Origin of the sequence: Nonomuraea wenchangensis, from assembly GCF_900111685.1 — a bacterium.
Classification (GTDB): Bacteria; Actinomycetota; Actinomycetes; order Streptosporangiales; family Streptosporangiaceae; genus Nonomuraea; species Nonomuraea wenchangensis.
This window is the reverse complement of the sequence record NZ_FOHX01000014.1, coordinates 112,419-170,089: the sequence shown is the minus strand read 5'-3', so window position 1 is coordinate 170,089 and position 57,671 is coordinate 112,419. Positions and strand designations below refer to the sequence as shown.

The 57,671-nt window shown below is 72.5% G+C and carries 48 protein-coding genes (2 of these 48 cut by a window edge); 18 read left to right on the top strand and 30 right to left on the bottom strand.

Annotation, left to right across the window (positions count from 1 at the left end; genetic code table 11):
• The 3 genes from hpf to BMW85_RS34195 all read right to left on the bottom strand — a co-directional run.
• Positions 1-221, bottom strand: the start of a protein-coding gene (gene hpf / locus BMW85_RS34205) for a ribosome hibernation-promoting factor, HPF/YfiA family (RefSeq protein WP_091089900.1). The gene continues 469 nt to the left of window position 1, outside the view; the window shows 221 of its 690 coding nt (coding positions 1-221); it begins with the start codon at positions 219-221; its stop codon lies beyond the left edge, outside the window.
• 612 nt (positions 222-833) lie between these two features.
• Complete coding sequence (locus tag BMW85_RS34200) at positions 834-1,580, bottom strand: ComF family protein (protein WP_245775229.1); 747 nt, start codon at positions 1,578-1,580, stop codon at positions 834-836.
• Between the two features lie 22 nt (positions 1,581-1,602).
• Positions 1,603-2,208 carry a TetR/AcrR family transcriptional regulator gene (locus BMW85_RS34195; RefSeq protein ID WP_245775228.1) on the bottom strand — a complete coding sequence of 202 codons (606 nt, stop codon included), beginning with the start codon at positions 2,206-2,208 and terminating at the stop codon, positions 1,603-1,605.
• Between the two features lie 49 nt (positions 2,209-2,257).
• On the opposite strand from BMW85_RS34195, the gene BMW85_RS34190 reads away from it, so the two are divergent.
• Positions 2,258-3,199, top strand: coding sequence for an NADP-dependent oxidoreductase (locus BMW85_RS34190; RefSeq protein ID WP_091089895.1), 942 nt, complete (start codon positions 2,258-2,260; stop codon positions 3,197-3,199).
• Positions 3,200-3,212: 13 nt separating this feature from the next.
• Here BMW85_RS34190 and BMW85_RS34185 read toward each other — a convergent pair whose 3' ends face one another.
• Genes BMW85_RS34185 through mtrA form a run of 3 tightly spaced genes read right to left on the bottom strand, consistent with a single transcriptional unit; the run spans position 3,213 to position 7,382 of the window.
• Entirely contained in the window at positions 3,213-4,952 is a 1,740-nt protein-coding gene (locus tag BMW85_RS34185; protein ID WP_091089893.1) for an LpqB family beta-propeller domain-containing protein, read from the bottom strand.
• Positions 4,939-6,684 (bottom strand): MtrAB system histidine kinase MtrB, encoded by a 1,746-nt coding sequence (mtrB, locus tag BMW85_RS34180; protein WP_091089891.1) that lies wholly within the window; start codon positions 6,682-6,684, stop codon positions 4,939-4,941. Before mtrB ends, BMW85_RS34185 begins: the two co-directional genes overlap by 14 nt.
• 20 nt (positions 6,685-6,704) lie before the next feature.
• A complete protein-coding gene (mtrA, locus tag BMW85_RS34175) occupies positions 6,705-7,382 on the bottom strand; it encodes an MtrAB system response regulator MtrA (protein ID WP_043620615.1) in 678 nt (225 codons plus the stop codon).
• A gap of 269 nt (positions 7,383-7,651) precedes the next feature.
• On the opposite strand from mtrA, the gene BMW85_RS34170 reads away from it, so the two are divergent.
• The 5 genes from BMW85_RS34170 to BMW85_RS34150 are packed head-to-tail and all read left to right on the top strand — an operon-like array spanning position 7,652 to position 13,150.
• Positions 7,652-8,899, top strand: coding sequence for a DUF7847 domain-containing protein (locus BMW85_RS34170; RefSeq protein WP_245775227.1), 1,248 nt, complete (start codon positions 7,652-7,654; stop codon positions 8,897-8,899).
• A complete protein-coding gene (locus BMW85_RS34165; protein WP_091089886.1) occupies positions 8,896-9,528 on the top strand; it encodes a DUF4129 domain-containing protein in 633 nt (210 codons plus the stop codon). The genes BMW85_RS34170 and BMW85_RS34165 overlap by 4 nt, the downstream gene beginning before the upstream one ends.
• A gap of 28 nt (positions 9,529-9,556) precedes the next feature.
• Positions 9,557-10,807: a DUF4350 domain-containing protein gene (locus BMW85_RS34160; RefSeq protein ID WP_091089884.1), complete on the top strand. Its 1,251-nt coding sequence runs from the start codon at positions 9,557-9,559 to the stop codon at positions 10,805-10,807.
• A gap of 13 nt (positions 10,808-10,820) precedes the next feature.
• Positions 10,821-11,777, top strand: coding sequence for an AAA family ATPase (locus BMW85_RS34155; protein WP_091089881.1), 957 nt, complete (start codon positions 10,821-10,823; stop codon positions 11,775-11,777).
• Entirely contained in the window at positions 11,777-13,150 is a 1,374-nt protein-coding gene (locus BMW85_RS34150) for a DUF58 domain-containing protein (RefSeq protein WP_091089878.1), read from the top strand. Before BMW85_RS34155 ends, BMW85_RS34150 begins: the two co-directional genes overlap by 1 nt.
• A gap of 12 nt (positions 13,151-13,162) precedes the next feature.
• On the opposite strand, the gene BMW85_RS34145 is transcribed toward BMW85_RS34150, so the two are convergent.
• Positions 13,163-14,155 (bottom strand): stage II sporulation protein M, encoded by a 993-nt coding sequence (locus BMW85_RS34145; protein WP_091089875.1) that lies wholly within the window; start codon positions 14,153-14,155, stop codon positions 13,163-13,165.
• 51 nt (positions 14,156-14,206) lie between these two features.
• On the opposite strand from BMW85_RS34145, the gene BMW85_RS34140 reads away from it, so the two are divergent.
• The gene (locus BMW85_RS34140) at positions 14,207-15,160 is read left to right on the top strand and encodes an RDD family protein (protein WP_177241026.1); all 954 of its coding nucleotides are present in this window, start codon (positions 14,207-14,209) and stop codon (positions 15,158-15,160) included.
• Between the two features lie 54 nt (positions 15,161-15,214).
• Here the strand turns inward: BMW85_RS34140 and BMW85_RS34135 are convergent, their stop codons facing one another.
• Positions 15,215-16,612, bottom strand: coding sequence for an LVIVD repeat-containing protein (locus BMW85_RS34135; protein WP_091089872.1), 1,398 nt, complete (start codon positions 16,610-16,612; stop codon positions 15,215-15,217).
• An 18-nt stretch (positions 16,613-16,630) separates the two neighbouring features.
• Entirely contained in the window at positions 16,631-18,043 is a 1,413-nt protein-coding gene (locus BMW85_RS34130) for an LVIVD repeat-containing protein (protein ID WP_091089870.1), read from the bottom strand.
• A gap of 167 nt (positions 18,044-18,210) precedes the next feature.
• Between BMW85_RS34130 and BMW85_RS34125 the strand changes: the two genes are divergently transcribed.
• Positions 18,211-18,867 (top strand): DUF305 domain-containing protein, encoded by a 657-nt coding sequence (locus BMW85_RS34125; RefSeq protein ID WP_091089867.1) that lies wholly within the window; start codon positions 18,211-18,213, stop codon positions 18,865-18,867.
• A 44-nt stretch (positions 18,868-18,911) separates the two neighbouring features.
• Here the strand turns inward: BMW85_RS34125 and BMW85_RS34120 are convergent, their stop codons facing one another.
• Both BMW85_RS34120 and ahcY read right to left on the bottom strand, forming a co-directional pair.
• Positions 18,912-20,147: an adenosylhomocysteinase gene (locus BMW85_RS34120; RefSeq protein WP_091089865.1), complete on the bottom strand. Its 1,236-nt coding sequence runs from the start codon at positions 20,145-20,147 to the stop codon at positions 18,912-18,914.
• A 16-nt stretch (positions 20,148-20,163) separates the two neighbouring features.
• Complete coding sequence (gene ahcY, locus BMW85_RS34115; RefSeq protein WP_091089863.1) at positions 20,164-21,591, bottom strand: adenosylhomocysteinase; 1,428 nt, start codon at positions 21,589-21,591, stop codon at positions 20,164-20,166.
• Positions 21,592-21,693: 102 nt separating this feature from the next.
• Between ahcY and BMW85_RS34110 the strand changes: the two genes are divergently transcribed.
• Complete coding sequence (locus tag BMW85_RS34110) at positions 21,694-22,044, top strand: MerR family transcriptional regulator (RefSeq protein WP_091089860.1); 351 nt, start codon at positions 21,694-21,696, stop codon at positions 22,042-22,044.
• A gap of 14 nt (positions 22,045-22,058) precedes the next feature.
• Here the strand turns inward: BMW85_RS34110 and BMW85_RS34105 are convergent, their stop codons facing one another.
• From BMW85_RS34105 to BMW85_RS34085, 5 genes are all read right to left on the bottom strand, one after another.
• Entirely contained in the window at positions 22,059-22,988 is a 930-nt protein-coding gene (locus tag BMW85_RS34105; RefSeq protein WP_091089858.1) for a cation diffusion facilitator family transporter, read from the bottom strand.
• Between the two features lie 40 nt (positions 22,989-23,028).
• Positions 23,029-24,135, bottom strand: coding sequence for an SIS domain-containing protein (locus tag BMW85_RS34100; protein ID WP_091089855.1), 1,107 nt, complete (start codon positions 24,133-24,135; stop codon positions 23,029-23,031).
• Positions 24,132-24,299: a Trm112 family protein gene (locus BMW85_RS34095; protein ID WP_020541353.1), complete on the bottom strand. Its 168-nt coding sequence runs from the start codon at positions 24,297-24,299 to the stop codon at positions 24,132-24,134. Before BMW85_RS34095 ends, BMW85_RS34100 begins: the two co-directional genes overlap by 4 nt.
• Before the next feature lie 94 nt (positions 24,300-24,393).
• A complete protein-coding gene (locus BMW85_RS34090; RefSeq protein ID WP_281249637.1) occupies positions 24,394-25,293 on the bottom strand; it encodes an HAD-IIB family hydrolase in 900 nt (299 codons plus the stop codon).
• A complete protein-coding gene (locus BMW85_RS34085) occupies positions 25,244-25,612 on the bottom strand; it encodes a DUF3499 domain-containing protein (RefSeq protein ID WP_020546329.1) in 369 nt (122 codons plus the stop codon). Before BMW85_RS34085 ends, BMW85_RS34090 begins: the two co-directional genes overlap by 50 nt.
• A 330-nt stretch (positions 25,613-25,942) precedes the next feature.
• On the opposite strand from BMW85_RS34085, the gene BMW85_RS34080 reads away from it, so the two are divergent.
• A complete protein-coding gene (locus tag BMW85_RS34080) occupies positions 25,943-26,302 on the top strand; it encodes a metallopeptidase family protein (protein ID WP_218156055.1) in 360 nt (119 codons plus the stop codon).
• Between the two features lie 2 nt (positions 26,303-26,304).
• On the opposite strand, the gene BMW85_RS34075 is transcribed toward BMW85_RS34080, so the two are convergent.
• The 4 genes from BMW85_RS34075 to BMW85_RS34060 all read right to left on the bottom strand — a co-directional run bounded on the left by BMW85_RS34075 (position 26,305) and on the right by BMW85_RS34060 (position 33,479).
• Positions 26,305-27,612, bottom strand: coding sequence for a DUF5719 family protein (locus BMW85_RS34075; RefSeq protein ID WP_091089849.1), 1,308 nt, complete (start codon positions 27,610-27,612; stop codon positions 26,305-26,307).
• The gene (locus tag BMW85_RS34070) at positions 27,609-30,431 is read right to left on the bottom strand and encodes a glycosyltransferase family 2 protein (protein ID WP_091089847.1); all 2,823 of its coding nucleotides are present in this window, start codon (positions 30,429-30,431) and stop codon (positions 27,609-27,611) included. The genes BMW85_RS34075 and BMW85_RS34070 overlap by 4 nt, the downstream gene beginning before the upstream one ends.
• A gap of 114 nt (positions 30,432-30,545) precedes the next feature.
• The gene (locus BMW85_RS34065) at positions 30,546-30,806 is read right to left on the bottom strand and encodes a WhiB family transcriptional regulator (RefSeq protein WP_020546325.1); all 261 of its coding nucleotides are present in this window, start codon (positions 30,804-30,806) and stop codon (positions 30,546-30,548) included.
• A gap of 318 nt (positions 30,807-31,124) precedes the next feature.
• Positions 31,125-33,479 carry a hypothetical protein gene (locus tag BMW85_RS34060; RefSeq protein ID WP_143082502.1) on the bottom strand — a complete coding sequence of 785 codons (2,355 nt, stop codon included), beginning with the start codon at positions 33,477-33,479 and terminating at the stop codon, positions 31,125-31,127.
• Positions 33,480-33,683: 204 nt separating this feature from the next.
• Between BMW85_RS34060 and cofD the strand changes: the two genes are divergently transcribed.
• The 3 genes from cofD (at position 33,684) to BMW85_RS34045 (ending at position 36,762) form a co-directional block, all read left to right on the top strand.
• A complete protein-coding gene (gene cofD, locus BMW85_RS34055; protein ID WP_091089843.1) occupies positions 33,684-34,622 on the top strand; it encodes a 2-phospho-L-lactate transferase in 939 nt (312 codons plus the stop codon).
• Entirely contained in the window at positions 34,619-35,917 is a 1,299-nt protein-coding gene (locus BMW85_RS34050; protein WP_245775225.1) for a coenzyme F420-0:L-glutamate ligase, read from the top strand. Before cofD ends, BMW85_RS34050 begins: the two co-directional genes overlap by 4 nt.
• Before the next feature lie 107 nt (positions 35,918-36,024).
• Entirely contained in the window at positions 36,025-36,762 is a 738-nt protein-coding gene (locus BMW85_RS34045) for a lytic polysaccharide monooxygenase (RefSeq protein WP_177241025.1), read from the top strand.
• A 57-nt stretch (positions 36,763-36,819) separates the two neighbouring features.
• On the opposite strand, the gene BMW85_RS34040 is transcribed toward BMW85_RS34045, so the two are convergent.
• Genes BMW85_RS34040 through BMW85_RS34030 form a run of 3 tightly spaced genes read right to left on the bottom strand, consistent with a single transcriptional unit; the run spans position 36,820 to position 42,126 of the window.
• Positions 36,820-38,568 (bottom strand): substrate-binding and VWA domain-containing protein, encoded by a 1,749-nt coding sequence (locus BMW85_RS34040; protein ID WP_245775224.1) that lies wholly within the window; start codon positions 38,566-38,568, stop codon positions 36,820-36,822.
• Between the two features lie 60 nt (positions 38,569-38,628).
• On the bottom strand, positions 38,629-41,181 hold the full coding sequence (locus BMW85_RS34035) for a bifunctional FO biosynthesis protein CofGH (RefSeq protein WP_091089836.1): 2,553 nt from the start codon (positions 41,179-41,181) through the stop codon (positions 38,629-38,631).
• A 48-nt stretch (positions 41,182-41,229) separates the two neighbouring features.
• A complete protein-coding gene (locus tag BMW85_RS34030; RefSeq protein WP_091089833.1) occupies positions 41,230-42,126 on the bottom strand; it encodes a DNA-3-methyladenine glycosylase family protein in 897 nt (298 codons plus the stop codon).
• A gap of 119 nt (positions 42,127-42,245) precedes the next feature.
• Between BMW85_RS34030 and BMW85_RS34025 the strand changes: the two genes are divergently transcribed.
• A complete protein-coding gene (locus BMW85_RS34025) occupies positions 42,246-43,604 on the top strand; it encodes a serine/threonine-protein kinase (RefSeq protein ID WP_177241024.1) in 1,359 nt (452 codons plus the stop codon).
• Here the strand turns inward: BMW85_RS34025 and manB are convergent.
• The 4 genes from manB to BMW85_RS34005 all read right to left on the bottom strand — a co-directional run bounded on the left by manB (position 43,586) and on the right by BMW85_RS34005 (position 47,654).
• Positions 43,586-44,665, bottom strand: coding sequence for a mannose-1-phosphate guanylyltransferase (gene manB, locus BMW85_RS34020; RefSeq protein WP_245775223.1), 1,080 nt, complete (start codon positions 44,663-44,665; stop codon positions 43,586-43,588). The genes BMW85_RS34025 and manB overlap by 19 nt on opposite strands.
• Before the next feature lie 32 nt (positions 44,666-44,697).
• A complete protein-coding gene (locus BMW85_RS34015) occupies positions 44,698-45,813 on the bottom strand; it encodes a glycosyltransferase family 4 protein (protein WP_091089826.1) in 1,116 nt (371 codons plus the stop codon).
• A 93-nt stretch (positions 45,814-45,906) separates the two neighbouring features.
• Complete coding sequence (locus BMW85_RS34010; RefSeq protein WP_091089823.1) at positions 45,907-46,806, bottom strand: lysylphosphatidylglycerol synthase domain-containing protein; 900 nt, start codon at positions 46,804-46,806, stop codon at positions 45,907-45,909.
• Between the two features lie 20 nt (positions 46,807-46,826).
• Positions 46,827-47,654 carry a class I SAM-dependent methyltransferase gene (locus BMW85_RS34005; RefSeq protein ID WP_091089821.1) on the bottom strand — a complete coding sequence of 276 codons (828 nt, stop codon included), beginning with the start codon at positions 47,652-47,654 and terminating at the stop codon, positions 46,827-46,829.
• Between the two features lie 88 nt (positions 47,655-47,742).
• On the opposite strand from BMW85_RS34005, the gene BMW85_RS34000 reads away from it, so the two are divergent.
• Positions 47,743-48,717, top strand: coding sequence for a lysylphosphatidylglycerol synthase domain-containing protein (locus BMW85_RS34000; protein ID WP_143082501.1), 975 nt, complete (start codon positions 47,743-47,745; stop codon positions 48,715-48,717).
• On the opposite strand, the gene BMW85_RS33995 is transcribed toward BMW85_RS34000, so the two are convergent.
• The 3 genes from BMW85_RS33995 to BMW85_RS33985 are packed head-to-tail and all read right to left on the bottom strand — an operon-like array spanning position 48,603 to position 52,667.
• The gene (locus tag BMW85_RS33995; protein ID WP_091089819.1) at positions 48,603-49,679 is read right to left on the bottom strand and encodes a glycosyltransferase family 4 protein; all 1,077 of its coding nucleotides are present in this window, start codon (positions 49,677-49,679) and stop codon (positions 48,603-48,605) included. The two genes, BMW85_RS34000 and BMW85_RS33995, sit on opposite strands and share 115 nt — an antisense overlap.
• Positions 49,680-49,683: 4 nt before the next feature.
• The gene (locus BMW85_RS33990; protein ID WP_091089817.1) at positions 49,684-50,613 is read right to left on the bottom strand and encodes a glycosyltransferase family 2 protein; all 930 of its coding nucleotides are present in this window, start codon (positions 50,611-50,613) and stop codon (positions 49,684-49,686) included.
• Positions 50,614-50,624: 11 nt separating this feature from the next.
• Complete coding sequence (locus BMW85_RS33985) at positions 50,625-52,667, bottom strand: glycosyltransferase family 39 protein (RefSeq protein WP_091089814.1); 2,043 nt, start codon at positions 52,665-52,667, stop codon at positions 50,625-50,627.
• A gap of 51 nt (positions 52,668-52,718) precedes the next feature.
• Between BMW85_RS33985 and BMW85_RS33980 the strand changes: the two genes are divergently transcribed.
• The 3 genes from BMW85_RS33980 to BMW85_RS33970 form a co-directional block, all read left to right on the top strand.
• Positions 52,719-54,227, top strand: a complete 1,509-nt coding sequence (locus tag BMW85_RS33980) for a hypothetical protein (RefSeq protein ID WP_245775222.1) — start codon at positions 52,719-52,721, stop codon at positions 54,225-54,227.
• 143 nt (positions 54,228-54,370) lie between these two features.
• Positions 54,371-56,035, top strand: coding sequence for an LCP family protein (locus BMW85_RS33975; protein ID WP_091089809.1), 1,665 nt, complete (start codon positions 54,371-54,373; stop codon positions 56,033-56,035).
• A gap of 177 nt (positions 56,036-56,212) precedes the next feature.
• Positions 56,213-57,671, top strand: the 5' portion of a protein-coding gene (locus BMW85_RS33970; protein WP_091089806.1) for an acyltransferase family protein. The gene runs 131 nt beyond the window's last position; 1,459 of the gene's 1,590 nt are visible here — the first part of the coding sequence; its start codon is at positions 56,213-56,215; the stop codon falls past the right edge of the window.

The following is a 57,671-nucleotide window of genomic DNA, read 5'->3' as shown; positions in this document are numbered from 1 at the left end:
TCGGCCGAGGCCTCGGCGCGGACGGCCGGCCCTCGGGAGTGGATGGTGAGCTCGACGCGCTCCCGCTGTCCCGCGAGGCGCGGATTGCGTTCCTTCGACACCTGCACATCGACTCGGATGAGTTTGTTGTCCAGACGTTCGATCCTGGCCAGCTTGGTCGTCACTTGGTCGCGGAACCGATCACTCACACCTGTGTGTCGGCCCTTGACGATGATGTCCATGCAAAAGCCCCCCTTCCGTCTAACGACTGAGCAAGAGCGCCCGACGAGCTGCCGATCGGGCGAGGTCCTCTGTCCGCCTTTCTGTCACCGTTACCCTCTTCCGACTCGTGATCACCGGGAACTCCGTTGGCACCCGTCCGGCCGACCTGGTCTTCGACCCCACATCCGCCTGCTGAGGGTTTCGCAGCTCTGTTGCCACTACTGCCCTTCTCTTCTGGCGAGAGGCATCTGACCTCTCGGGAAGGCAGGACTTACCCCTAAGCCGCACCGTGATCGGTCGACAAAGAGTCGCCTTACGTGGACCGTTTTGCCTGCGGCTGGCATCGGCTAGCAGAGCCGGGAGCCCCGGCTCTGCGCAACCACGGACCCGAACGGGTGCCATGTCCGAACGCTATCCGCATCCTGGGCGAATGTCAGCCGGAGCGTCGATCGGACGATCACGTTGCGTGATATCGGCGGACCGGATGGGCGTGGTTTGATGCCCCGTTTAATCGGCCGGCGTCCGCTATGGCGGACCGTGGATCGCCCGTCGAGCACTGAGGCGGCATCCCGTGGGGAAGCGACATGTGACCTCCTGGGGAGGGGCTTGAGCGGCCGCGTCTTCACTCACTGTCACTGTAATGCTTTTTTAGATCTTCGGCGTGTCGCGGCCACCGTGATCGCCAGCGGGACCGGTGTTCCGGCTGATCGGAGGGCCCGTGCGGCCTCGGCGAGGGTGGCGCCGGTCGTGACGATGTCGTCCACGAGCAGCGCACAGGGCGCTGAAGGGCCTGTCGCGGGGCGGGTGACCCGTAGTGACCCGGCGAGGTTGGCCGCCCGCTCAGCGCTGCTCAGGCCCGCCTGATCGGTCACGGAGCGGACCTGTGTCAGGCCGTTCCAGGGGTGCGCGGGCAGGCCGAGCGCGCACAGGGCGCGGGCCGCGAGCAGAGCCAGGCGGGCGACCGGGTCGTGGCCCCTCGCGCCGGCCGTGGCCCGGGTGCTGGGGACCGGCACGACGGCGAAGCCGGCCGCGAGCGCGCGAAGGGCGCCCGGGGTGCTGGAGAGCGCCGTCACGGCGGTGAACGCCAGCGCCTCGGCCAGGGCCGCCGCCAGCGTCACGGCGCCCCGCTCCTTGTAGGCGAGGAGGGTGCGGCGCGTACGGCCGTCGTACGGGCTCGCCGACCAGCAGTCGGGGAGGCCGGGCGGGCACGGGTGCGGCAGGCGCCTGGCCGGCCGGGCGGTCAGCTCGGCCAGGCACGCGGCGCAGCACCGGGGCCCCTTGGCGCCGCAACCGGCGCAGGCCGGGGGCAGGATCAGGTCGAGCACGGCGTTCGGCAGGGCGTTCGGCACGCCCGCCAGCATGCCCGCCGCCACCGACATTCCCGCCGCCAGGGTGGGCGGCTCAGCCGAGCAGCCGGACCGCCGGCGGAAGCGGCGCGGGGACGGGATAGGCGCGGAACGACTGGATCATCAGGGCCGCGAACCGGCGCGCGGCCGCGGCCCGCAGCTCGGGCGACCCGGCGCGGATGCCCTCGCTCGCCGTCACCGCCAGCACGAAGTCCTCCAGGACGAAGTCCGCCCGCAGGCCGCCCGCCTCCTTCGCGCGCCGGACGAGCCGGAGCAGCAGCCGGATCGACCGCTCCCGCTCCGCCCCGAGGTACGGCAGCCGCGCGGCGAGAGCGCCGGACAGCCCCCTGCCGAGGGCGCGCGCCTCCATCAGCCTCTCGGTCACCAGGCAGAACCCGCGCCACGGGTCGGACTCGGTCAGCCCTTCCTCGACGACCGCCGAGCACAGGGCCATGGGCTCGGCGACGACCTCGGCGAGCAGCGCCTCCTTGGTCGGGAAGTGCCGGTAGACGGTGGCCGCGCCGACCTGCGCGCGCCGGGCGATCTCGCGGATCGGCACGCCGGGTCCCTCGGCGGCGAAGGCCGCGCGGGCGACCGCGAGGATGCGCGCCCGGTTGTCGCGGGCGTCCGAGCGCGGCTTCTGACTCACTTCTGTCGTCACCGCTCTCGTTTCGGCCGTACGGACGGGGTGTCCCCCTACCGTACGGCGCATGAGAGCAGTCCAGTTTTCCGCGTACGGCGGGCCGGGCGTGGTGCACGTCGCCGAGGTCGAGGAGCCGCACGCCGGGCCGGGGACGGTCCGCGTCGCCGTGCGGGCGTCCGGGTTGTCCACGGGAGAGACGCGCATCCGCTCGGGCGAGCTGCGCGGTGTGGTGCCGGTGACGTTCCCGTTCCGTACCGGGTTCGACGCCGCGGGCGTGGTGGACGAGGTCGGCGAGGGCGTGACGGGCGTCGAGACGGGCGACGAGGTGTTCGGCATGACCGCGGCGGCGACGCGCGGCGCCAACGCCGACCACGCGGTCCTGGTGGCCTGGGCGCCGAAACCGGCCGCGTGGAGCTGGGAGGAGGCCGGTGGGGCCGCGGGCAGCGTCGAGACGGCCACACGGGTGCTCGACCGGCTCGGGGCCGGCGCCGGGCACACGGTGCTGGTGCAGGGCGCGGCCGGCGGGGTGGGGACGGTCGCCGTGCAGCTCGCGGTAGCCCGTGGCGCCACCGTGATCGGCACGGCGAGTCCGCGCAACCACGACTTCCTGCGCTCGCTAGGGGCGGAGCCGACCACGTACGGGCCGGGCCTGGTCGAACGGGTCCGCGCGCTGGTCCCGGGCGGGGTGGACGCGGTGTTCGACTGCGCGGGAGGGGCGCTGCCCGACCTGGTCGCCCTGGCCGGGGACCCCGCGCGCGTGGTGACCATCGCCCCCGACCTCACCGCGGCGGCCCATGGCGTGCACCTGTCGCACGGGTCGCCGGGCGCGGACCCCGGGGCGGGCGCCGACCCGCTCGCGGTGCACGGCCTCGGCGTCGCGGTCGGGCTCGCCGCGCGGGGGCGGCTGCGGGTGCCGGTCGCGGCGGCGTTCCCGCTCACCGAGGCGGCGGCGGCGCACGAGCTGAGCGAGACCCGCCACGCCCGAGGGAGGATCGTGCTGGTGAACTGACCCCCCGAGGGGTTCAGCCCAGGGGGAACAGGGGGGCTTCGGCGTTCGACTCGATCCTGGTCTTCCAGCTCTGGTCCTGCGAGAGCTCCAGGATCTCCGAGCCCTTCCCCTTGCCGGTCTCCGCCTGCGCGAGCACGTGCTCGTTGAGCGCCGCGACCCGGCGCAGCCGGTTCTTCAGCGGGATCTCGGTGACGTCGCCGTCGCCGATGTCGATCTCGTTCAGTGTCTGGCCTGCGTTGCTCTTGACCAGCACGAGCACGTGCTCGTCGTCGCGCCAGGCGAGGTCCTCGATGACCCCGCCGGGCTCCCTGGCCGTCGGCACCCGGACGTTGCTGAGCATCAGCCCGCCCGTCTGGGTCAGCGCGCCGACGTGCACGATGTTCTCGCGGGTGGTCAGCACCACGCGTACGCCGTCCCTGGCGATGCGCATGCGGGTGACGTCCCAGCCCTTCAGCCCCGGCGCGGCGACGCGCTCGGCGGGGCGGTTGGCGGCGGGGTCGTAGCGCAGCACGACGCCGTTCTTGCGGTCGAACGTCCACAGCGACCCGTCGCGGTGCCAGGACGGCGCGGTGAGGTCCTGCGGGGAGCCCGGGATGACCTCCTGCCACTGCCCCTCCTGGGTGGCGGTGGTGATGGAGATGCCGGTGGAGGTCTGGGCGGCGACGAGGTCGCCCTGCTTGGACAGGGCGAAGTTGGAGTAGCCCTCGCGCGGCTGCCCGGCGGGCCCGGCGATGGCGCCGCCCGGCCCCTCGGTGGTCATGTAGTGGACGGCGCCCTTGTCGACGTAGTAGTCGGTGTTGACGCCGTTGTCCAGCCAGCCCTGGTCGACGTTGGGCTGCGAGACGGAATACTGCTCCCCGTCCACCTGCACCTCGATGGCGCGGCCCTTGGCGACGTCGTTGTTGGTGAGGCTGTAGCGGATCTGGGCCATGAGGCCGTGCTCGCCGCTCAGGTCGAGGGGGTCGATCGGGCCCGACAGGTTGATGACGACCCGTTCGTCCTCGCCCGAGCGCACGGACTCGATCTTGGTGCCGGTGGGGAAGCTGGTGCTCACCGCGCCCTGGAGTGCCGCGCTCGGCGCCTTGAGCAGCCGTTCGAGCACGACCTGCGCGTACGTCTTGGTCGGCTTGAGCCGCAGCCGCACGCTGTCCACGACCAGCCGGTCCTGGGTGCCGTTGCCGAGGTAGTAGAGCTTGGTCGGCCGGTAGGCCCGCGCGACGTCGGACTTGGTGAGGATGATCCCCTGCGGCAGGCCGCGCACCCGGTAGCCGACGCCCTCGACCTTGACCAGCTCGAACGGCCGCGCCCAGTTCCCGGCCAGCGGCACGTAGGTGTCGTCCTCCTCGATCCTGGCGATCTGGGGGGCCTTGACGGAGATCTTCTGCACCGACTCGGTGCCGTCCTGGTCGCCCAGGTCGAAGGTCCAGTTCCAGGCGTCGTCGAGCACGGTCACCGCGCCGTCGGGGCTCCAGCCGCGCAGCGCCTCGGGCGTGAGGTATTGGGGCAGGACCGTCGGGTCGTCGTCGTAGGCCGCCATGGCCGCCTGGAGGCCCTTGAGCACGTCCTGAGGGCTCCAGGCGGGCTGCGGCGCGGTGGCGATCATCCGCTGGAACGGCTTGCTCAGCGGGTCGCCGCTGCCCGTGTCGTCCACCACGTACGGGCCGCTGACCGGGATCACGGAGCACCCCGAGCCGGTGAGCGCCACGGCCGCGGCCACCGCGGCGACGGCGCAGAGCCGCCTAGTCCTCGTCATCGAGCGCCCCGTCCCCCACGGCGGGCAGCAGCACGGGCGTCATGGACCCGCGCCAGGTGCGCCGCATCTCGATCTCGGGCGGCACGAGCGGCAGCGGCGACCCCTTGAGGTCGGCCCCCGCCGTGCGCGGCAGCGTCAGCCTGAACTGCGAGCCCTCGCCCGGCTGTCCCCACGCCTGGAGCCAGCCGCCGTGCAGGGTGGCGTCCTCGCGGGAGATCGCCAGGCCGAGCCCGGTGCCGCCTATGGTGCGCGCCCGTGACGGGTCGGCCCGCCAGAACCGGTCGAAGACCATGGTGTCCTCGCCCGGTTTGAGTCCTATGCCGTGGTCGCGTACGGCGACCGCCACGGCGTCGCGGTCGGCGCCGACGGTGACGACGATCTCCCTGCCCTCGCCGTGCTCTATGGCGTTGAACAGCAGGTTGCGCAGGATCCGCTCGACCCGGCGGTTGTCGATCTCGGCCATGCAGGGCTCGGGCGGCAGCCGCAGCTCGAAGCGGGTGCCGTGGCGCTCGGCCAGCGCCTCGGAGTCCTCTATGGCGCGCAGCACGACCTTGGTGACGTCGACGGGCTCCAGGTCGAGGGTGGCCGCGCCGGCGTCGTAGCGGCTGATCTCCAGCAGGTCGCCCAGCATCGACTCGAACCGTTCGAGCTGGGCCTGCATGAGCTCGGCCGAGCGGGCGGCCATGGGGTCGAAGTCCTCGCGGGCGTCGTAGAGCAGGTCGGCGGCCATGCGCACGGTGGTCAGCGGGGTGCGCAGCTCGTGCGAGACGTCGGAGACGAACTGCCGCTGGACCTGCGACAGCTCCTCAAGCTGGTGGATCTTGAGCGCCAGGTTGGCGGCCATCTCGTTGAAGGAGTTGGCCAGGCGGGCGAGGTCGTCCTCGCCGCGTACCTTGAGCCGTTCGTCCAGCTTGCCCGCGGCCAGCCGTTCGGCGGCCTGGCGGGCCAGCCGGACGGGGGTGACGACCTGCCTGGCCACCAGGTAGGCGATGGCCGCCAGCAGCAGCACGAGGCCGAGCCCCACCACGACGATGGCGAGCCGGACGGTGGACAGCAGCGCCTCTTCCTCGTCGAGCGGGAAGAAGTGGTAGACCTCGTAGTTCTGGCCGCTGAAGGGCTCGTGGACGATGCCGCCGACGATGTACATCAGGCGCGGCTGGCTCTGCCCGGTCAGCCCGACACGCTCGATGGAGACGATGGGCTTGTCGTAGACCAGCTTCGTGATGTTGCGCTGCAGCCCGGCGCGCAGGGCGGGCGGCACGTTGCCGGGCACGAGGCGGCCGGAGGCGCGCGACTGCCCGGGGGCCGCGACGTTGAGTATGAGCACGTCGTAGCGCTTCTTGGAGCCGCCGTCGACGGAGCCGGTGACGGCGCCCATCACCTCGTCGAGCGGGTTGACCGCGGCCTTGCCCGCCTCGACGGCCTTGGCCTGGTCGTCGTCGGGAGGCGCGAGCGCGTCGGCGATCTGCAGCCGGTCGGCGTTGGCCTCGCTGACCGAGGACTGCTGGCTGCTCTGGATGACGGCCCGGTTGATCTGCTCGGACAGGAACGTGCCGAGCACCACGACCACGATGACGGAGATCACCAGCGTGCTGGTGACCACCTGGAGCTGCAGCGAGCGCCGCCAGACGCTGCGCGCCCTGCCCACCGCACGCCGCACCCGCCGGCGGGCGCCGCCGAGGATCTGGCGCGGCGTCCGCCGACGGGAGCGGTTGGTCTTCGTCGGGGGCATGGCGGGTGGGGGCGGGCGGGTCAGGCGGGTCCGGCCTTATAGCCCACGCCGCGGACCGTGACCACGATCTCGGGGTGCTCGGGGTCCTTCTCGATCTTGGCCCGGAGCCGCTGCACGTGCACGTTGACCAGCCGCGTGTCGGCCGCGTGGCGGTAGCCCCACACCTGTTCGAGCAGGACCTCGCGGGTGAAGACCTGGCGCGGCTTGCGGGCCAGCGCGACGAGCAGGTCGAACTCGAGCGGCGTGAGGTTGATGGTCTCCTCGCCCCGCTTGACCGAGTGGCCGGCCACGTCGATGGTGATGTCGCCGATCTGGAGGATCTCCGGCGTCGGCTCGTCCGTACGGCGCAGCCGCGCCCGCACCCGGGCGACCAGTTCCTTCGGCTTGAACGGCTTGACGATGTAGTCGTCGGCGCCCGACTCCAGGCCGAGCACGACGTCAATCGTGTCGCTCTTCGCCGTGAGCATGACGATCGGGACCCCGGACTCGGCCCTGATCCTGCGCGCCACGTCGATGCCGTCGGCCCCCGGCAGCATCAGGTCGAGCAGGACAAGGTCCGGGCGCGTGTCCCGGAACGCGTCGAGCGCCTTGTCGCCGTCAGAGACGAAGGATGGTTCGAACCCCTCGCCCCGCAGCACGATCCCCAGCATCTCGGCGAGAGCGGCGTCGTCGTCGACGACCAGCACGCGACCTTTCATGGCCCCTCATTCGTTCTACGCATTCTGGGACATACCCGCACGATCGCTGAAGGTTACCCTTGGTAGGCCCATGAGTGTGACCTGAGCCCTGCAAAAGGCGAATTTTAGGTCCGCCCCCGCGACCGCAGTCCCAAGTCTGCGGTAACGGAGCGTCTTTAGGCCATCCCTGGTGCGGATCCATGCCAGATTCCCCCACGAACAAAGGCGTCATCGGGCAGCGAATCGCCTCCGGGACGCCAAGCTCCCGCCCAGCATGCCAGGATTGGGATATGTCAGACGGTCACGGTCCCTCGCCCGAGACGCCCCCAGGTTGGTCGGCCGAACAGCCGCCGCCCTACAGCGCCCCGCCGGCCTCCCCGTGGACCGCGCCCGGCTCTCCTGAGCAGGTGCCCTACGGGCAGCCGTACGGGCAGGCTCCACAGCAGCAGCCCCACGCCCCCGGGCCACAGCCCCCCTACCCGCACCACCCGCAGCCGGGCTACGGCTACATGCCGCCGCCCCCCGTGCTGCGACCCGGCATCATCCCGCTGCGCCCGCTGGGCCTCGGCGACATGCTCGACGGCACCATCAAGCTCATCCGCTCCAACCCGAAGGCGGTGCTGGGCCTGTCGGCCGTCGCCGCGCTGCTCGCCTCCGTGCCGATGGCCGTCGGGCAGGCGTTCGTGCTCGACAGCATGGGCAGCGTGCTCACCGATCCCTCCGCCGTGAACAACGCCGAGCAGCTCGACAACACCGTGACCGGCTTCGCCGCCCAGTACGGCAGCACCCTCGTCTCCTACGCCATCCAGTTCGTCGTGGTCACGCTGCTGACCGGGGTGATCACCCGCATCCTCGGTCGGGCCGTCTTCGGCGGCAACCTCACGGCGGGCGAGGCGTGGCAGCTCGTCAAGGGCCGGGTGCCCGCGCTGTTCGGCGTCGTCGGCCTGATGGTGGTCATCATGGCGGTGCCGCTGATCGCCTTCGTGGTGATCGGCGTCGCGCTGGTGGCCAACGGCACCGGCGCCGGGGGCCTGCTCGGGCTGATCGCGGTGTTCTTCATCCTCTACATCGCCTACTACCTGTTCTTCCGCACCCGCTTCGCGTTCGCCTCGCCGGCGGTGGTGCTGGAGGGCCGCGGGCCGATCGACGCCATGCGCCGCTCCTGGCAGCTGGTCACCGGCGACTTCTGGCGGGTGTTCGGCATCCTGCTGCTCACGTCGCTGCTGGTCGGCCTGGTGGCGGGCGTCCTGTCCTTCCCGTTCACGATCGCGGGCACGCTGTTCGGCATGCTCGGCGCGGGCTCGATGGTCAACGCCGTCGTGTCGGCGGTGCTGATCGCGATCGGCGGCACGCTCGCCGCGATGTTCACCTACCCCTTCGAGGCGGGCGTCTCCGGTCTCCTGTACGCCGACCGGCGCATGCGCAGCGAGGCCTTCGACCTCGTGCTGCAGACGGCGGCGATCGAGCAGCAGCGCCAGGGCTGGGTGCACGGCTCGGCCGACGAGCTCTGGCACCCGTCCAACTCCGCCGGGTCGTGAGCCCGATCGGCAGGGAGGAGGCCGCGCGGCGGGCCGCGGAGGAGCTCCTCAAGTCCCCCTACGAGCGTGAGTCCCTGCCCGACATGCTCCTGCGGCGCTTCAACCAGTTCGTCGGCGACCTCGCCGACGCCGCGCTGGGCAACGGCCCCGTGGGCGGGATCATCGCGAGCGTCGTCATCCTGGCGCTCGTCGTCGCCGCGGCCGCGCTGGTCTCGTGGCAGCTCCGCCGCATGTCCAGGCGGCGCGGCCTGGTCACCGGCGGCCTGTACGGCGAGCGCGTCCGCACCGCCGACGAGCACCGCAGGGCCGCCGAGCGGCTGGCCGGCGAGGGCCGCTGGAGCGAGGCCATCCAGGAACGGCTCCGCGCCATCGCCCGCGACCTGGAGGAACGCGCGCTGGTCGACGGCATGCCGGGCCGCACCGCCGACGAGCTGGCCGCCGAGGCCGCCGCGGCGCTGCCGGACCTCGCCCGCGAGCTGACGGCGGCGGCCCGCTCCTTCGACGACGTGACCTACGGCGGCGTGCCGGGCACCCCCGAGGCCTACGCCACCATGGCCGGACTCGATGACCGCCTGCGCCAGACCCGCCCGGTCCCTCTCGCGGTCGCGGTCGCAGGGGAGGCGTCATGAACCCGCCGGCGAGCTTCGGGGAGGCGTCGTGAGCGCGCCTGTGGACGGGTCGCTCGCCCCCGGCGGGGCGGCGCTCGGCGAGCCGGTCGTCACCCGTGACGGGGTCGTCCCCGGCGACCCGCCGGGCGGCTCCGCCCCCACCTCACCGACCCTCCGCTCCACCTGGCGCTCGGGCCGCCTGATCGTGCTCCTGGGCGTCCTCGTCGTGCTGATCGCGGTGCTCGGCGTCCTGCTCGCCCCGCAGCGCGGGCCCTCGCGCCCGCTGGACCCGGCGGACACCTCGCTCGCCGGGTCCAGGGCGCTGGCCGAGCTGCTGCGGGGGCGCGGCGTCCAGGTCGACCGGGTCGACTCCGCCGAGGCGGCCGCCCGGCTCGCCACGACGGGCGGCCCCCGGCTGCTGCTCATCACCGACACGGCCTACGTCGACGAGCACGCCCTGGCCGCGATCCCGGGTGACCGGCTGATCGTCGGCGACATGCCCGGCCTGGCGGCGCTGGCGCCCGAGGTGCACACCGACCCGGACCCGGCCCGGACCCGCTCGCGGGAGCCGGAGTGCGGGCTGCCGGCCGCGCGGGCGGCGGGGAGCGCCTACATGGGCGGCACGGCCTTCCACGGCCCGCCTGGCGCCGCCCTCTGCTACCCGTCCACCGGCGAGGGCCACACACTGGTGTCCTATGCCCGCTCGGGCGGCACGACGACGGTCGTCGGCGACGGCTCGTTCATGACGAACCTCCGCCTCGCCGAGGACGGCAACGCCGCACTCGCGCTCAACCTCATCGGCACCGGCAGGCCGGTGACCTGGCTGGTCCGCCCGGACAACCCGCAGGTGGCGCAGCTGCCCGGCGAGCGCGGCCAGTCGCTGACCGACCTGCTGCCGGACAACGTGCGCTGGACCGTCTACATGGCGCTCATCGCGCTGGCGGTCACCGCGATCTGGCGCGGCCGGCGGCTCGGGCCCGTGGTGACCGAACGCCTGCCCGTCGTCGTACGCGCGGCCGAGACGGTCGAGGGCCGTGGCCGCCTCTACCGTGCCAGGCGGGCCCGGCAGCGGGCCGCCGAGGCGCTGCGCGCGGGCACCGTCGACCGGCTGACCCCCCGGCTCGGCCTGGCCACCGGGGCCGGCGGTCAGGAGGTCGTGGCCGCGCTCGCCGCCCGTACCGGCCAGGACCCGCACCGGGTCGGCGCGGCGCTGTACGGCCCGCCGCCCGCCGACGACGCGGCCCTCGTCGCCCTGGCCGCATACTTGGACCTCATGGAAAGGCAGGTCAGTGAACTCTGAGGAGAGTTACCGCGTGACGACGTCCGCCGACGCGGCGAGGGACGCGCTCGCCGCGCTCCGCGCCGAGGTGGCCAAGGCCGTCGTGGGCCAGGACGCGGTGGTGACGGGGCTGGTCATCGCGCTGCTGTGCCGGGGGCACGTGCTGCTGGAGGGCGTGCCGGGCGTCGCGAAGACGCTGATGGTGCGCACGCTCAGCGCGGCGCTGTCGCTGGACTTCAAGCGGGTGCAGTTCACGCCCGACCTGATGCCGGGCGACGTGACAGGCTCGCTGATCTACGACGCGAAGACCGCGGAGTTCGAGTTCCGGGAGGGGCCCGTCTTCACGAACCTGCTGCTGGCCGACGAGATCAACCGCACCCCGCCGAAGACGCAGGCTGCGCTGCTGGAGGCGATGGAGGAGCGGCAGGTCAGCGTGGAGGGTTCGGCCCGGCCGCTGCCCGACCCGTTCGTGGTCTGCGCGACCCAGAACCCCATCGAGTACGAAGGCACCTACCAGCTCCCCGAGGCGCAGCTCGACCGCTTCCTGCTGAAGCTGACCGTGCCGCTGCCGCCGCGCGAGCAGGAGATCGCGGTGCTGGAGCGGCACGCCCGCGGCTTCGACCCGCGCGACCTGTCCGAGGTCAAGCCGGTCGCGACCGCCGCGGACCTCGCCGCGGGGCGGGAGGCCGCGGCCCAGGTGCACGTGGCGCCCGAGGTGCTCGGCTACATCGTGGACGTCGCCCGCGCCACCCGGAACTCACCGTCGTTGCAGCTCGGCGTCTCGCCGCGAGGGGCGACGGCGCTGCTCGCGGCCTCCCGGGCGTGGGCGTGGCTGTCCGGGCGGCACTACGTCACCCCCGACGACGTCAAGGCGCTGGCCAGGCCCGCGCTGCGGCACCGCGTGGGCCTGCGGCCCGAGGCGGAGCTGGAGGGCGCGACCGCCGACGGCCTGCTCGACGGCATCCTGGCCTCGGTCCCGGTCCCGCGCTGATGGCGCTGACGGGGCGGGCCGGGCTGGTCGCCGCGCTCGGGATCGTGCTGGTGATGCTCGCGCCGCAGCCCGGGGCGGCGCTGGCCGGGGTGTGCCTGCTGCTGGCGGCGGCGATCGTGATCGACCTGACGTTCGCGGGCGCGGTGCGTCCGCTGCGCCTGCACCGGTCCGGCGACACCCTGGTCCGGCTCGGGCAGCGGGCCACGGTCGAGCTCGTCGTGGAGAACCCCGGGTCCAGACGGGTGCGGGGCGTGCTGCGCGACGCCTGGCCGCCGTCGGCCGGGGCCACGCCGCGCGTCGCCCGGATCGACGTGCCGAAGGGCGAACGGCGCAGGATCGTCGTCACGCTCGACCCCACCAGGCGCGGCGACCGCTCGTCCGTGGCGGTCACCGTGCGCTCGCTCGGGCCGCTCGGGCTGGCCGCGCGGCAGGGCGGCCACCGCGCGCCGTGGACGGTGCGGGTGCTGCCGCCGTTCCTGTCGCGCAAGCACCTGCCCTCGCGGCTGGCCCGGCTGCGCGAGCTCGACGGGCAGCACCCGGCCCTGGTACGCGGCCAGGGCACCGAGTTCGACTCCCTGCGCGAGTACGTCGTCGGCGACGACGTGCGCTCCATCGACTGGCGGGCCACGGCACGCCGGCACGACGTGGTCGTACGCACCTGGCGGCCCGAACGCGACCGCCGGGTGCTGATCGTGCTCGACACCGGGCGCACCTCGGCGGGCCGGGTGGGCGACGCGCCGATCCCCATGGCGGGCGCGACGCCGGGCGGCGGCGGGCTGCTTGCCCGGCCCGACGCGCGGCCGGTGCCCGGCTGGCCGCGGCTCGACTGGTCGATGGACGCGGCGCTGCTGCTCGCCGCGCTCGCGGCGCGGGCCGGCGACCAGGTCGACTTCCTCGCCTACGACCGGGCCGTACGCGCCTGGGTGGGCGGCGCCTCCCGCACCGAGCTGCTGTCGTCGCTGGTCAACGCCATGGCGCCGATCGAGGCCGAGCTGGTCGAGGCCGACGCGCAGGGCATGGTGGCGGCCGTGCTGTCGCGGGCCAGGCGGCGCTGCCTGGTGGTGCTGCTGACCGACCTCAACGGGGCGGCCATGGACGAGGGGCTCATGCCGGTGCTTCCGCAGCTCGCCTCGCGGCACCTGCTGCTGGTGGCCGGGGTCTCCGACCCGCGGGTGGCCGCGATGGCGGCGCGGCGGGGCTCGGCCGAGGAGGTCTACGACGCGGCGGCGGCCGAGCACGCCCAGCTCGAACGCCGACGCATCACCGCCCGGCTGCGCCGGGCCGGGGTCGAGGTCGTGGACGCCCCGCCGGAGGACATCGCGCCGGCCCTGGCGGACGCCTACCTGGCGCTGAAGGCGGCGGGCCGGCTGTAGGAGCGGGGCGGGTCAGGCGGCTGGGGCGACGTCGGGGGCGCGTTCGAGGTCTCCGGTCTCGGCGGCCAGCGCGGCCCGGCGGCCGAAGCCGATGACGTACGCGAGGAAGGCCGCCTCGGCGAGCACGCCGATCCCCACGCGGGCCCAGGTCGGCAGCGGCGACGGGGTGACGAACGCCTCGATCAGCCCCGACACGAACAGCACCACGACCAGCCCGAGCGCCACGCTCATCACGGCCCGCCCCTGCTCGGCCAGCACCTCCGTACGCCGGCGCGGCCCCGGGTCGATGACCGTCCAGCCGAGCCGCATGCCGACGGCCGCCGCCAGGAAGACGGCGGTCAGCTCCAGCAGCCCGTGCGGCGTGATCAGCCCGAAGAAGATGTCCAGCTTGTCGCGGGAGGCCATGAGACCGCCGGAGACGCCGACGTTGGCCGCGTTCTGGAACAGCACGTACGGGATGGGCAGCCCCAGCAGCACCGCGTAAATGATCACCTGGGCGGACACCCAGGCGTTGTTGGTCCACACCCGGCCGGCGAACGACGCCGCCGGGTTCTCCGAGTAGTAGTCGGCGAAGTCGTGCTCGACGAGCTGGGTGATCTCGTCGGGCGTGCCGATCGCGGCCTGCACGTCGGGGTTGCCCGCCACCCACGCGCCGAACACCCACGCCACCGCGATGCTCGCCAGCGAGGTGGCCAGCCACCACCACCGCGCCCGGTAGGCCACCACGGGGAACGACACCGTGAAGAACCGGACGAACTCCCGCCAGGCGGGCGCGTGCGCCCCCGTCACCGCCGACCGCGCCCGCGCCACCAGCGCCGACAGGCGGCCGGTGAGCATCGGGTCGTGCGCCGAGGAGCGGACGATCGACAGGTGCGTCGCCACCCGCTGGTAGAGGTCGACCAGCTCGTCCACCTCGGCGCCGGTCAGCGACGAGCGGTGCTTCACCAGATGGTCGAGCCTGTCCCAGGCAGGGCGGTGTGCGGCGATGAACGCGTCGATGTCCACCTGAACATTCTGGCCGCTCACTCACCTGCGCAGAGCCGTTAGGCTCCAGATATGTCGGAGGTTGTGACAGGCGACGCCGTCGTCGTCGAGGTACGCGTGGCCCAGATGCCCTCGCGCGCCCTGGCGATCGTCATCGACCTGGCCGTGCAGGTGACCGTGCTGGTGGGGGCCTACGTTCTGCTGGGGGCGTTCGCCACGGTGTCGGACCCGGCGGCGTTCGCGGCTGTCATGATCACGCTGATGGTCCTGGTGATGGTCGGCTATCCGGTGATCTTCGAGTCGGTGAGCAGAGGGCGCAGCCTCGGCAAGCTGGCGCTCGGGCTGCGGGTGGTGAGCGACGACGGCAGCCCCGAGCGGTTCAGGCAGGCGCTGTTCCGCGGGCTCGCGGGCCTGGTGGAGTTCTGGATGTTGTCCGGGGCGCCCGCGCTGATCTCCTCGCTGGTCTCGCAGCGGGGCAAGCGGCTCGGCGACATCTTCGCCGGCACGATCGTCATCTCCGACCGGGCGCCGCGGCAGAGCGGGCAGGCCGTCCAGATGCCGCCGCCGCTCGCCGCGTGGGCGGCCACGCTGGAGCTGTCGCGGCTGCCTGACGAGGTGGCGCAGGCGGCCCGCCAATACCTGCTGCGCTGGCACGACCTGTCGCCGCAGGCCAGGCACGAGATGGGGATGCGGATCGCCGCCCAGACCGCGGCGTTCGTCTCGCCCGCCGCGCCGGCCGGGGTGCCTCCGTACGCCTATCTGAGCGCCGTGCTGGCCGAGCGCCGCCGCCGCGAGGAGGCCCGGCTGGCGCTGCGGGCCGGCATCGCGGCCGGGCCACAGGCGCCACGCCCCTCGCACCCTGCGCCGCCCCCACCCCCGCCCTCCTACGCACCCCCGCCCCAGCCCTCCTACGCACCCCCGCCTCAGCCCTCCTACGCACCCCCGCCGAACTCCTACGCTCCCCCACCGCCCCCTCCGGGCCCTGGGGCGGGTGTCACGCCGGGCGGGTTCGCGCCCCCGCAATGACGGACGGCGACCGCCCCGGTGAGGGGACGGCCGCCGCCGCTCAGCGGGTCGGGGTCAGTGGCCCGGGCCGGGCCGGTACGACTCCTGGGTCTGCACGTTCAGCCGACCCGTCCGGACGTGCCGGGCGCTGTCGGTCAGCCGATCGTCGATCTTGACGATGTCCAGGCCGGCGTGGAAGTCGGCCCCGTAGATGTAGCCGTTGTAGTAGTAGGCGGACCAGATCCCGCCGCCGCTGCCGTCCGCGCGCGGACCGCGCTCGAAGTAGCCGATCTCCCTCGGGTTGGCCGCGTCGGTGAAGTCCCACACGGACAGTCCGCCCATGTACCACGCCTGCACCATGATGTCGCGGCCCTTGACCGGGATCAGCGAGCCGTTGTGCGCGACGCAGTTCTCGCTGTCGGCCTGGTAGCGCGGGATCTTGAAGTAGCTCTTGAACACGAGCTGCCCATGGACGATCTCGTAGATGGCGTCCGCGCCCCGGTTCGGGCCGGTGGCCTCGTTGCAGGTGGCCAGGCCGCCGCCGCCGAGCTCGTCGGTGAAGACGACCTTCCTGGCGTCGTTGCTGAACGTCGCCGAGTGCCAGAACGCGAAGTTCGGGTCGGTGGTGCGGGCGGTCACCCGCGGGTTGAGCCGGTCGCGGATGTCGAACAGCACGCCGTCGCCCATGCACGCGCCCGCCGCGATGTCCTTCTCGGGGTAGGCGGTGATGTCGTGGCAGCCGCTCGTGGGCAGCAGCAGGCCGGGCTGGGTCTCGTTGCCGCCGTCGGGGAAGACGACCGGGGTGGCCGCGACGGCCGCCTCGGCGGGCTTCTTCAGCGGCACCTTGATGATCGAGATCTTGTCGTGCGGCGGCTGGCAGTCCGGGAAGGTGCTGCTCGGGCTGTACGACGAGACGTACACGTAGACGTTCTTGTTCTGGTCACGGCCCTTGCCCGGCACGAGGGTCAGGGTGTGGGAGCCGCAGTTCGTCTCGACCGACTTGATGTAGCGCGGATTCGCCTTGTCGGAGATGTCGAAGATGCGGACGCCCTCCCACGCCTCCTTGTGGTCGGCGCTCAGGGCCGTGCTGTTGCACGAGTCGTCGCTGCGGGAGGAGTCGACGGCGCTGAACAGCAGGTTGCCGTACACGCTGACGTCCATCTGCGAGCCTGGGCAGACGACGGAGCTGACCGGTTTCGCCCGCTTCGGGTCGCGGATGTCGTAGATGGAGAAGCCGCCGTAGTTGCCGACGTAGGCGTAGCCGTCCTGGAAGGCGAGGTCGGTGTTGATGGTGGCGGCGAGCGGGGCGGGCTTCGGGATGTTGAGCACGTGGGTGACGTTCCCGCTGGTGACGACGGCGTCGGCGGGCGGGATGTCGGCAGTGGTCGCGGTGGCGGTCGCGGGGGTCGCGGTCAGCGACAGGACGAAGGCCGCCGCGACCGCCGCTAGGGAGCGGCGGCGCGGGGTGGACACTCGGGAGCCTCCTTGACGTCAGTGACCGTGGCCGGGGCCGGGCCCGTGGCCGTGGTCCGGGTAGCTCTCCTGCGTCTGCGCGTTGAGCAGGCGCGACTTGACGCTGTTCGCCTGGTTCGTCCGCGGGTCGTTGATCTTCAGCACGTCCAGGCCGAGGTTGAAGTCGGAGCCGTAGATGTAGCCGTTGTAGTAGTACGCCGACCAGAAGCCGCCGCTCAGCGCCGGGGCGGTGTCGTCAGGGCCGCGCTCGAAGAAGGCGATCTCCTTGGCGTTGGCCGAGTCGGTGAAGTCGACCACCGAGATGCCGCCCTGGTACCACGCCTGCACCATGATGTCGCGGCCCTTGACCGGGATGAGCGAGCCGTTGTGCGCGACGCAGTTCTCGCTGTCGGCCTGGTGGCGGGCGATCTTGAAGTAGCCCTTGAAGACGAGCTGCCCTTGGACGATGTCGTAGTAGGCGTTGGCGCCCCGGTTCGGGCCGATGGCCTCGTTGCAGGTGGCCCTGGTGCCGCCGCCGAGCTCGTCGGTGAAGATCACCTTGGTGCCGGAGTTGTTGAACGTGGCGGAGTGCCAGAAGGCGAAGTTCGTCTCGTCGCGCACCTGGGCGGTGACCCTGGGCCGCTCGGGGTCGCGGATGTCGAGCAGGATGCCGTCACCCATGCAGGCGCCGGCGGCGATGCCCTTCTCCGGGTAGGCCGTGATGTCGTGGCAGCCGGTCGTGGCCGACTTGCCGTTGGGGTAGCTGCCCGGCACGCCGCCGAAACCGCCGTCGGGGAACAGGTTGGGCGTGGCGATCACGGACGCGGCCGTCGGGTTCCGCAGCGGGACCTTGATGATCGAGATCAGGTCGTGCGGCGGCTGGCAGTCGGGGAAGGCCGCGCTCGGGCTGTAGGAGGAGACGTAGACGTAGACGTTCTCGCCCCTGCGGTCGGGCACCAGCGTGTGGGTGTGGGAGCCGCAGTTGGTCTCGACCGACTTGATGTAGCGCGGGTTGGCCTTGTCGGAGATGTCGAAGATGCGCATGCCCTCCCACGACTCCTTGACGCTGGCGGGCTGCGAGGTGCTGCCGCACGAGTCGTCGTTGCGTGAGGAGTCGACGGAGCCGAACAGCAGGTTGCCGTAGACCGACACGTCCATCTGGCCGCCGGGGCAGACCACCGAGCTGACCAGCCGCGTCTTCTTCGGGTTCTTGATGTCGTAGACGGAGAACCCGTAGTAGTTGCCCACGTAGGCGTAGTCGCCCTGGAACGCCATGTCGGTGTGGATGTCGGCGAGCGCCTCGGGCTTCGGCACGTTCGTGACGTGTGTGATGTTGGGGCTCATGACGATCTCGCCGGGAGCCGGGATGTCCTCGGCCTGGGCGGGCACGGTGGTGCCAGCCAGCGCCACGACCGCCGCGAACAGGATCAGGGCCCTGCGGGGGCTTAACACCGGTGAATCCTCCTATAAAGGGAGCATAAATCTACGTCATCTTGACGCGCCGGAGCCCCGCTAGCCAGCGTCCAAACTGTCAATTTTTGTTCCGATTCGCCCTCTTTCCATCCACCTGTCATTGGCTTAGAGTGCGCATTCTCTACACCCTCAGTCAGGGAGGCTGGGTGCGCTCCGCGCTCAACGTCATCGCAGGCACGCTCGTCACCTTCGCCGGCATCGCGCTCTCCGGCTGCTCATCCTCCCCACCCCCGGCCCCACGGGCGGACTCGACCGCGCCCGTGATCGCCCCCGGACGTCCCGGCGAGCAGGCGAGGACGCTCGGCCCCGGCGAGGCCGCCACCGCCGTGCCCTCGCCGACCGCGAACGCCGCCGACGTCATCTACGTCCAGGACATGATCGTTCATCACCGCCAGGCGCTCGACATGGCGCTGCTGGCGCCGAGCCGGGCGCAGTCGGCCAAGGTGAAGGGCATGGCCGACCGGATCAAGGCCGCCCAGGGCCCGGAGATCCAGTACATGACGGGCTGGCTGCGCGAGCAGGGTCAGAAGGAGCCCGGCCACCACGCCGCGCACGACGGGATGGCGGGGATGGCCACCCCGGAGCAGCTGGACGCGCTGAAGGCGGCCAAGGGCACCGCCTTCGACCGGATGTTCCTGCAGCTCATGATCAACCACCACCTGGGCGCGATCAAGATGTGCGAGCAGGTGCTGAGCAGCGGCTCGCACATGCGGATCGAGGAGCTGGCGAGCGAGGTCAGCGTCGAGCAGACCGCCGAGATCCGCCGCATGCAGCAGATCGAGCGCGAGCTCCCGCCCGCCTGAGCCCGGCTCAGGAGGCCCGGCTCAGGCGGTTCAGGAGCCCCGCTTCAGGAGCCCACGCGCCAGGAGTGCAGGTAGTCCTCCTGCTCGTCGGTCAGCCGGTCGATGCCGATGCCGGCCGCGGCCAGCTTGAGCCTGGCCACCTCGTGGTCGATCTCCTCCGGGACGTCGTACACGCCGGGCGCGAGGCCGGCGCGCTCGGCGGCCAGCCACTCCACGGCGAGGGCCTGCGCGGAGAACGACATGTCCATCACGGCGGCCGGATGCCCCTCGGCCGCCGTGAGGTTGACCAGCCGGCCCTCGGCCAGCAACAGGAGGCGGCGGCCGTCGGGCATGACGTACTGGTCGGTGTTGGGGCGGACGCCGCGCTGCACCTCGCCGGCCAGCTCGTCCAGCGCCCGCACGTCGATCTCCACGTCGAAGTGCCCCGCGTTGGCCAGGATCGCCCCGTCCTTCATGACCGACAGGTGCTCGGCCCTGATCACGTCGCGGTTGCCGGTCACCGTGACGAACAGGTCGCCGAGCAGCGCGGCCTGCGCCATCGGCCGCACCTCGTAGCCCTGGAGGGTCGCGTCGAGCGCCTTGACCGCGTCGATCTCGGTCACGATCACCCGCGCCCCGAACCCCTTGGCCCGCTCGGCCACGCCCCGCCCGCAGTAGCCGAAGCCGGCCACGACCACCGTACGGCCCGCGAGCAGCGTGTTCGTGGCCCGCATGATGCCGTCCAGGGTGGACTGGCCGGTGCCGTACCTGTTGTCGAACATGCGCTTGGTGCGCGTGTCGTTGACGGCCACGACGGGGAAGCGCAGCGCCCCCTCCGCCGCCATCTGGCGCAGCCGGATGATGCCGGTCGTGGTCTCCTCACAGCCGCCGCCCACCCGCTCCAGCAGGTCGGTGCGCTCGGTGTGCAGGATGTTGACCAGGTCACAGCCGTCGTCGAGCACGAGATCGGGCCCCACGTCGAGAGCCCGGTGGATGTGCCGGTAGTAGGCGGCCCGGTCGACGCCCGCGCGGGCGTGCACCCCGATCCCGTAACCACGCAGCGCCTCGGCCACGTCGTCCTGGGTGGACAGCGGGTTGGAGGCGGCCAGGGCGATCTCCGCCCCGCCCGCCCGCAGCGCCCCCATCAGCACGGCCGTCTCGGCCGTGACGTGCAGGCAGGCCGCGATCTTCAGTCCGGCGAGCGGTCGTTCGAGCGCGAACCGCTCGCCGATGGCGGTGAGCACCGGCATCGAGCGGGCGGCCCAGGAGATCTGCCGCTCGCCGCTTTCCCTCAGGTCCATGGCCTGCCGCGGCGGATCAGTAGCGGTAGTGGTCGGACTTGTACGGACCCTCGACGTGCACGCCGATGTAGGCGGCCTGCTCCTTCGTCAGCTCGGTGAGCTTGACGCCGAGCGCGTCGAGGTGCAGCCGCGCGACCTTCTCGTCGAGGTGCTTGGGCAGCGTGTAGACCCCGATCGGGTAGTCGGCGGTCTTGGCGAACAGCTCGATCTGCGCGATCACCTGGTTGGTGAACGAGTTGGACATGACGAAGCTGGGGTGGCCGGTGGCGCAGCCCAGGTTCATCAGCCGGCCCTCGGCGAGCACGATGATCGAGTGGCCGTCGGCGAAGACCCACTCGTCGACCTGCGGCTTGATGTTGTTCTTCACGATGCCGGGCAGCTTGGCGAGGCCGGCCATGTCGATCTCGTTGTCGAAGTGGCCGATGTTGGAGACGATCGCCTGGTGCTTCATCCTCGCCATGTGCTCGGCGGTGATGATGTTGAAGTTGCCGGTGGCGGTCACGAAGATGTCGGCGATGCCGACGACCTCGTCCAGGGTGGTGACCTGGAAGCCGTCCATGGCGGCCTGGAGGGCGCAGATCGGGTCGATCTCGGTGACGATGACGCGGGCGCCCTGGCCGCGCAGCGCGTCGGCGCAGCCCTTGCCGACGTCGCCGTAGCCGCAGACCACCGCGACCTTGCCGCCGATGAGCACGTCGGTGGCGCGGTTGAGGCCGTCGATGACGGAGTGGCGGCAGCCGTACTTGTTGTCGAACTTCGACTTGGTGACCGAGTCGTTGACGTTGATCGCCGGGAAGAGGAGCTGGCCGTTCTTGTGCATCTCGTACAGGCGGTGCACGCCGGTGGTGGTCTCCTCCGTCACGCCCTTGATGCTCTCGGCGATGCGGGTCCACCGCTTGTCGGCGCCGACCGTACGGGTGAGCAGGTCGACGATGACGTGCCACTCCTCCGGGTCGTCGGCCGTGGCGGGCGGGACGGCGCCGGCCTTCTCGTACTCGGCGCCCTTGTGCACGAGGAGCGTGGCGTCGCCGCCGTCGTCGAGGATCATGTTGGGGGCGTCACCGCCGGGCCAGGTGAGCGCCTGCTCGGTGCACCACCAGTATTCCTCCAGCGTCTCGCCCTTCCAGGCGAACACCGGGACGCCCTTCGGGTCCTCCGGGGTGCCGTCGGGGCCGACGACCACCGCGGCGGCGGCGTGGTCCTGGGTGGAGAAGATGTTGCAGCTCACCCAGCGGACCTCGGCGCCGAGGGCGACCAGCGTCTCGATGAGGACGGCGGTCTGGATCGTCATGTGCAGGGAGCCCATGATCTTCGCGCCGCGAAGGGGCTGGGAGGCCGCGTATTCCTTGCGGATCGCCATCAGGCCGGGCATCTCGTGCTCGGCGAGCCGGATCTCCTTACGGCCGAAGTCGGCAAGTGAAAGGTCTGCGACCTTGAAGTCCATGGGTTTCCCCTCGCGCTGACGAATGATTGTCGCGAGAAGTCTAGGCGGCGCCGGGCGGCGGCCGCATCCGTGGGACGTCGAAACTGACGTAAGAATGTAAGGATGCGCATCACGGAAGCGGCCAGACGGCTCGGCATGTCCCCACGAATGCTCCGATACCGGGAGGCACTGGGCCTGCTGCCGCCCGTGCGGGAGCAGGGCGCGCACCGCCGGTTCGGGCCCGAGGAGCTGGCCGCGGTGGCGCAGGGGGTGGAGCTGGAGAAGCGGTTCGACGTCTCGCCGGCCGAGCTGGCGTTCGCGCTGCGGGTGCTGAGCGAGCCCGCGGTGGCCGCCGCGGTGCGCGACCTCGGGGTGCGGATCGGGCGCATCCCGGTGCCGCGCAGGGCCCTCGACTTCGAGAAGGAGAAGGCCCTGCGCCTGCTGCGCCCGGGAAACCGCCCGTCAGGCGGGTGAGGGAATCAGAGGGATCAGTTCGCGGCCGGCGTGCGCAGGCGGTCGAGGTCGGGCTCCAGGTAGATGACCCGGGCGATCGGCTCCGCCTCGCGGATGCGCCGCTCGGCCTCGTCGATGCCGCGCGCCACCTCGGCCGCCGTGTCGTTGTGCTCGACCGCGATCTTCGCCGCCACCAGCAGCTCCTCCGGGCCGAGGTGCAGCGTGCGCATGTGGATGATCCGCTCCACCTCGGGCGCGCTCTCCAGCGCGGCGCGGATGCGGGCCTCCACGTCGGGCGAGGCACCCTCGCCGACCAGCAGCGACTTGGTCTCCATGGCCAGCACGACCGCGATGATCGCCAGCAGCACGCCGATCATCATGGTGCCGATGCCGTCCCAGATGCCGTCGCCGGTGACGACCGCCATCGTGACGCCGAACAGCGCGAAGATGAGGCCGAGCAGCGCGCCGAGGTCCTCCAGCAGGATGACGGGCAGCTCGGGCGACTTCGACCGGCGCACGAACGCCACCCACGACTGCTTGCCGCGCACCGCGTTCGATTCCTTGATCGCGGTGCGGAACGAGAAGCCCTCCGCGATGATCGCGAAGATGAGCACCCCGAAGGCCCAGATGGGCGACGCGACTTCCGTCGGCTCAGAGATCTTGTGCCAGCCCTCGTAGAGCGAGAAGGCGGCGCCGATCGTGAACAGCACCACCGCGACCACGAAGGCGTAGAAATAGCGCTCGCGGCCGTAGCCGAAGGGGTGCTCCTTCGTGCTGGCCCGCGCCGCCCGCTTGCCGCCGATCAGCAGCAACACCTGGTTGCCCGAGTCGGCGACGGAGTGGATGCCCTCCGCCAGCATCGACGACGATCCGGTGAACGCCGCCGCCACGAACTTGGCCACGGCGATGGCCAGGTTGGCGGTCAGGGCCGCAATGATCGCTTTTGTTCCGCCGCTCGCGCTCACCGGTCTTCTCCACTCATAGGCTTGAGACTTGGAGAGGATCCTATTGGGAGATTCTTGCCCTGAGTTCTGTGATCGCCGACACAGAAGTCGGATCGATGCCGTAACCCAGCGCGAGATAGGCGCTGGCGTAGTCGCCGAGCCCGATCAGCGAGGCCATCCGCTCCAGCGGGTGCGCGCCCTCGGCGACCAGCTCGGTCACGGGCACGTCCCGGTCGCGGGCCAGCCGCAGCGCCGCCTCGCGCTGCCGCGTCACCTGGGGATGCTCCTCGACGTCACGCAGGACCACGAGCCGGAGGGTGCGGCCGGAGGTGTCGGCGAAGATGTCGCGCTCGGCCATCGGGCCGTCGAACACGGCCACCTGGTTGTGGCCCGCCTCGGGCAGCTCTCCGTAGATCGCCGGATATTTCGCGTTGGCGCCGAGCTGGCCGGTCAGCCGGGCCGCCGCCACCCGCGTGACCGCCGACGTGCCCCAGATCACCGGCACGCTCTCGGCGAGGTCCATCGCGAGGGCCTTGCCGGGGTTGATGAAGGTGTCGCTGGACGGCCGGCACCGGTGCGCCATGTCCTCCAGCGAGCTCGCCACCCGCTCGTACAGGCCGGGCTCGACGCTCACCAGCCGCAGCGCGGCGGCGGCCACGACGACCGGGATCGCCAGCAGCCACAGGTTGGCCCGTGACTGGCCCTTGACCGGCACCGCCACATAGGTCGCCGACGCCTGCAGGGCGATCGCCTCCAGCGGGGAGCCCGCGGGCCCCACGCCGAGCAGCGTGCAGCCGCGCCGGACGGCCTGCGTGGCCACCGACACGGTCTCCTCGGTGTCGCCCGAGCCGGACACGGCGATGACGAGATCGGTCGCGCCCACCCAGCCAGGGAGCTGGTAGGAGCGCAGGGTCACGATCGGCAGCGGCACACCTGAGCCGGCCACGGCCGCGAGCAGGTCGCCGGCGATGCCCGAGCCGCCCATGCCCGCCACCACGATCGCCCGCGGCCGCCCGTGGGCGGTCAGCCGGTCGAGGTGGGCCTCGGCGGCCACGCGGGCGCCGGTGCGGACCTGCGCCGCGGACGCGGCGACCGCGGGCAGCATGCCGGAGGGGTCGGCCTCGCTCAGATGAGCCTGGTCGTCGAGCCTGTCCGGCTCCCAGGTCACGGCTTCCTGGCCTCGTCTACGAGCAGAACGGGGATGTCATCCCGGACGGGGTAGACCAGGCCGCAACCCGTGCAGGCCAGCTCCTCGGACTCGGACTCGGCGCGCAGGGGCGCCTTGCACGCCGGACAGGCCAGGATCTCCAGCAGCCAGTCGTCGATCTTCACAAGCTCACCTATCTCGCTTTCCGTCACCAGCTTGACCGTAACACCACGGCGCGGCACTCAGGCGGGCTGAGCCTGCCCGGTCCTCGTCGGCGGATCAACCGACGGACACCGCGCCGTCGCGTCCTTCTCGCGCGAGGAAGTCTGCCACGAACTCCGCGGTCTGCTCCCAGCCCTCGACGGCCACGCACTCCACGCCCATCCGCTTGACCGGGTAGTCGTTGCCGCCCTCGTCGAGCCGGTCGCCGACGAAGAGCACGTCGCCGATCGACAGGTCGAGGGCTTCGAGCAGGCGGCCGATGCCGTACGCCTTGTCGACGCCCTGCCGGGTGATGTCGACCGACGTCGAGCCGCCGCCGCGGACCTCCAGCGCCGGCAGTTGCTCGGAGACCCGCGCGCACAGCAGGCGGCGCTTGGCGCCGTCGGGGTCCCAGGCGTATTTGGCGTTGGGCGGGGCCTGCTGACCGAGGGCCGAGAAGGTGATCTGGCTGCCGCGGTCCTCGATGATGTCGCCCCAGGTGTCGTCGCTCCAGAGGCCGAGCTCCTTGGCGGACCGGGTGAGCACCTCGATGATCTCCGCCTTCTCGGACTCGGCGAAGTCCTCGGCGTAGACCAGGGACCAGTCGCCGTCCTTCCAGCGGTAGTAGCGGGTGCCGCAGGTCGGCATGAGATGCAGCCGGGCACGTTGCCTGTCGTCGATGGGCAGGTGCCGCAGCACCTGGGTCTGGAACTGGGCGAACTGCCCGCCGGAGATCACGCAGACCTCGACGGCGTCGAGCAGCCGGGCCAGAAGCGCGGCCATCCGCTCGTCGATCTGGGACTTGGACACCGCCAGCGTGTCGTCCAGATCGAAGGCGACCAGGGAGAACGTGCGATTAATCGGAACTCCTACGATTGGACCGCGGACACGACCTTCGACCCTACCGGCCGGCGGGGAAGAACGCGTCTCACCTCTCGCGGTTGGGTTGAGCCGAGCGAAGGATGCGCAGGTGGCCACGCCGGCCGACCTCGACGCCGTCGCCGACCGGCTCGCCGCTGCCGGGCCGGGCCGGGCGGGCGGCCTCCCTGACGGCGTTGGCCAGGGCTTCGAGGTCGTCAGAGCTGGGTGAGGCGCCGTCCGTGGGCAGCCGCACGACCTCCCAGCCACGGGGAGCGGTCAGCCGTTCGGCGTGTTCGGCGCACAGGTCGTAGCAGTGTGGCTCCGCGTACGTCGCCAGGGGGCCGAGAACAGCGGTCGAGTCGGCGTATACGTACGTGAGCGTGAAGACGGCAGGCTGGCTGCAGGCGGTGCGGGAACAGCGGCGGACGGGGCTCACGGAGGGACCGTATCTGGTAAGAGTGCGAGGCGCCACTATCTGAGCGCTCTTAACGAGCGTGTCGCCACAATTCGGACACCTGTCTCAGCCTTTCCACCCACATGCCCCGATGACGTACCCCGGACCACCTGCCGGGATCGGCGGAAGGCCGCCGGCGGAGGCGTACGAAAGGATCACCCCTTGGCTACCCATCCCGCGAACGGCGCCGTCGTACCGTGATCGGGTGGATCGTCCCCGTACACTTGCCGTGTGACACCACGGCGCGGTCCCAGACGGCGCGATCGCCACGGTCGCGGGCTTCGCGGCCCGCTCGCCCCCTCGCACGTCCCCATGGCCAGGTCGCGCAGCGAGCGTTTCGACGACCTCGTGCTCGACGCCGTCGACCGGCTGCGTCCCCGCTGGGAACGACAGCTCTCGGCGGTGGAGTTCGCGGTGGAGGAGGTGCCGCCGCTCAGCGAGCTGGACGACGGGCCGCGCCTGACCTCCGACCCGATCCCGTTCGGCCGCGCCGACGCCGCCGACGGCCAGAGCCCGGCGGCGGTGGTCGTCTACCGCCGCCCGCTGGAGGCCAGGGCGCGCGACCGTGACACGCTCGGCGCGATGGTCCACGACACCGTGGTGGAGCAGGTCGCCACGCTGCTCGGCCTCTCCCCCGAGACCGTCGACCCGGGCTACGACGACCGCCGCTGACATCACGGCGCGACCACGCGCGGGGTGTCCGTGAGCGGGGGCAGCAGCGTCCACACGCGGGCCGGGGCCAGCGGCTGGACGGTGAGCATGAGGCCGTCCTTCAGGCGTTCCTCCAGCACCCGGCCGCCGTAGACCTCCCCGGACACCGGGGTCACCACGATCGCGAAGTCGCCGCGCGCCTTGAGCCGGACGCTCCGGGTGCGGTCGGCCGGCACGTCAACGTCGAACGGCGGCTCGGCCGCGCCCCTGGCCGGCACCACCTGGACCCGCACCTTGCCCGCCGCCCCGCCGACCGCCGTGAGCACCAGGCGGGAGCCGGCGCCGTTGCGGGCCACCGCGCTGCCCAGCTCCAGTGACGGGGTGCCGGCGGTGAAGGCGACGTCCTGGTGCTGACCGGTGCCGGTCATGACCACGCCGGCCACGATCGGCACGTTCGAGGTGAGGACGATGGCCGCGGAGGAGGCGCCGAGCCCGGTGGTGACGTCCGCCGAGACGACGCCGCCGGCCGGCACGTCCAGCGTCTCGCGCCCGCGCATCGCGTACTCGGCGTCCTCGCCGACCGCGCGCACCCGTACGACCGCGTCCGTCTCGCCGGGGGTGGCGACGAGGAGCTGACGGCCTCCGCCGCCGCCCGGGATGCCGGGCACGACCACGCGGGTGGCGGGCGCGGCGGCGGCGGGCAGCCAGTCGACGCCGCCGCTCTCCAGGGCGGCGCGGGCCGAGACGGCGACCCGGCCGAGGATCGTGGTGACGCTGACGGCCGTGATCTCGGCCGACGGCGCGAGCGTACGCAGGTCGATCACGCGCTGCCGGCCCGGCGGGACCTCCAGCCCCACGCCCTTGTCGCCGGAGACCGGGCCCTCGGGGGCGTGCACCTGCACGTCGACCAGGGCGGGGGCCTTGTCGGCGTTGGCGAGGCGGAGCACCACGTCCGCGTCGGCGGGCCCGGGGCCGAGGAGCCAGGTGACCGGGGCGGGCTCGGTGCAGCGCACGCCGGCCAGGCCGCGGTCCGCGCCCCCGGTCACGCGTACGGTGTAGCCGGCCTCCAGCGCGCCCGGCCCGTCGGTCACGTAGGGCGCGTTGCTCTTCATGGTCTCGTACGTCAGCGAGCCCGGCAGGTGGACGCCGACCTTCTCCCCCTTCGTCCCGGGGCAGACGGCGGTGACCGATTCGACCGGCACCTTGCGCGGGGCGGAGGAGGCCGGGGCCGCGGGGGCGGGGCGGGTGATCCAGGCGATCCCGTACAGGGCGGCGAGCACGACGGTCACCACCGCGAGGAGGCCGTACCTGTTCTCGACGAAGGTCCTCACGACGCCCCCGCCAGGAGGGGCGCGGCGGGGACGGGCTCGGCGGGCGCCTCCTGCGGGCTCTCGCGCCGCCCCGGCGCGGCGAGGACCACCATGACCAGCACCATCACGCCCTGAGCCCACAACCACGGCCGGTGCAGGATGCTCTCCGGCTTGACCGGCACGCGGGTGACCGGCTCGGCCAGCCGCCACAGGCCGCCGGCCTCCGACAGGCTCAGGCGCTCCAGCGAGGGCTGTGAGTCGAGGGTCCTCGCGAGCCCCGGCGGCACGGGCGGAGCCACCGCGACCATGGCGATGCCCTGCTGGGCCAGGGTGGCCGCGTCGCCGCCGCGCCCGCCGATCAGCCCTTGGGCGGCGGTGGCCACGCGGGCGGCGGCCTCGGTGGGCACGGGCAGCTCGGCCTCGCCGAGCAGCGGCGTACGGCCGTGCAGCACGGTGAAGGCGGCGCCCTTGACCACGAGGGTGCGCTCGCCGTTCTGGCTGCGCGCGGCGGCGAGTGCGGGCAGCACGTCGGGGGCGTCGCCGGTGAGCGGGCCACGTACGCCGGTGGCCACCCACCAGCCGGCGGCCAGCAGCGGCGTGCTGAAGGCCACCGCCACGACGGCGGTCGCGCCGAGCCGCCGCAGCCCGCCGCCGGCACGCATCTCGGCCAGGCGGTGCGCGGTCAGGGCGACGAGCACGACGAGCCCGGTGCCGGCGAACGCGAGCGGCACTCCCGGCCAGGTCCGCGCCCCCTCGATCTCTATGCGGCTGACCAGGATCGCGACCAGCGTCCCGTACAGGGCGACGCCCCAGCCGATGGCGACGATCGTCCGCTGGCGGCGCATGAGCAGGGCGGCCAGTGCCGTCACGAGCAGGCCCGCGGTCACCCAGAACGGCGGCAGTCCTGGCCCGCCGGGGGCGAGCATGAGCAGCGACTCGGGCGCGAGCGCGGGATCGACCAGGGCGGGGTCGTGCAGCCCGGCCTCACGCAGGATCCGGCCCGGCTCCGTCACCAGTTCGGCCAGCCAGGGGAACAGCAGCGCCACCGGCACGAGCAGCGCGATGGCGACGGACGTCACCGCGCCGCGCCGCCGCCGCACCGCGAGCGCGGCCCCGCCGAGCACCGCGACCATCGGGTACGTCAGCGGCACGAACGCCGTGCCGACCGCGAGCAGCAGCCCGAGCGCCCAGGCGGCGCGGCGGGCGCGGCGCGGCTCGGCGGACAGCAGGGTCGTGCCGAGCGAGGCGTAGACCGGCACCAGCACGAACACCACGGCCGTGCCCAGCCGCCCGGCCGCGATGGCGCCGGTCGCGACGGGCAGCAGCGCGTACGTGCCGGCCGCCCACGCCCGCGCCGGCACCGCCGGGACGACGTGCCTGGTGGCGAGGTAGGCGGTGGCTCCGGCCAGCGGCACCGAGCCGAGCAGCAGCACCGACACGGCCAGCCAGGTCTTGCCGAGCGCCAGCGTGGACAGGGCCGCGACGACCGCGACGTAAGGCGGGGCCCAGGCGTCCGAGCCGAGCCCGGCGCCGTCGTGGAAGCCTTCGGTGTAGAACGCCCACAGATCGCCCGCGCCGCCGGTGACCGGCACCAGCGCGCCCCCGCCGAGCCGGTCACCGAGGAGCAGGGAGCGTTCGGCGACCAGCGAGACGGCGGCCAGCGCGAGCATGAGGACGACGCCGGGCCGGGACAGGAACCGTTTGACCGCGCCGCTGTCGACCGGCACGAGCGCCTGCTCCTCGTCCTCGCCCGAGGCGGTGGTGGAGACGTGGTGGTGGCGGCCGGCGGAATCCACGGGCACCCCGCCGGCGAGGAAGCTCTGCACCATGTCGACCAGCCGGCGGTAGGCCGCACCCGGCGGGGTCATCAACCGCTTTACGCGTATATATCCCTTCTTGCGGCCGTAGTGGCGGGCGCGGCGCGCCCGCATCAGCCGGAACGGGTGCACCAGCACCGACCCCATCGCGACCAGCTCGTCCAGCGCGTTCGCCGGCTGCTTGCCCACGATGAACATCAGCGTGCGGAAGGCCGAGCCCAGCACGTTCCGCAGCAGCGCCCAGAGCATCGCGCGGAACGGCAGGTTCGCCATGACCACGAAGATCGCGTTACGCCGGTCGAGCCGGCGGGGATGGTCGCCGCTCACCGCGAGGCGCCGCCGCCTGCGGGCCGCCGCCTCCGCGTGCCAGGCCACGGCCGACGTCGTGACCAGCACCTTGTGCCCGGCGTTGCGGATGCGCCAGCACAGGTCGAGGTCGTCGCGGAACAACGGGAGGAACGGGTCGAGCCCGCCCACCGTCTCCCACACGTCGCGGCGGACCAGCATCCCGGCCGTGGAGACCGACATGACCTCGCGTACGCCGTCGTGCTGGCCCTGGTCGAACTCGTGCGGCTCCAGCCCGGTGTCCCTGCGCCCGGTGCGCCCGACCGTCACGCCCACCTCCAGCAGGCGGCGGCGGTCGAGCCAGTCACGCAGCTTGGGGCCGACCACGGCGGCCTTCGGCTCCTGCCCGGCCACGGCGAGCAGGGCCTCCAGCGCCCACCGGTCGGGGGCGCAGTCGTCGTGGAGCAGCCAGATCCACTCGTCGGGGCCGGCGGAGGGAAGGCGGCCGAGCGCCTCGGCGACCGACTCGGCGAAGGCCGCGGAACGGGGCAGGGAGATCACGTTGCCACGGCCGAACGCCTGGGCCAGCAGGTCGGCCGAGCCGTCCCTGCTGCCGTTGTCGACGCCGATCACGCGGTCGGGCCTGCGGCTCTGGCTCGCCAGCGCCCGCAGCGTCTCCCCGAGCCAGCGCCCGCCGTCGTGCGCGACGACGACCACGGTGACGTAGGGACGGGACATGTGCAGGTGACTCCTGGGGGGTTGATCAGGCGCGCCCACCATACATGCCGAAGCGGTCAGAAAATGCGAAAAAGGGTCACGCGGGCGGACCCACGTGACCCTTCCGCCTCTATGTCAAACGGCCTGGCGCTTGATCCGTCTGCGCTCCCGTTCGGACAGCCCACCCCAGATGCCGAACCGCTCATCGTGCTCGAGTGCGTACTCCAAACACTCCGCACGGACCTCGCACGATCGGCAGACCTTCTTGGCCTCTCGGGTGGAGCCGCCCTTCTCAGGGAAGAACGCCTCCGGATCGGTCTGCGCGCACAACGCGCGCTCCTGCCAGCCAAGTTCTTCAGCGTCAAGCTGATCCTGTGCGATGACCGGATCGGTCACTGCACACCTCCCTGCCGCCCGCCCGCAATGGAGCCCCCCATGAACGCCTTCCTTATTACCCACCCACGGGAAGGCATAACAACATGGCTGTAATTACACGCGCGTGCGCTGTCCGGCGTCAAGCGGCATGCAGGTATCCGGGGAAAGACCAGATCTCGCCCCGGTGTGCTTGGCATGTGATGTTCTCGCCCGGACGAACCCACCTCAATCATGAGGTCGCCAGGGGTCGTTCAACCTGTCAGCGGTCCGAACCGTACCAGGGCGGGATAGACGCCCGCCCGTGGCCCACCTTCTCTCTAACCGTCCATTGCCGGTTCGTTACCTGCGTGGCTCGTTGGGGGTGTATATGGCAGTCGGGTTGATCGGGTCGTCCCCGGGACGGTCCTGGTCACCGAGCGCGTCGCCACCGCGCAGCTGCGACGGGTCGAGCCGCATCGTCGACTCGCTCTGGCCCTCGTTCCACGCGGGGGCGGCGGGCGCGGCCGGAGCGGCCGGGGCCTGGTGGGACGGCTGGTAGGGGCGGGGCTCGTAGCCGCCCGGCTGCGGCTGCTGCTGTTGCTGCGGGTGACCGAAGGGGGTCTCGTACGCGCGCGACTGGTAAGTCTCCGCCTGCTGGTAGGCGTCGAGGAGCTGCTGGGAACGCGGGTCCACGGGCAGATCGGGCTCCTGGTACGCCGGCGCGCCGGGAGCTCCAGGGGCTCCGGGGGCTGCCGGGGCTCCGGTCGCGGCGAACTCGGCGCCGGAGTAGCCGGTGAGGGGGCTGCCGCCCTGCTGCGGCTGGTCGAACGCGCTCTGACCGTAGTACGCCTGCTGCTGCGGCGGCTGGAACGAGACGTTCGGCGCCGTCTCACCCGTGGGGTAGGACTGGTCGGCCGAGGGGGTGGTGAAGGAGTCCGGGGGCGCGTACGGGTTGGGGCTCTGGTGGCCGTACACGGCGGGCTGGCTGTCCGCGGGGACGTACGGGGCGGGCTGGTACTCGACGGGGGACGGGGTGTTGTAGTCGGGGGACGGCGCGGGGGTGGCGTAGTCCGGGAGGGAGTGGGCGGCGGGGGCGGCCGGGCGGTCGACGGTGGGGGCCGTGTCCGCGGGCGCGTAGGAGTGCTGCCCGAACAACTGCTGGTCCTGCCCGAACGGCTGCTGGTCCTGCCCGAACGGCTGCTGGTCCTGGCCGAAGGGCTGCTGGTCCTGGCCGTACTGCGGCTGGCTCTGCGCGAACGGCTGGTCCTGGCCGTACTGCGGCTGGCTCTGGGGGAACGGCTGCGGGTCCTGGGCGAAGCCGGGGTTGGTGCCGTATCCGCCGGCGTCCTGCACGCCGAGGCCCTGCGGGGGCGCGTAGGGCGAGTCCGCGGCCTGACCACCGAAGCCCTGATGGGGCTGCTGGGGCTGCTGGTCGGCCGGAGCGGCCGGGAGGGCTCCCCGCACCTGGGGGTACGCCTGGTCGGCGGCCTGCTGCGGCTGGGGCGCGTAGGCGGGCTGCTGGGGGTCGGCGGGCGGGGCGTACTGGCCGGGTGCGGCGTGCTGACCGGACAGCGGCTGGGGCTGGGGCTGGCCCGGCATGGGGTGCTGCCCGGACGGCGGCTGCTGACCGTAGGCGGGCAGGTGCTCAGGCTGGCCGGGGACGGGCTGTCCCGGAATCGGCTGCTGGCCGGAGAGCGGCTGCTGACCGTAGGCGGGCAGAGGCTCGGGCTGACCCGGCACGGGCTGCCCGGGGACCGGCTGCTGGCCGGAGAGGTACTGCGGGCCGGGGACGGAGTGCTGCCCCGTCGGGGGCTGCTGGCCGTAACCGCCGGCAGGCAACTCGTGCTGCGCCGCAACAGGCTGCTGCCCGTAACCGGGGGCGGGCTGCTCCTGGAGACCGTAGCCGGGGGCAGGCTGGTCCTGCGGGCCGTAGCCGGGGGCGGGCTGATCCTGCTGAGGACCATAACCGGGAGCAGGCTGCTCCTGGGGACCGTAGCCGGGAGCGGGCTGGTCCTGCGGGCCGTAACCAGGGGCGGGCTGGTCCTGGGGGGTGTGGGCGGGGTGCTGGGCGGGTGAGGGCTGGGGGGCCGGGGGCTGCTGGCCGTAGCCGGCCTGCTGGGGCTGGCCGAACGGCTGGTCCTGCGGACCGAACGCCTGGTCCTGTTGACCGAACGGCTGGTCATGCTGGCCGAAAAGCTGATCCTGCGGGCCGTACGCCTGGTCCTGCGGGCCGCCGAAGCCCTGCTGGGGCTGGCCGAAGTGGCCCTGGTAGACCGGTGCGACCGGCCGCGCGGGCAGCGCCTGCGGGATGAGGTAGACGAGCGCCACCCCCGTCAACGCCAGCCGGGGCGCCCCGAGGAGCACGAACTCGACGGTCGGCCGGGCGCCGTTCCCGGCGAACAGCCCGAGCAGCAGCGTCAGCATCCCGAACAGGGAGGCGAGCAGCAGCCCGACGGCCGCCCCGTACGTGATCGCCTTGGCCTTGTCCGACGGCGTGCCGATCTTGGTGACGAGGAGCACCGCTCCGAGCAGCAGCGCGGTCACGACCGGGTCGGTGAGTCCGAAGAAGTTCGAGACCGCGCGACCGGTGAAGGACGAGCTGGACGACGAGCCGACGAGGAGGTGCCCGATCGCCAGCAGCACGCTCGTCAGTCCGGCGACGAGCATGATCCAGGCGGCCGGCTCCCGCAGCCGCGCCACGTCAATTTTGCTCACAGCTAACCCCCAACGGACCCTTTGGCCCGAAGGGAGTTTGCCACATTACCCCGTCAAACGTCGGGCGTCCCAGCAACCCCTTACATCTCAATTCGGCCTATACCTGCAAGTACACGGTTGCAGCCGGTGAAATTCGCGCCCTCAGGCGGGGCCTGCCGTCGACCGGTGAGAGGCCGGTGAAAGGCCAGTGGAAGACTGAGGCACATGCACATCGTGTCACTCGCCGGCGGCATCGGCGGCGCCCGTTTCCTGCGCGGTCTGCGCGCGACCGAGCCGGACGCCACGATCACCGTGATCGGCAACACCGGTGACGACATCACGCTGTTCGGGCTGCGGGTCTGCCCCGACCTCGACACCGTGATGTACACCCTGGGCGGCGGCATCGACGAGGAGCAGGGCTGGGGCCGGGCCAAGGAGTCCCACGTGGTCAAGGAGGAGCTGGCCGCGTACGGCGTGGAGCCGCAGTGGTTCGGCCTCGGCGACCGCGACTTCGCCACCCACATCGTCCGCTCGCAGATGCTGGAGGCCGGCTACCCGCTCTCGCAGATCACCGAGGCGCTGTGCGCGCGCTGGCAGCCGGGCGTGCGCCTGCTGCCGATGAGCGACGACCGCTGCGAGACCCACGTGGTGATCGAGGACGAGCGCGGCAAGCGCGCCGTGCACTTCCAGGAGTGGTGGGTACGGCTGCGCGCCTCGGTGCCGGCGCAGTCGTTCGCGCTGGTGGGGGTCGATCGGGCGAAACCGGCGCCGGGCGTGCTGGACGCGATCCGGCAGGCCGACGTGGTGATCCTGCCGCCGTCCAACCCGGTCGTGAGCATCGGCACCATCCTCCAGGTCCCGGGGATCCGCGAGGCGCTGCTGCCCAAGACCGTCGTCGGGGTGTCGCCGATCATCGGCGGAGCGCCGGTGCGCGGCATGGCCGACGCCTGTCTGTCCGCCATCGGCGTGGAGACGACCGCGCAGGCCGTGCTGGAGCTCTACGGCTCCGACCTGATCGACGGCTGGCTCGTGGCCGAGGAGGACGCCGGGGTGGCGCTCGACGGCGTACGGGTCGTGGCCCGTCCCATCCTCATGCACGATGCCGAGGCCGCGGCCGGCATCGCCCGCACCGCCCTCGACCTGGCCCTGGAGCTGTCCCGATGACCATGACCCCCCAGCAGCCCCCCACCGTCGAGGTGATCGCCGTCCAAGGCATCGGCGAGGTGCGCGAGGGCGACGACCTCGCGGCCCTCCTCTCGGGTGCCCCCCTGGAGGACGGCGACATCGTCGTGGTCACCTCCAAGATCGTGAGCAAGGCCGAGGGCCGCGTCCGCCGCGCCCCCGACCGCTCCCAGGCCATCGCCGACGAGACCGAGCGCGTGGTCGCCCGGCGCGGCGACACCGTGATCTCCCAGACCCGGCACGGCTTCGTGATGGCCGCCGCCGGGGTCGACGCCTCCAACACCGAGCCGGGCACCGTCCTGCTCCTGCCCGTGGACCCGGACGCCTCGGCCCGGCGCGTCAGGGCGGGCCTCGCGGAGCGTACCGGGGTGCGGGCCGGGGTGATCGTCTCCGACACGTCCGGGCGGCCGTGGCGCAACGGGCTGACCGACGTGGCGATCGGCGCGGCCGGCGTGCGCCCGCTCGACGACTTCCGCGGCCGTTCCGACGCCTACGGCAACGAGCTGAGCGCGACCGTGACGGCGCTGGCCGACGAGATCGCCGGCGCGGCCGAGCTGGTCAAGGGCAAGCTCGACGGGGTGCCGGTGGCGATCGTCCGCGGGCTCGCCCACCTGGTGACCGACGACGACGGGCCCGGGGTCGTGCCGCTGGTACGCCCGGCCGACGAGGACCTGTTCCGCTTCGGCTCGCGGGACGTCGTCTTCGCCCGCCGTACGATCAGGGAGTTCTCCGCCGAGCCCGTCGATCCGCAGGCCGTGCGGCGGGCGGTGGCCGCGGGCATCGCGGCGCCCGCGCCGCACCACACCACGCCGTGGCGGTTCGTGCTGGTCGAGTCGCCCGAGACGCGTACGAAGCTGCTCGACGCGATGCGCGAGGCGTGGATCGCCGACCTCCGGGGCGACGGTTTCAGCGAGGAGTCGATCGCCAAGCGGGTGCGCAGGGGCGACGTGCTGCGCAACGCGCCCTATCTGGTGGTGCCGTGCCTGGTGATGGAGGGCTCGCACACCTACCGCGACGAGCGGCGCAACGCGGCCGAGCGGGAGATGTTCGTGGTGGCGACCGGCGCGGGGGTGGAGAACTTCCTCGTCCAGCTCGCCGTCGAGGGGCTGGGCTCGGCGTGGGTGTCGTCCACGATGTTCTGCCGGCCGGTGGTGCGCGAGGTGCTCGACCTGCCCGCCGCGTGGGACCCGATGGGCTGCGTGGCCGTGGGGCACGCCGCCGCGCCACCGCGTGACCGGGCGCCGCGCGATCCGGCCGACTTCATCGTGACGCGCTGACCTGGCCGTACTGACCGGGGTCCGCACGGCCGGTCAGCAGGACCATTTACCGTTAGGAAACTTTCCTTTACATTTGGAGCATCCCCCCATGTAAAGGAGCCGCTTCCATGCGAAGGATGCTCACGTTGATCGCCGTGGCGGCGATGGCCATCGCCGCCACGGTCTTCAACACCGGCCCCGCCCTGGCCCACGGCTACGTCAACTCGCCGCCCAGCCGGCAGGCGAACTGCGCCGCCGGCAAGGTGCCCGACTGCGGCAACATCGTCTACGAGCCGCAGAGCGTCGAAGGGCCGAAGGGCCTGCGCACCTGCAACGCCAACCTGGGGCAGTTCGCCCAGCTCAACGACGACAGCAAGCCCTGGCCGGTGGCGTCGGTCGGCACCACGGTGACCTTCACCTGGACGTTCACCGCCCGGCACGCGACCGCCAACTACCAGTACTACATCGGCAACACCAAGGTCGCCGAGTTCAGCGGCAACAACCAGCAGCCGCCCGCGACGGTCTCGCACACCGTGAACCTGTCCGGCTTCACCGGCCGCCAGAAGGTCCTCGCGATCTGGAACATCTCCGACACCGCCAACGCCTTCTACTCCTGCATCGACCTGCAGGTCGGCGGGGGCGGCGGCAACCCGACCCCGACCCCAACCCCCACCGTGACCAGGACGCCCACCCCGACGCCGACGCCGACCACCACCGCCCCGTCGGGCACGTGGCGCGCGGGCGTCGCGTACGCGGTCGGCAACACGGTGACCTACAACGGCGTCACCTACCGGTGCATCCAGGCGCACACCTCGCTCGCCGGCTGGGAGCCGCCGAACGTGCCGGCGCTCTGGCAGCGCGTGTGACCCGCTGACCGGGAAGGGGACGCTCCGCCAGGGGCGTCCCCTTCGTCATGCGGGCCGTCATGCGGGGGGCTTGCAGGTGGGGTGGCACAGGCGGCGGGCCAGCGCCGCGAGGAAGACGTCGATGATCTCGTCCGGCCGCTGCGCCTCGTGCAGGGAGCCGTTCGTGGCGGCGGTGATCTGGCCGAGCGCCGCGCGGTCCACGCCGGAGCCGAAGGCGATGACGATGATCTGCACCGGCCGGTCCGGCCGCCACTCGCGGCGCAGCGTGTCCATTAGCCGCTCGCGGCTGATGCCCTTGCCGTCGTCCTTGCCCGCCGTGATCACCAGCAGCGTGTTGTTCATCTCCTCGCGGTACTCGCCGCTCACCCGGCGAAAGCCGCTGAGCACGGCGTCGTAGAGCGAGCTCGGCCGCGTGGGATGGGCGGTGATGGTGGCGGTGGCCTCCTCCAGGCGGCTGCGCCGGACGACCTGCCCGCGTTCGGGCTCGTTGATCGGCCCGAGCCCGACCAGCTCCCGGTAGCCCCTCACCTGCCCCAGCCCGCCGGCGAACTCCCACAGCCCCATGTGCGTGGACACCGGGAAGAGCTGGAGCCCGATCCTGGCGGCCTCCAGCGCCACCTGCACGCGGGTGCTGCCCTTCAGCGGCTCGGCCATGTGCTTGCTGGTGTCGGCCAGCACCAGGATGTTGGTGGGCGGGGCGAGCCGGCTCCAGGCGCGCAGCGCCTCGTCGATGTCCTGCGGCGTGACGGACGTGCGCACCTTGGGGGCGGCGGTGGGCAGCAACGGCCCCGGCGAGATCGGCCCCTCCTTGCCGTCGCCCGACCGGAACCCGGCCCGCCGCACGATCTGCTGCGCCTCCGGCCCGGTCAGCCAGTCGGCGAACGCGGTGGACGCCTCCGCCGCGACCGGGTCGGTGGCGGTGACGACGTAGGGGTAGTCGAGGTCGATGGTCCCCTCGCGCGGGTGCAGCGCCACGACCGGGTCGGCGGAGGGCCGCTGGTTGTGGTGCCACACCGACTGCTCAGGCACGATGACCACCGGCCGCTGCCAGAACGTACGGTCGTCCACGGCCGCCAGCATGCTGCGGTAGTCGGGCGCCGACCCCGCCTGCGCCCAGCGGACGAACGCGGTCAGCGCCTTGTCGGCCTCGGGCCCGGTGCCGACCACGTCGCGGGCGGCGGCCACGGTCGCGATGCCCGCCCCGGCCAGCGAGGGGTCGGGCACGCGTACGACGTCGGGCTCGTCGTCCGTGGGCGTCAGCCGCCCGCGCGCGGTGGACGGGAAGACCATCCGCCAGTTCATCTCGGTGTTGCCCACGGAGAAGCGCCGCGCCAGCGACTGCCGCGTGGCGAACACCAGCGGCGAGGTCGCGACGACGCTCTCCCCGGCCGGCAGCGAGCTGGCCCCCTGCTGGCGGGCCAGCCGGATCCAGGCCGAGGAGTCGGCGATCCACCCGTCGGGCCGCTCGCGCAGCACGCCCGCGCGGTCGCCGATGAGCGTGCGCAGGACGGTGGCCGGTGGCTGCTCGGTCACCTGGACGAGCACGCACCGGCCGCCAACGGACGCCTTGGTGTCGTTGAACCGCCCGGCCGCCTCCATGACGGAGGGCGCGACGTCCACCGCCGCCGCGACGCTGACCAGGACGGGCTCCCGCGTGGAGCACAGCGCGCCGGCGCCGCCGAACACCACGGTCAGCGAGGCGGCGACGATGGCCACGGCCGCGAGCCCGGCCAGCACACCACGCCGTAACGCCTTCTTGCGCCGCTGCTCGGTGGAGAGCGCGGCGCGATGCCGACCCAACCGCACGTGCCGATTCTGTCAGGGTCTCGCAGTCAGGGCGCAACCCGTTGTTAGAACAAGTTACAACTAAGCGAGCGGCAGCACCCGCCGCACGCTCTGGCACACGCCGTCGCTCGCCGCCGAGGCGGCCAGCCGCTCGGCCGACGGGACGCCGTACTCGGTGGTGCGCTGGCGCGCCGGCCGCCCGGTGACCTCGACCATGGCGTGCAGCTCGCTGATGGTCTTGTACGAGCCGTTCTCCGAGCCCGCCATGCGGCTGATGGTCTCCTCCATGAGCGTGCCGCCGAGGTCGTTGACGCCGCCCTGGAGCACCTGCCGGCACAGGTCGTCCTGGAGCTTCACCCACGAGCACTGGATGTTGCCGATCGCGCCGTGCAGCAGGATCCTGGCCAGGGCGTGCACGGCCCGGTTCTCGCGCGCCGTGGGTCCTGGGCGGGCGATGCCGGCCAGGTAGATCGGCGCGCTCGTGTGCACGAACGGCAGCAGCACGAACTCCGAGAACCCGCCGGTCTCCTCCTGCAGCCGCCGGATCAGCTTGATGTGCCTGACCCAGTGCAGGTGGTTGTCCACGTGGCCGTACATCATGGTGGACGTGGTCGGGATGCCCACCTTGTGTGCCGTGGTGATGACGTCGATCCACTCGCTCGCCGGCAGCTTGCCCTTGGTGAGCACCCAGCGCACGTCGTCGTCCAGGATCTCGGCCGCCGTGCCCGGCAGCGAGTCCACCCCGGCCTCCTTGGCGGCCTCCAGCCACTCCCGTACGGAGAGGTTCGTCCTGGACGCCCCGTTGATGACCTCCATCGGAGAGAAGGCGTGCACGTGCATGTCCGGCGTACGCGCCTTCACCGCCCTCGCGATGTCGAAGTACGCGGTCCCCGGCAGGTCGGGATGGATGCCGCCCTGCATGCACACCTCGGTGGCGCCGGCCTCCCACGCCTCCTGCGCCCGGTCGGCCACCTGGTCCAGGCTCAGCGTGTACGCGTCCGCGTCCGTACGCCGCTGCGCGAACGCGCAGAACCGGCAGCCGGTGTAGCAGACGTTGGTGAAGTTGATGTTCCTGTTGACCACGTAGGTGACGTCGTCGCCGGCCGCCTGCCGCCGCAGGTCGTCGGCGATGGCGGCCAGCTCCTCCAGCGCCTCCCCGTCCGCGCCGAGCAGCGCCACGGCCTCGTCGTCGGTGAGCCCGGCCGGGTCCGCCGCCGCCCTGCGCAGCGCCTGCCGCACGTCGCCCGGCGTCGTGGGCGTCGCCGTGCCGAGGCGGTCCTTCAGCGCCTCCCAGTCGCCGTAGACGTGGTCGAAGTCGTCGCGCCGGTCGTGCGTACGCCCTTCGGTGTCCACCTCGACGTGCAGGTCCACCCGCCCGGCCGGGACGAAGCCGCCGTCCGGCTCCTGCCACGGGCGGCCCTCAAGAACGGCGTCCTCGCGGGCCAGGCCGGTCTCCGGGTCGGCGAGCGCGGCCACGTGGGCGGACAGGCGCGGGTCCAGCCAGGGCTCGGCGGCCAGCACGTACTCGGGGTAGATGGTCAGGCGCTCGCGCAGCGCGAACCCGGCGGCGGCGGTGCGGGCCGCCAGCTCCTCGATCTGCGGCCAGGGCCGCTCGGGGTTGACGTGGTCGGGGGTGAGCGGGGAGACGCCGCCCCAGTCGTCGATGCCGGCGCGGAGCATGAGCGCGTACTCGGCGTCCACCAGGTTCGGCGGGGCCTGGACGCGGGCCTTCGGGCCGAGCACCAGGCGCGTGACGGCGATGGTGGCGGCCAGCTCCTGGAGGTCGGCGTCCGGCATGCCGCGCATCGCGGTGTCCGGCTTGGCGCGGAAGTTCTGGACGATGACCTCCTGGACGCCGCCGTACTCGCGGGCCACCCGCCGGATCGCGAAGATCGACTCGGCCCGGTCCTGGACGGTCTCCCCGATCCCGATGAGGATGCCGGTGGTGAACGGCACGTTGCTCCGCCCGGCGTCCTCCAGCACCCGCAGCCGCACCGCCGGGTCCTTGTCCGGCGAGCCGAAGTGGGGCTGCCCCTTCTCCTCGAACAGCCGCCGCGACGTCGTCTCCAGCATCATTCCCATGGACGGCGCGACGGGCTTGAGCCGCTGCAGGTCCCGCCAGCTCATCACCCCTGGGTTGAGGTGCGGCAGCAGCCCGGTCTCCTCCAGCACCCTGATCGCCATGGCCCGCACGTACGACAGCGTGTCGTCGTAGCCGTGCGCGTCCAGCCACTCGCGGGCCTGGCGCCAGCGGTCCTCCGGCCGGTCCCCCAGCGTGAACAACGCCTCCTTGCATCCCATCGCCGCGCCCTGCCGGGCGATCTCCAGCACCTCGTCCGGGCTCAGGAAGGGCGAGTCGAGCTTGTGCGGCGCGGTGGCGAACGTGCAGTAGCCGCACCGGTCCCGGCACAACCTGGTCAGCGGGATGAACACCTTCCTGCTGTAGGTGACGACCCCTGGCCGTCCGGCGGACTCGAGGCCGGCGTCGCGGACACGGGAGGCGTGCTCAAGGAGGGCGTCGAGGTGCTCGTCCCGCGCGTGCAGCAGCACGGTCGCCTCGGTGACGTCGAGGGTCTTGCCGTCGCGGGCGCGGGCGAGAGCGCGGCGGAGCGCGGAATCGTTCACGGGACTCATACAGGCACAGTACGGCGCGCTGAGTTCACCACACGCACCCAGGGCCGGTCAAAATGCCCGAAAGTCGCGTACCGGCATGCGTGGCCCCCGGGCCGGCGGCCGCAGCCCCGACAGCCACACCAGCACCGTCGCCCGGTGCCGATGCCCCTCGTACGGCTCCAGCAGCCGCAGCATGCCCGGATCGTCGGTCTTCTCCCCCGTCAGCGCGTAGCCGACCAGCTTGGCCAGGTGGAAGTCGCCCACGCTCACCGCGTCGGGATCGCCGAACGCGCGCTGACGCACCTCGGCGGAGGTCCACACCCCGACGCCGGGCAGCGCGCGCAGCAGCCGGTCGAGCTCCTGCGTGGTGCCGGCCGCCTCCAGCTTGGCGGCGTGCCAGGCGGCGGTCGCGATCGTACGGGCCCGCACCGCCTCCGCGCCCGCCCGGTGCCAGTGCCAGGAGGGGATCTGCCGCCACACCGCCGGCTCGGGGATCACCCGCATGCCCTCGGGGGCCGGGCCGGGGGCGGGCTCGCCGTAGTGGTGGAGCAGCCAGCGCCAGGCCCGCCAGGCTTCCTGGCCCACCACCTTCTGCTCCAGCACGGCCGGCACCAGGGCCTCCATGACGCGGCCGGTACGGCCGATGCGCAGGCCGGGGTGGCGGCGTGCGGCGTCGGCCAGCACCTCGTGCCTGACGCTGAACCCGGACCGGTCGTCCTCGGCCCCGAGCAGCGCCGGCAGGGTCTCCAGCGCCCACTCCGCGCCGGGCCCCCACGCCTGCCCGAGCACCTCGCCGCCCGCGACGCTCACCCGGAGCGTGCAGGGACCGGAGGGCGCCCTTGAGGTGCGCCACACGGCCCCGTCGGCGGTGCGCCGCCAGGCGGGGTCGCCGCCGCCGCGCCGGTGCGGCTGCAACGCCAGCCCGACGTCGAGCGGCCCTTCCGGCGCCCACCTGCGCTCCCTCACCCCTCCAGTGTGCCGGGCCGGCCGGTGTGGAACGGCCCGCGGTAAGGGCCACGGCGCCGATGCCGTTGATCTAGTCTGGCCACCTGTCGTGCGGGGCGTTGCGGGGCGAGATGGGCGGGATGGCGATGAGATCGGCGCAGCCTGGCTACAGGGTCGGCGGACGTTACCGGCTGGTCACCCTGCTCGGGTCCGGCGGGTTCGGGCGGGTCTGGCGGGCGCACGACGAGGTCCTGGACGTCGAGGTGGCGATCAAGGAGCTGCAGCTGCTGCCCGGGATGTCTCAGGCGGAGCAGGACAAGCGGCTGGAACGCGCCGCCCGCGAGGCCCGCAACGCCGTCCGCTTACGCAGCCACGAGAACATCCTGGCCATCTACGACGTGGTCTCCGACGGTCTGCCCTGGATCGTGATGGAGCTGATCGACGGCTCCTCGCTGGCCGAGCACCTCGACGAGCACGGACCGCTGCCGGTGGAGCAGGCCACCCGCGTCGCCGGCGCACTGCTGGCGGCGCTCGGCGCGGCGCACCGGGCCGGCATCGTGCACCGCGACGTCAAACCCGCCAACGTCATGCTCTCCACGGACGGCAGGGTCCTGCTCACCGACTTCGGGATCGCGCTCCACACCACCGACACCACCCTGACGACCACCGGGATGCTCATCGGCTCGCCCGAGTACATGGCCCCCGAGCGGCTGCGCGGCACCGACGAGCTGCCTGCCGGCGACCTGTTCTCCCTCGGCGCGACCCTCTACCAGGCCGTCGAGGGCGTCTCCCCGTTCCGCCGCGACACCCAGCCGGCGGCGCTGACCGCGGTCCTGCTGGAAGAGCCGCCGCCGCCGCGACGGGCGGGCCCGCTCGCGCCGCTCATCACCCGGCTGCTCGACAAGGACCCGGGCAACCGGCCGACCGTCGAGCAGGGACTGGCCATGCTCGGCGAACGACAGCCGAGCGGGGACCGCACCAGGATCCTGCCGCCGGAGGAAGCCCCCGAGCGGGCGTGGCAGCCCAAGGGCGTCGCGGCGATGATGGCGATCATCCTGGCGCTCGGCGTTCTCGGCCTCATGAAGGAGCTCGACGTGCTCGGCTTCCGGCGGCTCCGCAGCCCTTGGGACTACATCGGCGACATCGTGTCTCACCACGCCTTCTGGGGCGTTGCCCTGGCGGCCCTCCTCATCATCGAGCACGGCCTGGTCGGCCTGCTGTGCGCCCGGATGGCCCGGCTCTTACGTCCCCTCGCCGGTGAGACCGTCGCCGTCATCGGAGGTGCCGCCGGGTTCGTCGCCGGTGCCGCAGCCGTGTTCTACGCCTTCGACGGCATGGCCGTTCTGCTGGCGACGCTGGGCATCAGGTCCGGCGACAGGATCTGGGTGATCCCGTTGATCGTGATCACCACCGTCATGGTCCTGCTGGGAGGCTGGGCCTGGGAGTCGAGGAAACCACGGCGTCTCCCGGCCCCGGCCTCTCAGACGTCGCTGGAGTAGCGGAGCGCCCGCTCGGGCAGCTCGATGCCGGGCCAGACGCGCACGCCGTCCTGGAGCTCGTTGCCCGGCCCGACCACGGCGCCGTCGCCGATCACCGCGCCGCGCACCACCGTGCCCGCGCAGACCCGCGCGCCCTTGCCCAGCACCGAGTCGGTGACCTCGGCGCCCGCCTCGATCACGCAGTCGTCGCTCAGCACCGAGCCGGTCACGATGGCCCCGGCCTCGACGACCGCCCGCGCGCCGACCGTGGTGCCGCCCTCGACCTTGGCCGTCGGCGCGACCACGGCGCCGGGCAGCGTGAGGAACTCGCCCGCCGGCCCCGGCACGGCCGGGGAGTCCAGCCGGCCCAGCACCAGGTCGCGTGAGCCCTGCACGAACGCGGCCGGCGTGCCGACGTCGAGCCAGTAGGTGCGGGTGGCGTAGCCGAGCACCAGCTCGCCCGCCTCGATCAGCCCGGGGAACGTCTGCCGCTCCACCGACACCACCTCGTCCTTGGGGATGGAGTCGATGACCGAGCGGGTGAAGACGTAGCAGCCGGCGTTGATGCGGTTGGTGACCGGCTCGGGAGTCTTCTCCAGGAAGGCCGTGACCCGCCCGTCGTCGTCCGTCGGGACGCAGCCGAAGCGGGAGGGATCGTCCACCTCCGTCAAATGGAGCGTTACAGCGGCCTGCCGCGCGCGGTGCAGGCGCACCTGTTCGCCGATGTCGTGCCCGGAGAGGATGTCGCCGTTGAGCACGAGCACCGGGTCGGACGGGCCCGCTGTGAGCGCCTCGGCCGCGTTGCGGATGGCTCCGCCGGTGCCGAGGGGGGTCTCCTCCGTCATGTAGCTGAGGGAGAGCCCGAACGCCGCGCCGTCGCCGAAGGCCGGCTCGAACATGGACGCCTTGTAGGAGGTCGCGAAGACGATCCGGCGCACGCCGAACGATCGCGCACGGGCCAACTGGTGGGCCAGGAACGGCACCCCGGCAGTCGGCAGCAGCGGCTTGGGCGTGCCCAGTGTCAGCGGACGCAGGCGCGTGCCCTGCCCCCCGACCAGGAGGATCGCCTCGAGGTCTGGCAAAGAGCTCTCCATCATTCCGTGAGGTTACCGAACTATTCGATTGCGCGTTGATAGGAGCTGAGGTGCGCCTCGGCCGAGGCGTCCCAGGTGAACTCGCGGGCGCGGGCGAGGCCCGCCTCCTGGAGCTGTCTTCTCCGCTCGGCCGAGGCGAGGAGCCGGCCGAGCGCGTCGGCGATGCTGTCGGAGTCGGGCTCGGTGTAGGCGACGGCGTCGCCGCCCACCTCCGGCAGCGAGGTGCGGTGCGTGGTGAGCACGGGCGCGCCGCAGGCCATGGCCTCCAGCACCGGCAGCCCGAACCCCTCGCCGCGCGAGGGGAAGGCCACCACGAGCGCGCCGCCGAGGAAGCCCGGCAGGTCGGGCCCGTGCAGGTAGCCGGGTCTGATGACGCGGACGGTGGCCTCGACCTCCCGGCAGGCGGCGTCCACGTCGTTCTCGTGCACGCCGCCGCCGATCACCAGGGCGGGCGGCTTGTCCAGCGTCTTGACGGCCGTGGCGAACCCGCGGATGAGGTTGGGCACGTTCTTGCGCGGGTCGAGGTTGCCGAGGAAGGCGACGTAGGGCTGCCCGTGCAGCCCGAGGCGCAGCGCGGCCCGGCGGATCTCGTCCTCGCTCGGCGGGTGGAACAGCGCGAGGTCGACGCCGTGGTAGGCGACGTCGATGCTGGTGGGGTCGGCGGACAGCACGCGGACGAGCTCGTCCCTGGTGGCCTTGGACGGCACGATCACCCGCTTGGCCCGCCGCACGGCGGTGCGGGTGGCCGAGCGGAAGAACGACGCCCGTGGGCCGTGCTGGTCGGCCTCGGCGAACCAGGTGGCGTCGTGCACCGTCACGACGGTCGGGATGCCGGAGCCGAGCGGGATCGAGTAGTAGGGGGCGTGGATCACGTCCGCGCCGGCCTGGCGGGCGAGCAGCGGCAGGCTGCTCTGCTCCCACGCGAGCCTGGCCGCCCGGTTGGTGATCGAGACGGGCCCTGGTATGACGTTCGCGCTGGGCGCCAGGCGCCGGTAGCGTTCGGCGTCGGCGCGCTGGCAGGCGACAGCGACGTCGGCGCCGGCCCGGTGGAGGGCCGCGACCAGCCCGTCCACGTAGCGGGTCAGTGCGCCGCGGTCGGCGGGAACCGCCGCCGCATCGACGAGCACACGAGGCATACGCAGATCTTCTCCCCTCAAGATCAACGTGGGACTGAACGTCCCCCTCTGTTGTTCAGCTTATGACCAACGTCCCCTAAATCGTGGTCCAAATCACACCGAGGAGCGCCTTGCCGCGATTCCCGCCAGGCCGGCGCAGATCAAGTCACCCACAATGATGACAATGCGGGACGAAAGGGCCACTGCGATGGCGGCGCCACCGGACACGTGCGGCGCCAGCACCGCCACCATGGCGACCTCCCGCACCCCCGCTCCCGCCGGGACGACGAAGGTCAGGATGCCGAGGCACCACGACAGCGCGAACGCCCCCACCGCGAACACCAGCCCGCCCTGCGGCACGACGAAGTAGAGGTGCACGCCGTAGGCGATCCACCCGGCCAGCGCCCAGCCGAGCGCGGCGAGCATGCCCCGGCGGGTGAGCGGCCGCTCCAGTGGCTCCCGCTTCAGCTTCCGCAGCCCGAACGCGATCACCGCGTTGATGACCTTGGGCTCCAGCAGCACCAGCAGCGCCGGCAGGGCCAGCAGCAGCCAGCCGTAGCGGTCCCAGCCCAGCGTGCCGAGCGTCACCAGCAGACCGGTGGCGAGCTGGACCGGCATCATCAGGAAGAACGCCGCCGCGCTGCGCGCCCTGGGCACGCCGAGGTCCCTGCCCATCTCCATCTGCGCCAGCACCGGCCAGAGCGCGCCCGGGATGTACTTGCCGAGCTGCCCCACGAAGAACACCTTGGCCGCGGGCCTGAGCGGCAGCGGCGAGCCCAGGTCGGCCAGCAGCGTACGCCAGGTGAGCATGGCCCCGAGCAGCGCGGCCACCACGGCCACCAGCGACCCGGCCAGCGCGGGCGCCGACAGCCGGGCGAACCCGGCCACCACGCCGTCCCACTCCCGCGCCACCGCCCAGCCGCCGAACCCGAGCGCGACCAGCAGGAACACGACCCGGACCAGCCCGCGCGCCCCCTGCGGCCGACGCCGCCGCAGGACTTCGCCGGTGGCCACCGCCGGGCTCTCCTCGGCTTTCACAGCGGCCGGACCCGCTCGGGCGGCTGCGGCAGCGCCGCGCCCACCGGCCGCGACGGTCGCTTGGTCGCCACCCACAGGTAGGTCGGCACCACCGGCAGCAGCAGCCGCAGCACCGCCCGCGGCGTCCTGGAGAGCACCGTCCGCACGACCTTGCCCAGCACGCCGGGGAACAGCTCTCCCCCGGCGAACTTCGTGGGCGTGGCCAGCACCGGGAAGGTGTAGTCCCAGACGTGGAAGGCCCGCAGCATCCTGCGCAGCCCGCGCCGGGTGCGGAAACGTTCGTAGTAGTGGTCGGCCCGGCCGAAGGCGCGCACGTAGCGGTCGGCCGGCGCGGGCGGCAGGTAGGACAGGAACGGCAGCTTGTAGTGGGGCTCCATGATCCCGAGCCGGTTGCCCAGCCCCAGGTAGAGCACCCCGTCGTCGGACAGCACCCGGTGCATCTCGGCCACCACCGCGTCGGGGTCGACCACGTGCTCGTAGATGTGGTTGAACACCAGCACGTCCACCGAGCCGTCGGGGAACGGCAGCGCGGTGCCGTCGCCGCACACGAAGGCCACCCGCCCGCCGAACCGGTCGGCCGCTTTGCGCAGCCCCGGCACGTCGATGTCGACGCCCATCGTGTGCTTGGCGCCGGCCTGGGCCAGCTCGTCGGCGATGAAGCCGGCCGAGCAGCCGATGTCGGCCACGGTCAGCCCGCCGAGCGGCCCCCGGAAGTGCTCCAGCACGGCGATGATCTTCGCCGCCTTCCGCCGCCGCTTGCCCTCGTCGAGCATGGCGGACTGGAACTCCGAGTATGCGAGCTGCGCGACGCGTTGCTTCCCCACGGGGCCCCACAGTACCCACCTTCGGACGGGCTTGAGGTCCGACGCGGGTCTCTGGCCTTCACGGGAGGGACACGCGTAGCCTGAGCGAATGCTCCGCCGGCTGCTGCGCATCGTCCTCGCCCTGGTCGCCATCGGGTTCCTCGGCTACGGCCTGGCCCGCAACTGGGACGACACCACCACCGCGCTGGCCGCGCTGTCGCCGTGGGCGGTGCTCGGGTCGTTCCTCGCGGTGATGCTCGGCCAGTTCCTCATGCTGGTCGCCTGGCGGGAGATCATGGCGGGGCTCGGCACGCGGGTGCCGCTGCGGGTCGCCGGGCGCATCATGTTCGTGGGCCAGCTCGGCAAGTACATCCCGGGCGCGGTGTGGGCGTACGCGGCGATGATGGACCTCGGCCGCGACCACGGGAGCCCGCCGCGCCGCACGTTCGCCACCATCTCGCTCGGGCTGGTGATCAACCTCGGGGTGGCGATCTCGATCGCCGCGGCCACGCTGGGCTCGCTGGAGGCGGTGCGCGAGGCGTGGTACCTCGTGCTGCTGGTCCCCGTGATCATCGTGTGCCTGCACCCGAAGGTGCTGGGCTGGGGGCTCAACCTGGCGCTGCGCCTGGCACGGCGGGAGCCGCTGGAGAGCGTGCTGCCCGGCCGCACCGTGGTCGTCGCGGTGGCCTGGACGGTGCTCGGCTGGTTCGTCTACGGCCTGCACATCTGGCTGCTCACCGGCCGGACCGACCTCTACCTGGCGGGCACCGGGGCCTACGCCTTCGCCTGGGCGACCGGCATCCTCACCGTCGTGGTGCCGGCCGGCGTGGGCATCAGGGAGGGCGCGCTGGTGCTGGTGCTCGGGCCGGTCATCGGCACCGCGCCGGCGCTGGCGGTGGCCATCGTGTCGCGGCTGGCGTTCACGCTGGCCGACGTCGCGCTGGCGGGCGTGTCGTTCCTGCTGGGCCGTCAGGCCGCGCCGGTCGAGGCACCGAGCAGCGCCGCCGTGTACGCCGACCAGAACGGCTCGGGATCGACCGCCTTGACCCCCGACCGCAACCTCTCGGGCTCGCCGGAGGCGTAGAAACGCTCGATGGCCGTGCGCAGCGCGCCGGCGTCGCCCGGCTCGACGAGCAGCCCGTCCACGCCGTCGGTGACGTGGTCGGCGAGCGCGCCCACCCGCGTGGCGATCACCGGGACGCCGTGCTCGTGCGCCAGCCACACGTTCTGGCTGGCGGTGGCGCTGCGGTAGGGCAGCACGAGCGCGTCGGCGGCGGCGAACAGCTTGGGCACGTCCTCCGCGGGCACGTAGCCGGGCCGCAGCTCCACCCGGTCGCCGAGGCCGAGCTCGCGGATCAGCGCCTCGGTCTCCTCCAGCCCGCCCCAGAACTCCCCGGCGACGGTCAGCGACACGCCCTCGGGCAGCGCCCGCAGCAGCAGGTCGAGCCCCTTGTAAGGGCGCACCATGCCGAAGAACAACAACCGCCCGCGCACCTCGGCCGGCCCCGCCGCCCCGGTCACGGGCAGGTGCGGCGGCAGCCCGGCCACCCGGACCGGCGTGGCGGCCAGCCCCCGGGCCAGCCCGGCCTGCTCCTCGGAGTGGGCGAGCACCGCGTCGACCCGCTTGAGCAGGGCCTTCATCAGCGGCCTGTCGTACGGCTTGCGCTCGTGCGGCAGCACGTTGTGGCAGAGGGCGAGCGCGGGGGCGCGGCGGCCGAGACCGGCGAGGATGCCCAGGTAGGCCGGGACCTGCACCGGGCTCAGCACGGCCAGCACCACCAGGTCGGCGGCGCGCATCCGCCGCCCGGCGGCCAGCCACCCGTCGGGGCGGCGCCAGTCGAGCCGGCGCGCGGTCGCCGGATAGGGGGTGCCCTCGGGCGCGGAGATCGTCTGCTGCCCCGGGTAGAGGAACGACGGATATTGCGCCCGCCAGGACTCGATCACCACGTCGTGCCCCAGCGCGGCCAGCCGGTGCGCCAGCTCGGTGGTGTGCTGCGCCCCGCCGCCCTTGTAGGGATAAGTCGGCCCGACGATCGCGATCCGCACCCGCCTACTCCCCCCGCGAGCGCACGATCAGGTCGGCCAGCAGCGCCACGGACCCGATGAGCAACCCGGACAGGAAGATCATGACCGTGTTGGCGGGGAAGTAGAAGGGTTGCTTGATCATGTCGTAGACGCCCTTGGCGAACCCGATGCCCACCAGCCAGAGCGCGGGCGGCATGAGCACCTTGAGCGGGTTGAAGTACATGATCATCCGCAGCACCTGCAGGATGTAGCGGTAGGCGTCGGAGACGAAGCTGAACTTCGACTTGCCGGCCCGCTTGGCGTACTCGATGGGCAGGTAGTGGATGTCGTGCTGGTTGGACAGGAACGACAGCGTGATCGTCGTCACGCAGGAGAACCCGGGGGGCAGCAGCCGCAGGTAGGGCCTGGCCACCGACTTGCGGAAGGCGCGCAGCCCCGAGTTGAGGTCAGGGATCTTCTGCCCGGCCAGCATCTCGGCGACCTTGCGGATCACGAACTTGGCCGGCACCCGCAGCAGCTTGTGGGAGCCCTCCTCGCTGGTGCGCGCGCCGACCACCTGGTCGATCGTGGGGTCCTTGTCGAGGATCTGCACCAGCTCGGGGATGCGGTCGTTGGGGTAGGTCATGTCGGCGTCGGTCCAGACGACGATCTCGCCCCTGGCCTCCTGGCTGCCGATGCGGCGCACGGTGCCGGAGCCGCCGTTGCGGTGGAAGGCGCGCACCCGCAGGTGGGGGTAGGAGGGCGCGGCCTCGTGCAGGCGGGCCAGCGTGGCGTCGGTGGAGCAGTCGTCGATGGCGACCAGCTCGTAGGTGTAGCCGCTGGAGTCCATGGCCCTGGTGATGCGCTCGACCTCGTCGATGACGTGGTCCTGCTCGTTGTAGCAGGGCAGGACGATGGTGACGTAGGGCGCTTCTTCCACGGCAGGTCCACTCTTGGGGGTCTCTAGCGTGCTCACAGGGATCGAGGTTACTGTGCCCGTCCGGGGGAAGAGTGCACATCGGTTCCTTCGACGACCGCCATCCACGCGTTCATCCCCAGCGACCACGTGCCGTCCGGAGGGCTCACGAGCGAGCGTTCGTCCTGGCGGGCGGTGAGCGCGAAGACCTGCACGGGAGTGCCGTACCTCGCCACCTGGTCGGCCTCGGCGGCCAGCACGACCGGCACCCGGCCGGCCGCCCGCACCCGCTCCGCGAGCCGCCGCGTCTCGTCGTCGCGCGCCACGTCCACACCGGCCGGCCGCCGCACGGACGCGGCCGGCACGTCGCACATCCCCCGTACGACCTGGGTGAACCGATCGGCGGTCACCCGCTCGACGATCAGCACCGACGCCCGCTCGGGCAGCCGCGCGCACATGGCCGCCACCGCCGCCGCCTCGCCCCGCTCGACCGGCGTGAACGCGGTGCCGATCGAGGTCACGGCGGGCGGGACCAGCACGGCCACGACCGCGAGCGCGCTCACCCAGCGCCGGCCGCCGGTCCACGCCCGCAGCCGGTCCAGCCCGTACGCGGCCAGCACCACCAGCCCCGGGATCACGACCGGGACCAGGCGGCGGGCGGCCCACGGATGGTCGGGCGTGATCTCGGGCCGGACCAGCGTGGTGACCGTCGTCCAGCCGATCACCGCGAGCGGCAGCAGCCAGGCGAACGGCGTCCCGTCGCGCAGCAGCCGCCGGGTGAGCAGCGCCGCCGCGAGCGTGGCCAGCACGAGCGCGGGGAGGCCGACGTACCAGGCGACCCAGTGCAGCGACTGCTCGAAGTAGAGCCGGCGGCCGTCCACCGGCATGCCGTTGGCCCGCTGGATGGCCTCGATCATCTCGAACGTGCGCCGGTCGTCGCCGGTCACCGGGTCGCGGGTGACGGTCTGGAACCACGGGCGGGCGTACAGGGCGGCCATGAGCAGCACGACCAGCCCCGCCCCCGCCGCCGGCGCCCAGCGCGGCGCCCTGAGGCGGGCCAGCAGGGGCGCGGCGGCCGTGCCGGCCGCGGTGAGCGCGAGCACGGCGGCGCAGATGAGCAGCAGCGGCCGCACCGAGCCCGACAGGTAGTCCAGGTAGGACCGCGACAGCAGGTACGCCGCCAGCATCCCGAGCCCCGCCCCGGCCGCCAGCCCGGCCAGCAGCGGCGGCCCGAGCGCCCCCCGCGCCCGGCCCGCGCGCCGCATCGCGACCAGCAGCCCGGCGAAGGCCAGCACCGGCAGCACGTCCCGCAGCCCGTCGATCCGCACCAGCACGGCCAGCCCGAACACCAGCCCCGCCAGCAGCCCCCGCAACCAACCGGGCCGCCCGTCGGGCCGCTCCAGCGCGTCGTACGTCAGCGCCAGCCCTCCGAACAGCAGGATCAGCGACGGGATCTCGCTGAACGTGGTCCGCGAGGTGTAGAGGATCGGCAGGCTGACCGCGAACGCCGCCGCCGCGACCGCCGCCCACCGCGCCCCGGCGAGCCGCGCGGTCACCCCGGCCACCGTGAGCACGGCGAGCGCCCCCAGCACGGCGGGCATCACGAACGGCGCGCCCAGCCAGTCGCCGGGCGCGAACAACATCGGCGCCCCCGGCATGAACTGCGGCGCCACGCCCCCGTCCACCCGGTAGAACCCGACGCTGTTGAAGACCAGCGCCGGATCGGCCCCGCCGAACGCCTCGGGGCGCACGTCGATCGGCAGCGCGCCGTGGCGGGCGATCCAGGCGGTGTACTGGGCGTAGGTCGCCGGGTCACGCCGGACGGCCAGTTGCTCGCTGTGCAGGAGGGCGTTGAACACGCCCGACGCCACGGCGATCATCGTCACCGCCGCGACCTGCCACCACGCGGTCTCCGCCGTGCCGCCCCCGGGGCGCGCCCGCGTTCCCGCCCAGGTCAGGAGGGCGGCGGCGGGCAGGCCGAGCAGCAGCGCGGGCAGCGGCGCGAAGCGGCCGAGCAGCAGCAGCGGCAGCCCGGCCAGCAGCCAGCCCGCCACCGCCAGCGCGGGCGCGACGGACAGCGCGGCGAGCGCCCGGCCGGGGAGGAGACGTTCCATCGAGCAGCGAGCGTATCCGGTCACGGCGCGTGGAACCGGTACCGTACGCACGTGCCGGGGAGAGAGCGGGAGGACGTGCGCGTGACGGAGGAGGCTCGCGCGGACGGGCTCCCAGTAAGGAAACGGGGCCGGCGGCGGGTGCCGCGCGATCTGGGGTCCCTGGTCCGGCGGCACCGGTGGTTCCTGGTGGTGCTCGCGCTCGGCACGCTGCTCCGCGCCCTCGCCATGCTGGGCTACCGCCCGGCCCTGTGGTTCCCCGACACCTACACCTACGTCGTCACCGTCTTCCGCCCGCGCCCCGACCTGGTCCGCCCGGCCGGCTACTCGATGTTCCTCAAGCTGCTGGAGCCGCTGCACTCCTTCGCCGCCGTGGCCGCGGTCCAGCACCTGATGGGCCTGGCCGCCGGCGTGCTGATCTACCGGGTGGCCCGGCGGGCGCCGCGCTGGGCGGCGACGCTCGCCACGGTGCCGGTGCAGCTCGACGCCTACCAGGTCGAGCTGGAGCACCTGCTGGTGTCGGACACGCTGTTCATGTTCCTGGTGGTGTCCGCCGTGGCGCTGGGCTCCACCCGCCGTACGGGCACGGCCGCCGCCATCGGCCTGCTGCTCGCCGCCGTCACCCTGACGAGGACCGTGGGGCAGCCGCTCATCGTGGTGCTCGCGGCGTGGTTCCTGCTGCGGCGGCGGTTCCGGCCCGCCGGGGCGCTGCTGGCGGCGGCCCTGGTGCCGGTGGTCGCGTACGGGGCCTGGTTCTGGGTCACGTACGAGCGGGTCGGCCTGGTCGGCGCGAACGGCGTCTTCCTGTACGCCCGCACGATGTCGTTCGCCGACTGCGCCAGGATGGACCCGCCCGCCGACCTGAAAGTGCTGTGCGACCCGCGCCCGCCGGAGCAGCGGCCCCCCTCGCAGGAGTACATCTGGGCCAAGGACGCCCCGATCGTGCAGTTGCCGGGCATCACCTTCACCAAGGAGACCGACGACCTCGCCGCCCGCTTCGCGGTGCGGGCGATACTCAGCCAGCCGCTCGACTACGCCGCCTCGATCCTGGACGAGCTGGCCCGTACGTTCCGCTGGGACCGGCCGGTCTACCCCGACCAGGAGATCTACGGCTACTACGAGTTCCCCGTCACGCCGCCGGGACCGCCCGGCCGCTATCCCGCGCAGGTCGGCGCGGCGTTCGCCGAGCGCTACGAGCGGGGCGCGATCGGCACGGAGATCGTCGAGCCCTACGCGGGATGGCTGCGGGCCTACCAGGACCTGGCGCGGCTGCCCGGCCCGGTGCTCCTGGCAGCCCTCCTGGTGCCCCCGGTCGCGGCGTTCAGGCGCCGGCGTACGGGCGGGCGGCTCCCCGGGGGCGCGTACTGGGCGCTGCCGTGGTCGGCGGCGATCGTGCTGCTGGTCACACCGGCCGCCGCGGCCGAGTTCGACTACCGGTACGTGCTGCCCGCCGTCCCCCTGGCCTGCCTGGCCGCGGCGCTCAGCATCCGCCCTGACCAGCGGTCAAACGCGGGGAACGGCAAAGAGTTCGGCGATAATATTCCCCCTTATGTCCGGTCCTGAGTATGCTTTCCCGCGGAAACATCACGCCCGGGTCACGGTCGTTTCCGGCGGTCGTCGCACCGGACACTCGGAACGTCACCTAATCTCATGGCGCGGCAGGACCAAGCCGGCGCACGGGCGCGAGGAACGAGGCCAGGGGGCGTATGAGTGACTACAGGATCGCGCCGGTAGTCGACACCGCGCAGCAGGGCTACCGCTCGGCGCCCACCCAGCCAGGCAGCAGGATGGCACGCAGGGCCGCCGCCGCCGGCGGCGCGAGCCCCACGCCACCGCCCCCTCCCCCGCCACCCGGCGACGAGCCGCCGCGCGGCCACCGAGGCGGCGGTGGCGGCGGCAACAGGATGCGGGTGCTGGCCTGGGTCAGCATCGGCGTCACCACGGTCATGGTGGCGGGCTCGCTGACCGCGTACACGATGTACCGCGACGCGTTCGGCAACATCACCCAGAAGAGCGTCAACAAGGACATCATCAACCCCCGGCCCCCGGACACCGGCGCGCTCAACGTGCTGCTCGTCGGCTCCGACACGCGGGCGGGCGCGGGCAACGCGAAGTACGGCCAGCAGACCGCCCGGCTGGCCGACGCGGGCGGCAAGCGCACCGACACGATCATCCTCATGCACATCTCGCCCAACCGCGACAAGGCCCGGCTGATCAGCTTCCCGCGCGACTCCATGGTGCAGATCCCCAAGTGCAAGAACGAGACCACCAAGCAGGAGATGGCGCCGCGCCGTGACATGATCAACTCGGCGTACAACTCGGGCGGCGTCGCCTGCACCATCTCCACCATCGAGACCCTCACCGGCATCCGCGTCAACCACTTCGTCGAGGTCGACTTCAGCGGCTTCAAGAACATCGTGGACGCGCTCGGCGGCATCGAGATCTGCCTGAAGACCGCCGTCAACGACAGGGCCAGCAAGCTCGTCCTGCCCGCCGGCAGGAGCCGGCTCGACGGCGAGAAGGCGCTCGGCTACGTACGCCTGCGCCACTACGGCGACGGCAGCGACATCCAGCGCATCCGCCGCCAGCAGATCTTCCTCAGCAAGGTCGTCGCCAAGGCCACCAGCAGCGAGCTGCTCACCGACGTCGGCAAGCTCAAGGACTTCATCTCCGCCGCGGCCGGCTCGGTCACCATGGACCCCGAGCTCGCCAACGACCCCGAGCAGCTCATCGAGATCGCGATGAGCGCCAAGCAGCTCACGGCGGGCGGCGTGCAGTTCACCACCATCCCCTGGGCCCCCGACCCGCAGGACAAGAACCGCGTGGTGTGGAAGGAGCCCGACGCCACCAAGCTGTTCACCTCGATCAAGACCGACACCGAGGTAGCCACCCCGGCCCCCTCGGCCAGTGCGGGCACCACCAAGCCGAAGGTGACGATCAAGCCGGAGCAGGTCAAGGTGCAGGTGCTCAACGGCACCAAGACCGTCGGCAAGGCCCGCGAGGTCGCCGACCAGCTCGCCGAGCAGGGCTTCACCGTCGTCGGCCTCGGCAACTACGAGGCGCCGGGGGGCGTCGGCCTGGCCAAGACCGAGGTCCACTACGCCAAGACGACCGAGACGGCCCCCGACTACGCCGGCACGCTGACGGGCGCCGTGCTGCCCAAGCCGACCTCGGCGGCCGGATGGGTCAAGGTGACCAACCCGTCGGCGTACACGTCCACGACCGCCGCCGCCGGGGTCGCGCCGAAGGGCGCGCCGGTCATCCAGCTCGTGGTGGGCGAGGACTTCGACTCGGTCAAGGTCACCAAGCTGCCGGACAGTGTGAAGAACAGCACCATCACCGCCGCCGACCAGAAGAACGTGTGCACCTGAGGCTCCAAATTCCCTGTGTAACCCGGCATTCTGGACGGCTGTCGGAGACAGGAGCCGTACGGGCGGGATAATGTGTTGCGGGTCGGCGACGCAGCGCGACACCGGATCGTTACCGGATCATCACGTCTCGTTGGCGCCGTGCTCCCCGGCCCCTAGCGAAGCTGAGCGACTCCCCTCGTGTCTGACACCCGATTCTCCCGACCGGTCACGACCCCTGGGAGCCAGCCGGCTCCGGGCGAGGAAGGCGGCCCCGCCCAGACGGGCGCCCGGTGGCCGCTGCCGGAGGAGTCGATCTGGACCGGACACACCGACCCCGGCACCCCAGCCCCCCAGGGCCCGGCCCCACAGGGGCAGGGCGCACACGGGCAGGGCCCGCAGGGGCCGGCTCCGCAAGGACCGCGTGCGCAGGGACCGGCTCCGCAGGGGCCGGGCGCGCAGGCCGGCCCGGCCGGCCGGGTTCCCGGCGCCCCCGCGCACCAGGGCCCCGCGCCGCGGGATCCCGCTCCTCAGGGGCCTGGCTCCGCTTTCCAGCGGCCCGCCGCCCCTGCCGCCCCCGCCGGCTACGCGGGTGCGCCCGGTGCCCCGGCCGCTCCTGCCGGGCGTCCAGGCCCTCCGCCTGGTCCCGGGCATCCCGGTCCTCAGCCGGGTGCCGCGAGCGCCCGCCCGGACGGGCCCGCCACCGCCACCGGGGCCACGGCTCAGGCCGGGCCCGGTGAGGGCGTCGCGACCGAGGCGCGGCCCGAGGCCGAGCCGCCGCGCCGCCGCCGCGACCCGTTCCTCGACAACGTCAAGTTCGTCCTGATCGCGCTCGTCGTCCTGGGCCACTCCCTGGTGCCCACGCTCGCCGCCGACAGCTCGCGGGCGCTCTACATCTTCATCTACACCTTCCACATGCCGCTGTTCGTGCTGATCAGCGGCTACCTGTCCAGGAACTTCTGGAACTCCAACGCCAAGACCAACAAGCTGGTCGACACGTTCCTGGTCCCGTACGTCATCGTCGAGGTCGGCTACGCCGCGCTCCGCACCGCGCTGGGCAGCAAGTGGAGTCTGACCATCATCGACCCGGCCTGGCTCAACTGGTATCTGCTGGCGCTGCTGTTCTGGCGGCTGTCCACGCCGGTGTGGAAGCGCATGAAGTATCCGGTGCCGGTGGCGATCGCCATCTACCTGTTCGCCGGGTTCTCCCAGATCTCCGGCGACTTCAGCATGGACCGCTTCTTCGGCCTGATGCCGTTCTTCGTGATCGGCCTGGTGATGCAGCCCGAGCACTTCGAGATGCTCAACCGGCGCTGGATCAAGATCGTGTCGGTGTTCACGATCCTCGGCGCGGCCGCCGTGGCGATCCTCGTGGCCCCCCACACCAAGCTCGGCCCGTTCTACTACAAGAACAGCTACGCCGACCTCAACCTGTCCTGGTACATGGGCCTCGGCCTGCGCACCGCGCTGCTGATCTGCGCGCTGGCGATGTGCTTCGCCGTGCTGGCGCTCGTGCCGAGGGGCGAGACGTGGTTCTCCGACCTCGGCACCCGCACGCTCTACTGCTACCTGCTGCACGGCATCCCGGTGCTGATCGCCAAGGAGATGGGCTGGCTGGAGTTCCCGTGGCTGTTCGGGCCGCTGGGCGTGCTGGCCATCG

Bases quoted from the DNA above. Each gene is read 5' to 3' on its own strand.
- BMW85_RS34200 (WP_245775229.1), bottom strand. From the start codon at position 1,580: ATGTCGGTGGCGGCGGGCATGCTGGCGGGCGTGCCGAACGCCCTGCCG.
- BMW85_RS34190 (WP_091089895.1), top strand. From the start codon at position 2,258: ATGAGAGCAGTCCAGTTTTCCGCGTACGGCGGGCCGGGCGTGGTGCAC.
- BMW85_RS34185 (WP_091089893.1), bottom strand. From the start codon at position 4,952: ATGACGAGGACTAGGCGGCTCTGCGCCGTCGCCGCGGTGGCCGCGGCC.
- mtrB (WP_091089891.1), bottom strand. From the start codon at position 6,684: ATGCCCCCGACGAAGACCAACCGCTCCCGTCGGCGGACGCCGCGCCAG.
- mtrA (WP_043620615.1), bottom strand. From the start codon at position 7,382: ATGAAAGGTCGCGTGCTGGTCGTCGACGACGACGCCGCTCTCGCCGAG.
- BMW85_RS34170 (WP_245775227.1), top strand. From the start codon at position 7,652: ATGTCAGACGGTCACGGTCCCTCGCCCGAGACGCCCCCAGGTTGGTCG.
- BMW85_RS34150 (WP_091089878.1), top strand. From the start codon at position 11,777: ATGGCGCTGACGGGGCGGGCCGGGCTGGTCGCCGCGCTCGGGATCGTG.
- BMW85_RS34140 (WP_177241026.1), top strand. From the start codon at position 14,207: ATGTCGGAGGTTGTGACAGGCGACGCCGTCGTCGTCGAGGTACGCGTG.
- BMW85_RS34120 (WP_091089865.1), bottom strand. From the start codon at position 20,147: ATGGACCTGAGGGAAAGCGGCGAGCGGCAGATCTCCTGGGCCGCCCGC.
- ahcY (WP_091089863.1), bottom strand. From the start codon at position 21,591: ATGGACTTCAAGGTCGCAGACCTTTCACTTGCCGACTTCGGCCGTAAG.
- BMW85_RS34110 (WP_091089860.1), top strand. From the start codon at position 21,694: ATGCGCATCACGGAAGCGGCCAGACGGCTCGGCATGTCCCCACGAATG.
- BMW85_RS34080 (WP_218156055.1), top strand. From the start codon at position 25,943: ATGGCCAGGTCGCGCAGCGAGCGTTTCGACGACCTCGTGCTCGACGCC.
- BMW85_RS34070 (WP_091089847.1), bottom strand. From the start codon at position 30,431: ATGTCCCGTCCCTACGTCACCGTGGTCGTCGTCGCGCACGACGGCGGG.
- cofD (WP_091089843.1), top strand. From the start codon at position 33,684: ATGCACATCGTGTCACTCGCCGGCGGCATCGGCGGCGCCCGTTTCCTG.
- BMW85_RS34050 (WP_245775225.1), top strand. From the start codon at position 34,619: ATGACCATGACCCCCCAGCAGCCCCCCACCGTCGAGGTGATCGCCGTC.
- BMW85_RS34045 (WP_177241025.1), top strand. From the start codon at position 36,025: ATGCGAAGGATGCTCACGTTGATCGCCGTGGCGGCGATGGCCATCGCC.
- BMW85_RS34035 (WP_091089836.1), bottom strand. From the start codon at position 41,181: ATGAGTCCCGTGAACGATTCCGCGCTCCGCCGCGCTCTCGCCCGCGCC.
- BMW85_RS34025 (WP_177241024.1), top strand. From the start codon at position 42,246: ATGGCGATGAGATCGGCGCAGCCTGGCTACAGGGTCGGCGGACGTTAC.
- BMW85_RS34015 (WP_091089826.1), bottom strand. From the start codon at position 45,813: ATGCCTCGTGTGCTCGTCGATGCGGCGGCGGTTCCCGCCGACCGCGGC.
- BMW85_RS34000 (WP_143082501.1), top strand. From the start codon at position 47,743: ATGCTCCGCCGGCTGCTGCGCATCGTCCTCGCCCTGGTCGCCATCGGG.
- BMW85_RS33985 (WP_091089814.1), bottom strand. From the start codon at position 52,667: ATGGAACGTCTCCTCCCCGGCCGGGCGCTCGCCGCGCTGTCCGTCGCG.
- BMW85_RS33975 (WP_091089809.1), top strand. From the start codon at position 54,371: ATGAGTGACTACAGGATCGCGCCGGTAGTCGACACCGCGCAGCAGGGC.